Genomic DNA, 55,575 nt, shown 5'->3' with positions numbered 1-55,575 from the left:
GTAGTGTGGGGTTTCCCCATGTGAGAGTAGGTCATCGTCAAGATTAAATTCCGAAACCCCAATTGCGAAAGCAGTTGGGGTTTTGTTTTGCCCGCAGGAAAGTGCTCCTCTCGCCAGAGTCAGACGGCACGAGAGTTCCAACCGTCGCCGGGACTGCCATTGGGGAAAATCCTTCTGAAGTGACCACTCGGTTTTTGGTATGGTGCAGCTCGTTTTTTAACGGACTGATGTCATGCCCACGGATCGGCACTCAATTTATGTCAAAGAGTTGCTGTAGAAATGCCTGAACCCATCCCGATCAAGGATCACGAAAAAGAGACGCGTCTGGTCAACAAGCGGTTGATCGCCTGCGCTCTGTTCGTATTTGCCATCAGCTGCGCGCTGGTGGTGCGCCTGTACATCCTGCAGGTGGTTGAATACGACTACCACTCGACCATCTCTGAAAACAACCGCGTGCACGTCTTGCCGATTCCGCCGACCAGAGGCCTGATCTACGATCGCAATGGTGTGCTGCTCGCTGATAACCGTCCCAGTTACAACCTGATCATTACCCGCGAACGCGCCACTAATGTTAATCAGGAGCTGGATGAGGTAATCAATCTGCTACATTTACCCGCCGAAGATCGTACGATTTTCGATAAGGCCATGAAGCAGTCCCGTCACCCATTCACCCCGGTGACACTGTTCTACGAGCTGACGGAGGAACAAATCGCCGTGTTGGCGGTTAACGAGTTCCGTCTGCCGGGCCTTGATGTCGAGCCGCAGTTCGTTCGGCATTACCCGTTGGGGGCGCACTTCGCGCATTCGATCGGCTACGTTGGCCGGATCAACGAAAAAGAATCCAAGACCCTCGATTCGGTAGAGTACCGCGGCACGCAGTCCATCGGAAAAACCGGTATCGAACGCTTCTACGAAGCGCAACTGCACGGTCACGTTGGCTATGAAGAAGTTGAGACCAACGCCCAGGGCCGAGTATTGCGGGTGCTCAAGCACACCGATCCGGTGCCTGGCAAAAACATCGTTCTAAGTCTCGACGTCAAACTGCAGGAGGCTGCCGAAGCCGCACTGGGCGACCGACGTGGCTCGGTGGTGGCTCTCGACCCGTCCACCGGTGAAGTGCTGGCCATGGTCAGCAATCCGAGTTTCGACCCGAACCTGTTCGTCACTGGCATCAGCTCCAAGGAATACTCGGCGCTACGCGATTCCATCGACCGCCCGCTGTTCAACCGTGTGTTGCGCGGCCTTTATGCGCCGGGCTCGACCATCAAGCCGGAAGTGGCAATCGCCGGCCTCGATGCCGGTGTCGTGACGCCGCAAACCCGCGTCTTTGACCCAGGCTACTACCAACTCCCGGATTTCGATCACAAGTACCGCAACTGGAACCACAGTGGCGATGGCTGGGTGGACATGGACGCGGCAATCATGCGCTCCAACGACACCTACTTCTACGACCTGGCACACAAGCTCGGCATCGATCGCCTGCACGACTACATGGCGATGTTCGGCCTTGGCGAAAAGGTCTCGCTGGACATGTTCGAAGAGTCGCCCGGTTTGATGCCGTCTCAGGCCTGGAAGCGTGCCACGCGCCGTCAGGCCTGGTTCCCGGGGGAAACGGTGATCCTGGGTATCGGCCAGGGTTACATGCAGGTTACGCCGCTACAACTGGCTCAGGCTACCGCACTGATTGCCAACAAGGGCGTATGGAATCGTCCGCACTTGGCGAAGACAGTCGATGGCGTGGCACCGGTCGACGAGCATCCGATGCCGAACATTCTGCTGAAGAATCCGCGTGACTGGGATCAGGTCAACCACGGGATGCAGATGGTGATGCACGATGCCCGGGGTATCGCGCGCGCCGCAGCGGCAGGTGCGCAGTATCGGATTGCCGGTAAGAGTGGTACCGCGCAAGTGGTAGCGATCAAGCAAGGCGAGCGCTATAACCGGGAGAAAACCCTCGAACGTCATCGCGACAACGCCTTGTTCGTTGGTTTCGCTCCGGCAGAGCACCCGAAGATCGCCATCTCGGTGATGATCGAAAACGGTGAGGCCGGTGGTCGAGTGGCCGGCCCTGTGGTGCGGCAGATCATGGACGCCTGGTTGCTGGACCAGGACGGCCACCTCAAGCCGCAATACGCGGCGCCGGCCAAGCCGCCGGGTGATCCCCACGTCTAACCCGAGTCAGCTTCACAGCACCGCCTCACGCTGGCTGAGCTGTGAAGCTCTCACGTTTGGGCAACTGACTACTTGCAGCTGTAACCCTCGGGCATCGTGACGCTGTAGTTACGTTGCATGCGATCCTGGAAGTTCAAATTCTGCAGGCCCTGCTCGACCAGAAATGCTTCGACCTTGGCGGCCTGACAGTCCTCGTTATAAGACGACACCCGCAGCAGATACACCGTGCGCTTACTCGCCTCATCCCGGGCGGTGACAGTGAAGGTACTGAGGGTGGTGTAGCCGATACGCTCTGACGTTCCCACCGGGCCATAGGTCGTATTGGGCTTACTGGTACAGGTCAGTCGGTCATCTTTCTTCTTGGCGTTCTTGCACACGGTCGTAGTGCTAGTTGGAACTTGCCCATAGTCGGTGGCGGTATAGCGATAAGACACTTGCCGGCTGCCGATATCGAGAGTGACGGTCATTTTGATCGGCGCGTGATTCCTGGGCAGGCTGGCGTCGGTATAAACCTCCTGAAAGCCTCTGTCTTTCAGTGCGTTGACCATGTCGCGAAGATAGTAGCGGGCATTCAGTGCGTTCTCATCGGCGCTGTTGGTCGAGGTCACCATCACGGTTGCCTTTCGATCGAACGGATAGTCCGGATCAGGTATTGCGTTGAGTGCTACGTCTATTTGCGTGGCGCAGCCGCCAAGCAACGCGGTCAGCATTAATAGGACGCAGAACAAATAACGGGACATGACAAAGACGCCTTGCAACTAAGGATTGAATAAAAGTTAAACGGATGAGGGGGCGATAAATAAACCGCCGCCAGCGGGCTAGTCTTTCTGGTATTCCAGCAGATCGCCAGGCTGGCAATCGAGCGCAGCGCAGAGCTTGTCCAGAGTTGCCATCTTCACGCCTTTGACTTTGCCGTTTTTGAGCAATGACAGATTCGCCTCGGTGATCCCGAGCAGGGCGGCTAACTCTTTTGAACGAATTTTTTGCGTGGCCATGACTACGTCAAGGCGGACAATAATGGTCATTATATTGTTCTATATGTATTGGCTTTGCTCATCGCTGAGTACTTTTGCGTCACGCATGATAATTGAAAAAATACAGAGTAATACGCCTTTGATTATTTCGTAGGCAGAAGCGGAAGACATGCCGATCGAGAACTGGAAAATCCGATCCCCCGGCGGCAGATCTATCGACAACGCCAGACCTTGCAAGGTCTCTATTAGCGGGTAGGTTGCCGGAGAAACGATGCAGAGTACGCCCACTCGCCAGAGGACCCTGATGTTGCGGTCGGTCCAGGTTTCGCCGCGCGACAATCGCAGAAAGAACAAACCGGTCAGCCATAACGCGTAAGCCGACAGGACCACGGGCAGGAAATCCAGAAAGACGATCAGTGCCGTGACCGTTGATGACAGCCAGGTGTCGGGATCAAGCAATGCCCCTTCGACAAACGGGTCAAGCAATTGCGGCGAGCCCTCAGCAAAGGCATAGAGCAGGCCCGCCAGCATTTCATCCTTTTTGAAGAACCAGATCGTTGCGTTGCCGCCGACCTCCGTTACCCCCAGAACCCAGACGAGAATTGCTGCCAGCAGCCCGATCCAATGCATGCGCTGCAGCGCCAATCCGTTGATGTGAGTACTCATGAAAATTCCTGGTTGCTACAATTTGGTAGCGAATTCTCGATGATAAATTATCTAATAACAATAATTAATTTTGATTTTGTTGCTTGAGCATCCTCTTCTGATCCGGCTCCGCATGGTCGCTCGCAATGGTGCGGGGAGTCGGTAGGCTGGCCAGCGCGCTGACAGGTGCTCCGAGTGGGGAATCAACAAACCTGTCGGCGAAACTGAAACCCCTGCTACATCAGGCCCCTGGCACCGGGCAACTCATGTCACCTTCCTGACACTTCAAATACTGCTTCAGCGCCTCGACCCGCACCTTGGTCACCTCGGTCAGGCAATTGCTGTAAATCAATGGATAAACACTCCCGCCGTCCACACCGGACGCGGAAAACTTGCATTCGGCATCACGAAAGCCGATCCACGCCCGCTGCGCGCTCACCAGCAGCTTTTTGGCGTCGGCGTTGTCCTTCAAACGATTAGTGATCTGCTGATACACCGCGTTCAGCTCCTTGTCCGCTGCCTTGAATACCTGCCCGGCGCACTGGTTCATGGTGCCCTGATCGCTGGCGTTGGCGCAGTCGACGGCGGCGTGGGCGAGAGGCGTGAACAGGACGGGTGTCAGGGCCAGGAGCAGGCGTGGGAGCATGGTTAATCTCACTGTGTCGGATGAAGGTGCAGAGCAGTTTAGCGGCTATGGTGTTTCTATTCAGGAACGCGCAGTCGGGAGGCTTCGAGCAGGCGATCCGCAGTGGCTGCTATCTCCTCGCCGTCATGAAGCATTTCCAGCCAGTGGGCAGGAATCGCCCGAACGCCATAATAGGCCCCGGCCAATTGACCGACGATCGCGGCAGTGGTGTCAGCATCATCGCCGAGGTTGGCGGCTTGCAGAATCGCCGCTGTAAAACTGTCGGTGTGATGAAAACACCACAGCGCGGCTTCCAACGACTCAACGCTGTAGCCGCTGCCACGGATATCATTGACTGATTTGGCCAGATAATCTCCTCGAGCAATCGCGGCAACTTTAGGCTCAGTGAAAGCTGAGCGCGGCAGCCTGCACAGTTCGCTCTTGCAGGTGCCGAACAGCGCGTTGGCGATCAGTTCGGCAAACAATTGACAGCATTCGATGGCTTCAGGGGCCGCGTGGGTTGTCCGCGAACTGTCGCTGGCGAAGTTGCGGATCTGCTGGACGTCAGGGAAGAAAAACAGCACCACCGGCGCCAAACGCATGAGCGAGCCGTTGCCGGCGGTAAACGGGTCGGTTGACCCGGCAAAGGGCTGACCGGTTTGCTGATACTGCGACAGTGCCTGACTGACGGTCATGCCAATATCGAAACAATCCCCCGTCGAGCTGAGATATCCCCACCGCCACCAGTTCAGATAGCGTCCCATCTGGTCCGCCGCATCGAATGTGTTTTTGCTCAGAAGACTCTCCGCCAGGCACAGCGCCATCGAGGTGTCATCCGTCCATTGTCCGGGCTTCAAGTGAAAGGGGCCACCGCCGACCATGTCCGTCAGCGGCTGGAATGAGCCTCGTGGCTTGAACTCCACCGTGGTGCCGACGGCGTCGCCGCAAGCGAGGCCAAGCAGGGCGCCGCGATAACGTTCGGATAGAGATGGCTGCATGCTTCGTCCTTGTTTGTTTCCATTTCGCGGGAAAAGGTAACAGGTTCAGCGAGAGGGTTGCGTCAGTCATTCACTCATTCAACGATCGGAAATGCCGCCGAATGTTTCCTTTGGACTGAACAGGTGCAGCCCTTTGATACAACTTCAGGTTGGACATGTGGTCATACAAGCCTACTGTTCAAAACAGGAGGTGACTTATGAAACCGGTACCCAATAGTTTCGAACGCAAAATCACGCTGAAGGCGCCGCGTTCTTATGTCTGGCGCGCATTGGTCGATGCCGAGGCTTTTGGCCAGTGGTTTGGTGTGGCGCTGGAGGGCAGGCGGTTCATTGCCGGGGAATGGACGCAAGGGCAGGTCACGTATCCTGGTTATGAACACGTGTTGTGGAACGTGCTCGTCGAGCGGGTCGAGCCACAGCAGTTGTTTTCGTTTCGCTGGCACCCGTACGCGGTCAATCCACAGATCGACTATTCACAGGAGCCGACGACGCTGGTCAAGTTCGAGCTGCAGGATTACGAGGGTGGCACTTTGCTCAAAGTGTCCGAGTCCGGCTTCGCGCACATTCCCGACGTGCGGCAGAAGGAGGCGTATTACATGGACAGCCGTGGCTGGGAGGAACAGCTGAGTCGACTTGAACAGTTTCTCGCCGAAAGCGCCAAGACCCGCGAGCGTGATGGTGACTGACTGCGCAATCTTCGAACCCTGGTTGCAACGCTGGGCGCTGGTACCGGACGGTGAGCCGGTCATCACCCCCGGCAGCCGTCTGTTGCCGGTGCGTTTTGGCGACACGCCGGCCATGCTCAAGGTTGCGCTGGATACCGACGAGCAATTCGGCAATCGACTGATGACTTGGTGGGACGGTGAGGGCGCAGCGCGGGTGCTGGCCCATCACGAGGAAGGTTTGTTACTGGAACGGGCTATGGGCCGGCGTTCGTTGATGCACATGGCGCTCAACGGTGAAGACGACGAAGCCACGCAGATCATGTGCACGACACTATCGCGCTTGCATGCGCCGCGCCCGACGCCGCCACCGCCGCTGGTGGAGCTGGCACCGTGGTTCGCCTCGCTGCGCGTGGCCGCGGCCGAACATGGCGGGACCTATGCCCTGAGCCTGCAAGCGGCTGAAGCTTTGCTCGCAGATCCGCAGGACGTGGTGGTGCTGCACGGTGACATGCACCACGACAATGTTCTCGATTTCGCTGTACACGGCTGGCTCGCTATTGATCCCAAACGAGTACGCGGCGAGCGCGGTTATGACTACGCCAACCTGATCTGCAACCCGGACTTGCCGACGGCTGGCGATTCACAGCGATTGCGCCGGCAGGTCGAGGTGATCGTCGAGGCGTCCGGGCTTGATCGCCGACGCTTGCTGCAATGGGTGCTGGCGTTTGCCGGATTGTCGGCCGCCTGGTTCCTGGAGGACGATGTGCAGCAACAGGCTGCCGAACAGCTGCAGATCGCGCAAATCGCCGCTTGCCTGCTGGATGACTGAGAGGGCTAAGGGTTTTCGGAAGGGCTTCTATAGCGAATGTCTTACACGCGGTGGTAGCTTTTGCGACTATTGCCGATTGGATCCACGGCGTAATCTACACCCATCAACTGAGACACAGGGAGTGTTTCAGGATCACGGATGATCGACCATAGCAAGGATCGCTGCCGACAGGGAGTCGATAATGGTCTTGGGANGACTATTGCCGATTGGATCCACGGCGTAATCTACACCCATCAACTGAGACACAGGGAGTGTTTCAGGATCACGGATGATCGACCATAGCAAGGATCGCTGCCGACAGGGAGTCGATAATGGTCTTGGGAAAAACCCGCTTCGGCGGGTTTTTTTTTCGCCTGTAGAAAAGTACATCACCCTGTAGGAGCTGCCGCAGGCTGCGATCTTTTGATCTTGCTTTTGAAAGCCAAAATCAAAAGATCGCAGCCTGCGGCAGCTCCTAAAGGGAAACGTGTTTTCAGGAAGCAATCAGCTGCCGCAACACGTAGTGCAGAATCCCGCCGGACTTGAAGTACTCCACCTCATTCAATGTATCAATGCGGCACAGCACCTCGATTTTCTCCTGGCGCCCGTCTTCACGGGTGATCACCAGCGTCAGGTTCATGCGCGGGGTCAGCTCGACACCGGTCAGGCCCTGAATATCCAGGGTTTCCTTGCCGGTGAGGTTCAGGCTCTTGCGGTTCTGATCGAGCTTGAACTGCAGCGGCAACACGCCCATGCCCACCAGGTTGGAACGGTGGATACGCTCGAAGCTTTCAGCGATCACCGCTTTGACGCCCAGCAGGTTGGTGCCTTTGGCCGCCCAGTCACGGCTGGAGCCGGTACCGTATTCCTGACCGGCGATCACCACCAGCGGCGTGCCCGAGGCCTGATACAGCATGGCGGCATCATAAATCGGCATTTTCTCGCCGCTCGGGATGTAGATTGTGTTGCCACCTTCTTCGCCGCCGAGCATCTCGTTACGAATGCGGATGTTGGCGAATGTGCCGCGCATCATCACTTCGTGGTTGCCACGCCGTGAGCCATAGGAGTTGAAGTCCCGCGGCTCCACGCCTTTTTCGCGCAGATAGCGCCCGGCCGGACTGTCAGCTTTGATGTTACCGGCAGGGGAGATGTGGTCAGTGGTTACTGAATCGCCCAACAGCGCCAGAACCCGCGCGCCCTTGACGTCGGTGATCACCGGCAAAGGTCCGGAAATGTCGTCGAAGAACGGTGGATGCTGGATGTAGGTCGAATCGTCCTGCCACACATAGGTGGCGGCCTGCGGCACCTGGATCGCTTGCCATTGCTCGTCGCCGGCAAACACTTCGGCGTATTCCTTGTGGAACATCGCGGTGTTCACCTGATTCACCGCCTCGGCGATTTCCTTGCTGCTCGGCCAGATGTCGCGCAGGTAAACCGGATTGCCTTGCTGGTCATTACCCAGCGGTTCAGTGCTGATGTCGGTGCGCACGCTGCCGGCCAAGGCGTAGGCGACCACCAGCGGTGGCGAGGCCAGCCAGTTGGTTTTCACCAGCGGATGCACCCGGCCTTCGAAGTTGCGGTTGCCGGAGAGCACCGACGCCACGGTGAGGTCGGCTTTCTGAATGGCTTTCTCGATCGGCTCCGGCAACGGCCCGGAGTTGCCGATACAGGTGGTGCAGCCATAACCGACCAGCGAGAACCCGAGTTGATCAAGGTATTGCGTTAGCCCCGCCGCCTTGTAGTAGTCGGTGACCACTTTCGAGCCGGGTGCCAGCGAACTCTTCACCCACGGCTTGCGGGTCAGGCCTTTCTCCACGGCTTTTTTCGCCAGCAGACCGGCCGCCATCATCACGCTCGGGTTCGAGGTGTTGGTGCACGAGGTGATCGCGGCGATCACCACTGCGCCGTTTTTCAGGCGATAGGTCTGGCCTTCGTATTCGTACTCGGTTTCGCCGATCAGATCGGCGTTGCCCACGGCCACGCCACCACCACCCTCGCTTTCCAGACGGCCTTCTTCCTTGCTGGTGGGCTTGAATTGCAGGTCCATGAAGTCACTGAAGGCCTGCGCCACGTTCGGCAGCGAAACCCGATCCTGCGGGCGCTTTGGCCCGGCCAGGCTGGCTTCGACGCTGCCCATGTCCAGCGCCAGGCTGTCGGTAAACACCGGTTCCTGACCGGGAAGGCGCCAAAGGCCTTGGGCCTTGGAGTAGGCCTCGACCAGTTTCACCACTTCGGCCGGGCGACCAGACAGGCCCAGGTATTCGAGGGTTACGTCATCGACCGGGAAGAAGCCGCAGGTCGCGCCATATTCCGGGGCCATGTTGGCGATGGTCGCGCGGTCGGCCAGTGGCAGGTCGGCGAGACCGTCGCCGTAGAATTCGACGAATTTGCCGACCACCCCTTTTTTGCGCAGCATCTGCGTGACAGTCAGCACCAGGTCGGTGGCGGTGATGCCTTCCTTGAGTTTGCCGGTGAGTTTGAAACCGATCACTTCCGGAATCAGCATCGACACCGGTTGGCCGAGCATCGCGGCTTCCGCCTCGATCCCGCCGACGCCCCAGCCGAGTACGCCGAGGCCGTTGATCATGGTGGTGTGGGAGTCGGTGCCGACCAGCGTGTCGGGGAAGGCGTAAGTGCGGCCGTCCTCATCCTTGGTCCACACCGTGCGCCCGAGGTATTCGAGGTTGACCTGGTGGCAGATCCCGGTGCCCGGTGGCACCACGCTGAAATTATCGAAGGCGCTCTGGCCCCAGCGCAGAAACGCATAACGCTCGCCGTTGCGCTGCATCTCTATGTCGACGTTCTGTTCGAAGGCGCTCGGGGTGGCGAATTTGTCGACCATCACCGAGTGGTCGATCACCAGATCCACCGGCGACAGCGGGTTGATTCGCTGCGGATCACCGCCGGCCTTGGCCATGGCGGCGCGCATCGCGGCGAGATCCACCACCGCAGGTACACCGGTAAAATCTTGCATCAATACCCGAGCCGGGCGGTACTGGATTTCCCGGTCGGAGCGGCGCTCCTTGAGCCAGGCAGCGATGGCCTTGAGGTCGGCGCCAGTGACAGTTTTTTCATCTTCCCAGCGCAGCAGGTTTTCCAGCAGGACTTTCAGCGACATCGGTAGCTGGTCGATATTGCCAAGGCTCTTGGCGGCATCGGGCAGGCTGAAATAGTGGTAGGTCTTATCGTCGATTTGTAGAGTTTTAAGGGTCTTCAGACTATCGAGGGACGGCATTACGATCACTCCTTTGAATCCGCACGGCTACGGATTGAGGGGACGGGCAGAGCTATCAACGTAGCCCTGTTTTCAGTAGCTGGCTAATAACTGGACTCTATGGGCAAGTCCAAGGTTCCGACATCGGCTATCATGCGCCGGTTTTCGTGACAGGCTTTGCTTCACCGCAAGGCTTGAGCAGCGTGCAGGGGCCGAATGTCCGCCCTCTGCCCAGGAGTAAGAATGAACACCCTATTCATGCATTGCCGGCCAGGCTTCGAAGGCGAAGTCTGTTCGGAGATTTCCGACCTCGCCGCCCAACTCAACGTCGCCGGTTACGCCAAGGCCAAACCGGCCACCGCGTACGCCGAGTTTGTCTGCACCGAAGCAGACGGTGCCGAGCGCCTGATGCGCGGTCAGCGTTTCGCCGAATTGATTTTCCCGCGGCAATGGGCGCGGGGCGTTTTCATCAATCTGCCGGAAACCGACCGCATCAGCGTGATCCTCGAGCACATGGCGGACTTCCCGGTCTGCGGCAGCCTGTGGCTGGAAGTGGTCGACACCAACGACGGTAAAGAGCTGTCGAACTTCTGCAAGAAATTCGAAGGCCCGCTGCGCAAGGCGCTGACCGGCGCCGGCAAACTGGTGGACGACGCGAGCAAACCGCGCCTGCTGCTGACCTTCAAGAGTGGTCGCGAAGTGTTCCTCGGCATGGCCGATGCCGGCAACTCGGCGATGTGGCCGATGGGCATTCCGCGCCTGAAGTTTCCGCGCGAGGCACCCAGCCGTTCGACCTTGAAGCTGGAGGAGGCCTGGCACCACTTCATCCCGCGTGATCAGTGGGACGAGCGCCTGCACAGCGACATGACCGGCGTCGACCTCGGCGCGGCACCGGGCGGCTGGACCTGGCAATTGGTCAACCGCGGCATGCTGGTGACCGCCATCGACAACGGCCCGATGGCCGAGAGCCTGATGGACACCGGACTGGTGCAGCACTTGATGGCCGACGGTTTCACCTTCAAGCCCAAGCAACCGGTGGACTGGATGGTCTGCGACATCGTCGAGAAGCCGGCGCGTAATGCGGCGATGCTTGAAGAGTGGATCGGTGACGGCCACTGCCGCGAAGCAGTGGTCAACCTCAAGCTGCCGATGAAGCAGCGTTATGCCGAAGTGAAGCGCTTGCTCGAACGCATCGCCGATGGCTTCAAGGCGCGCGGGATCAAGGTCGATATTGGTTGCAAGCAGCTGTATCACGACCGCGAGGAAGTGACCTGCCATTTGCGTCGGCATGACATCAAGAAAGCCAAATCCCGCTAAGTCACCACTAAACCCTGTGGAAATGATCTCTGTGGTGAGGGGATAAATCCCCTCGCTACAGATGACTGAGCCCCCGGCAATGCGCGACAATGCCGGCCAGTTTCAGGAGTGAATCATGAGTGAAATGATCGATACCCCGGTAGACGGCACCCTCGACGCCACCGGCCTCAATTGCCCGGAGCCGGTGATGATGCTGCACCAGCACATCCGTGACCTGGTACCTGGCGGCCTGCTCAAGGTGATTGCCACCGATCCCTCTACCCGTCGCGACATTCCCAAGTTCTGCGTGTTTCTCGACCACGAACTGGTGGGCCAGCACGAAGAGGCTGGTACTTATCTGTACTGGATCCGCAAGAAACAAGCCTGACCCTCAGGCACACGCAAAACCCAATGTGGGAGCGGGCTTGCTCGCGAAAACGGTGTGTCAGTCACTGTAAATGTCGACTGAAACACCACTTTCGCGAGCAAGCCCGCTCCCACATTTTTTTATCCTGCGTAAGGGTTTCAGCCGGCGCTGCGACTGATCCGAATACGTTTGCGCGCACTGCGGGTCAGGCGGATCGATAGCATGAGTGCCGCGCAGCTCAAACCGACGATCAAACCCTGCCACAAGCCGCTCGGGCCACGCGGTTCGCCGAGCCAGTCGGTCAGGCCGAGGGCGTAACCCACCGGCAGGCCGATGCCCCAGTAGGCGAACAGGGTCAGGATCATCGTCACCCGGGTGTCCTGATAACCGCGCAGAGCTCCGGCAGCCGTCACTTGGATCGCATCGGAAAACTGAAACAGCGCCGAGTACACAATCAGCATCGCCGCGATGTGGATCACCGTCGGATCAGCCGTATAGATCGACGCAATCGGCTCGCGCAGCAACAGCATCATGCTCGCCGAAATACAGGCGTAAGCCAACGCAGTCCCCATGCCGACACCGGCGGCAAAGCGTGCTTCACGCGGCTCTTCACGGCCCAAGGCCTGGCCGACGCGTACGGTCACCGCCATACCTAGCGAATACGGAATCATGAACACCAGCGAGCTGACGTTCAGCGCGATCTGATGCCCGGCCACCACGGTGGCGCCAAGGCTGCCGATCAGCAGGGCGATCACCGCAAAGATGCTCGACTCGGCAAACACCGCGATGCCAATCGGCAGACCGATCGCCAGCAGACGCTTGATCACCGCCCATTGTGGCCAGTCGAAGCGGCTGAAGATCTCGCTCGAACGATAGGCCGGCGCCCAGCGCTCGTAACCGGCCAGCCCCAGCGCCATGACCCACATCACGATGGCCGTGGCCCAGCCGCAACCCACGCCGCCCATGGCCGGCACGCCGAAGTGGCCATAGATGAAGATGTAGTTCAGCGGAATGTTCAGCGCCAGACCGCACAGCCCCAGCACCATCGCCGGGCGAGTGCGGCCGATGCCGTCACTGGTGCAGCGCAACACGTGATAGAACGCCACCGCTGGCAGGCCACTGGCAATGCCGTGCAGGTATTGCATGCACGGGCCGATCAGCTCGGGATCGACCTTCATCAGGTGCAGCACCGGTTCGGCGGCGACCAGCATCGCTGTCGCGATCAGGCCCACCACCAGCGCCAGCCACAGCGCCTGACGCACGATCGGGCCGATTTCACTGTGGGTGCCAGCGCCAAAACGCTGGGCGACTTTCGGCGTGGTGGCCAGCAGGGTGCCGGTCATCAGCAGAAACACCGGGACCCAGATCGAGTTGCCCAGCGCTACCGCCGCCAGATCTTTCGGCCCGACGCGGCCGGCCATCACCGCATCGACGAAGCCCATCGCGGTAGTCGCCAGCTGCGCGATGATGATCGGCAAGGCCAGGGCGAGCAGGTTCCTGAACTCCAGGCGAATTCGCGCGGGGCGGGTGAGTGAGGCAGCGAGAGGTTGATCAGTAACAGAATTCACAGGCAAAGCGTCCACAGGTGTTGATGCGCAAGGCGCCGCATTCTACGCCGCTGACGTGACAGTCAGGAAAAATCCTCTGTTGCGGATTTGTAATCATCGATGCCATCCACTGTGGCGCTGGCCCAACGGTGGATCTGCACCTAAACTGCCGATCCCCTCAAGGAGCCCGCCATGCTGATTGTTGCCGACGAAAATATTCCGCTGCTCGATGCCTTTTTTGCCGGTTTCGGCGAGATCCGCCGGGTGCCGGGCCGTTCCATCGATCGTGCAACGGTCGAGCAGGCCGATGTGTTGCTGGTGCGCTCGGTGACCAACGTCAACCGCGCGTTGCTCGAAGGCAGCAAAGTGCGTTTCGTCGGCACCTGCACCATTGGTACCGATCATCTGGATCTCGATTATTTCAACGAGGCCGGTATCAGCTGGTCCAGCGCGCCTGGTTGCAATGCGCGGGGCGTGGTCGATTACGTGCTGGGCAGCCTGATGACTTTGGCGGAAATTGAAGGCGTAGATCTGCCACAACGTACTTACGGCGTCATCGGTGCCGGTGAAGTCGGCGGCCGGTTGATCAAGGTCCTCAAGGGCCTGGGCTGGAATGTCAAAGTTTGCGATCCGCCGCGTCAGGCAGCCGAGGGCGGCGATTACGTCAGCCTCGAGCAGATCATCGAGCAGTGCGACGTGATCAGCCTGCACACGCCGCTGACGCGCACCGGCGAGGGCGCGACCTGGCATCTGTTTGACGAACAGCGTTTGCAACAGCTCCAACCCGGCACCTGGCTGATCAACGCCGCGCGTGGGCCAGTGGTGGATAACGCCGCATTGCGCAACGTGCTGCTGGAGCGCGAAGACCTGCAAGCGGTGCTCGACGTCTGGGAAGCCGAGCCTGAAGTCGATGTCGCCCTCGCCGAACTCTGCGTGCTCGCCACGCCGCACATTGCCGGTTACAGCCTCGATGGCAAACAGCGCGGTACGGCGCAGATCTATCAGGCTTATTGCGAATTTATCGGTCAGCCGCCGAGCATCCAGCTCAGTGACCTGCTGCCGGCACCCTGGCTGTCAGAAGTGACCCTGCACGCCGACAGCGATCCGGCCTGGGCGCTGGCGATGTTGTGCCGCGGGGTGTACGACCCGCGCCGCGATGACGCGGATTTTCGCCGGAGTCTTGTAGGCAATTTCGGTGAACAGCGTGCTGCCTTCGATGTGTTGCGCAAGCAGTATCCGGTGCGGCGCGAGATCGAGGGGCTGAAGGTGCGGATCGACGGTGATTCGCCGCAGTTGCAACAGATTGTGGCGGCGCTGGGGGCGGTGGCTGTCTGAAAATCCTGTAGGAGCTGCCGGAGGCTGCGATTTTTTGATCTTGCCTTTGAAAAACAAAGTCAAAAGATCGCAGCCTTCGGCAGCTCCTACACAGAACAGAAGAGAACGGCAGGCAGAAAAAACCCGGCCAACCAGGGGCCGGGTCAGGAAGACGGTGGCTATATCACTTTTGTTCGGCAGGCTTGACCAATCGCTTCTCCAGTTCGCGGCACGCGTCCTGGATCATGTCTTCAGTGATCGGTACTTCACGCCCATCCTTGTCGATAATCGAGCAACCCAGAGGTTGGCCGGGCTTGGTGCGGATCACTTGAATCTTGTCATCGCTGCTGTGTTGCAAGGACATGGCCTGTCTCCTCATCAGGTTGTGCACGTAGATTAAAACCGCCACGTGACCAGGCTGTGACAACACCCTTGGGTCTGTCAAAAGCGGCACCTCCAGTCCAACAGAAATGACCGCTCGTCTCAACCGGGACATTAGACCAATAGCAACTATGGCCTAGTCTTTGGGGGCATATTTAACCTGACTCATTGTGATTTACAGAGTTCCGCCCCATAGAAGGTTTAGGCTAGCCCTTTCACCAACACGGATGTGTACCTGAATGATCTCGAAGCTTTCTTCCCGGCACCGTCGAGCGCTGAGTCTGACCAGCCGGTTTCTGGCGCCTTATCGTTGGCAAGTCGGCGCTGCACTGCTGGCGCTGATCGTCACCGCGGCGGTCACTTTGTCGATGGGGCAGGGGATCAAATTGCTGGTCGATCGGGGCTTCATGACGCAGTCGCCGCATCAACTGAACCAGAGCATCGGCATCTTCATGCTGATGGTACTGGGCCTGGCGGTCGGCACGTTTGCACGGTTTTACTGGGTATCGTGGATCGGTGAGCGCTGTGTGGCGGACATCCGGCGCGAGGTGTTCAACCATCTGGTGTACCTGCATCCCGGGTTTTACGAAAACAACCGCAGTTCGGAGATTCAGTCCCGGCTGACTGCCGACACCACGTTGCTGCAATCGGTGATCGGCTCGTCACTGTCGATGTTTTTGCGCAACCTGTTGATGGTGATCGGCGGGGTGGTCCTGCTGTTTATCACCAACCCGAAACTTACCAGCATCGTAGTGATTGCCTTGCCGTTCGTGGTCGCGCCGATTCTGATTTTCGGTCGGCGCGTGCGTAATCTGTCGCGGCTGAGTCAGGACCGGGTCGCCGACATTGGCAGCTATGTCTCCGAAACCCTGGGCCAGATCAAGACCGTGCAAGCCTACAACCATCAGGTGCAGGACGAGCGGCGTTTCGCCACGACCGTCGAGGACGCGTTCGATACCGCGCGCAAGCGCATCTTTCAGCGCTCCTGGATGATCACCGTGGTGATCGTGCTGGTGCTCGGCGCGGTAGCGGTGATGTTGTGGGTCGGCGGCATGGACGTGATTGCCGGGCGCATTACCGGTGGTGAGCTGGCAGCATTCGTTTTCTACAGCCTGATCGTCGGCAGTGCGATCGGCACGTTGAGTGAAGTCATCGGCGAGTTGCAGCGTGCGGCGGGTGCCGCTGAGCGCATTGCGGAACTGCTCAGTTCGCAGAACATCATCCAGCCACCGAGCATCGGACTGGTGACATTGCCAGAACGGATCAAGGGCGAGCTGCAATTGCAGAATGTGCGTTTCTCCTACCCGTCACGTCCGGACAGCTACGCCATCAACGGCTTGAGCCTGACCATCAGGGCCGGTGAGACCCTGGCCCTTGTCGGGCCATCCGGGGCCGGCAAGTCCACGGTGTATGACTTGCTGTTGCGCTTCTACGACCCGCTTGAAGGCCGGATCCTGATAGATGGTGTGCCGCTGACCAGCCTCGACCCGCTGGATCTGCGGCGCAATTTCGCCCTGGTCTCGCAATCGCCTGCGCTGTTTTTCGGCAGCGTCGAAGAGAATATTCGTTACGGCAATGCGGGCGCGACACTGGAGCAGGTCAAGGAAGCGGCAAGAATTGCCCACGCCCATGACTTCATCGAGAAGATGCCCAATGGCTATCAGACCCACTTGGGGGACGCCGGCCTCGGACTTTCCGGCGGCCAGCGTCAACGCCTGGCGATCGCCCGCGCGTTGCTGGTGGATGCGCCGATTCTGCTGCTGGACGAAGCCACCAGCGCCCTCGATGCGCAGAGCGAGCACCTGATCCAGGAAGCCTTGCCCAGCCTGATGCAGAACCGCACCACACTGGTGATCGCGCATCGCTTGGCCACGGTCAAGAACGCCGACCGGATCGCGGTGATGGATCAGGGCAGCCTGGTGGCGATCGGTACGCATCAGGAGTTGATCGTAAGCAATCCGTTGTATGCACGGCTGGCGGCGCTGCAGTTCAACGACGGTCACGCGATCGCGGTGTAGAACTGCCGCAGGCGTTTGCTGAAGATAAAAAAATGCCCGCATCGATTGATGCGGGCATTTTTCATTTCAGGTATTCAGTACCTGTCATTGATCGTCGAAATACCGCTCATGCCAGTCCACCAGCGGCTGCGGCGAATTGAGCTTCTGCCCGTAGATCACCGAGTATGACAGCACGTTTTGCACGTACTGGCGGGTTTCGTCGAACGGGATGCTTTCCACCCACACGTCGAAGCTCAGGTGATCGGCACCGCGCAGCCACTGGCGCACGCGGCCGGGGCCGGCGTTGTAGGCGGCGGAGGCGAGCACGCGGTTGCCGTTGAACTGGCTGTGCACCTGGCTCAGGTAAGCGGCGCCGAGCTGGATGTTCTTGTCCGGATCGAGCACTTGCTGCGGCGAGGCCAGCGGGATGCTGAACTTGCGTGCGGTTTCCTTGGCAGTGCCGGGCATCAACTGCATCAGACCGCTGGCACCAACGCCGGAGCGGGCGTCGTCCATGAAGGCACTTTCCTGGCGGGTGATGGCGAACACCCAGCTCGAATGCAGGCCGCGCGTCTTGGCTTCACGCACCAGAGTGTCGCGGTGGGCCATCGGGAAGCGGATATCCAGGTCGTCCCAGTATTGCGCCTGACTGATGGTGCGGATGGCCGGGAAATACCATTTCAGGTCGTAGGCCAGTTTGGCCTGAGCGACCATTTCGTCACGATTGAAATGGCGACTGACGTGATACCACTCGCGGCGACCGTCAACGATCTGCCCGCGCGCATGGAATTCCAGAGCGCGCCGCACGCCGGGAGTGTTACGCACCTTGTTGATGGTCGCCTGACTGAGTACTAGCGGCTTGTTCATCAGCGAGTAAGGCAGTTGCGAGCGGTCGGCAGCGAGGAAACCGTAGAAGTCGCGTTCCTTCGCCAGATTCTTGTACAGGGTCTGCGCTTCCGGGTTCTGCGGTTGCGCCAGTTCCAGGCTGCGGGCCTGCCAGTAACGCCAGCGGTTGGTGGTCGCCAGATCCTGTGGCAGACGACGAGTCAACTGATACGCATCGTCCCAGCGTGCCAGGCGCAGCAGCAAACGCAGGCGCCATTCGGACACGGTGTTGTCACGCAGTTCCGGATCGTATTTGGTCATCACGTCCAGCGCGCGGCTGTCGAAACGCCGGGCCAGGGTCAGGCCGATTTCCCGGGCAATCGCGACTTTCTCGTCACGGGAGAAATGCATGCTGCTGGCGTATCCGTCGAGCAGGGCCATGGCCTTGTCCGGATCCTGACGGGCGAGGCGGCGCAGGCCGAGGCTGACCACGTCGGACATCGGCTCGTCGGCCGGGGTGAAGCGCGACGGCTGATTGAGCAGCTCGGGTTTCTGCGCCACATCTACCAGCAGCCGACCGCGCGGGGCGAGGGTGGTCAGGCCGTTGACCAGACTGTTGGCCAATGGATAGTTGCGTGCCTGGGCGGCGAGTTTGGTGCGTTCCCAGCGTTTCTGTTCGGTCAACTGACCGTCGGCGGCCCAGATCCCGAACAGCCCGTCACAGGCAGCCGGTTGCGATTTACCGGTCAGCCACAGTTTGTCGGCGTTGGCATAGCCCTCGGCCTTGTGGCCGCTGCTGATCTGGAACTGCGCATTGAGGCAGTCCAGTTCGGTGAAGTTGAGTTTCGGATCGTAATACTTGGTGAAGGTCGCCCAATCGCCACGGTCGGCGAGCCAGCGCAACCAGCGCAGCTTCATCCAGTTGGCCTGGGGCAGGTCGCCGTGCTCGGCGAGGAACTTCTCGATTTCGGCGTTGCTCGCGGTTTTCAGACGCGCGGTCAGTTCGTCGTAGGCCAGGTACGGTTCCAGCGGGTAATCGGCGAGGGCCTGGCTATAACGGAAGTACGGGCCGGTATCTCCCTTGGCCAAGGCGCGTTTGGCTTCATCGTAATATTGGCGTTGGGTGGACAGGTCCACCGCCTGGGCGGATTGAGCGGCAGCGGCGGTAAGTAGCAAACAGGACAAGACACTGAAAAGGCGACTGCGCATGAGACATCCGGGCAGAGAAATCATGACAAGCACCGGCCGCGGCCAGCACTGAATTGTCTGTAGCTTAGCCTTTTGCCAGCAACGGGCGAAAGCTTTGCCGGTCTTGCAGCACAAGTTCGCAACAAATGTTGTGCAGAGTGCTTCGGCAGACAAATTGCCGGCCTGCTGAGAGCCTAACTCAGGTAGAATGCGCGCCCGGTTTTTGGAGAAGCTCATGACCCTGCTCAAATTCAGCGATGTGTCCCTTGCATTCGGCGCGATGCCGTTGTTGGACAAGGTGTCCTGGCAGATCGCCCGTGGTGAGCGGGTGTGCATCATCGGCCGCAACGGCACTGGCAAATCCAGCATGATGAAACTGGTCAAGGGCGACCAGAAGCCCGATGACGGCTCGGTGTGGCGTGCCCCCGGTCTGAAAATCGGTGAATTGCCGCAAGAATTGCCGGTGGCCGACGGGCGGACCGTATTCGACGTGGTTGCCGAAGGCCTCGACGGCGTTGGCGCCTTGCTCGCCGAATATCATCACCTGAGCCAGAACATCGTTACCGACGCCGATCTGGACAAGCTGATGCACGTTCAGCATGACCTCGAAGCCCGTGACGGCTGGCGCTTGCAGACCCTGGTCGACAGCACTCTGAGCCGCCTGCAACTGCCGGCCGACAAGACCCTCGCCGAGTTGTCCGGCGGCTGGCGCCGTCGCGTGCTGCTGGCGCAGGCGCTGGTCTCGGAACCGGATCTGCTGCTGCTCGACGAACCGACCAACCACCTGGACATCGGTGCGATTGCCTGGCTTGAAGAAGCCCTGAAGGATTTCCAGGGCGCCGTGCTGTTCATCACGCACGACCGTTCTTTCCTGCAGAACCTTGCCACGCGCATCCTCGAACTGGATCGCGGCGGCCTGATCGACTGGAACGGCGACTACGCCAGCTTCCTGGTGCACAAAGAAGCCGCGCTGGCCGCTGAAGAAACCGCCAACGCGCTGTTCGACAAGCGTCTGGCTCAGGAAGAAGTGTGGATCCGTCAGGGCATCAAGGCCCGTCGTACCCGTAACGAAGGCCGTGTGCGTGCCCTTAAAGCCCTGCGAGTCGAGCGCAGCGAGCGTCGCGAGCGTACCGGCAAGGCGAATATCCAGCTGGAAACTGCCGACAAGTCCGGCAAGCAAGTGATGGTGCTGGAAAATGTCAGCTTCCATCACCCGGACGGCCCGTACCTGATCAAGGACTTCTCGATGGTCCTGCAGCGCGGCGACCGTATCGGTCTGCTCGGCGCCAACGGTACCGGCAAGACCACCCTGCTGAAGCTGATGCTCAACGGTCTGCAACCGACCAGTGGCAAGGTGGAAGAGGGCACGCGCATCGATGTGGCCTACTTCGACCAGTTGCGCCATCAGCTGGATCTGGAAAAGACCGTGATCGACAACGTCGCCGAAGGTCGCGACTTCATCGATATCGACGGCCAGAGCCGCCACGTTCTGAGCTACCTCGGTGACTTCCTGTTCAGCCCGCAGCGTGCGCGCACGCCGGTCAAGGCGCTGTCCGGTGGCGAGCGTGCGCGTTTGCTGCTGGCCAAACTGTTCAGCAAACCGGCGAACCTGCTGGTCCTCGACGAACCGACCAACGACCTCGACGTGGAAACCCTCGAGCTGCTCGAAGAAGTGCTGCTGACCTTCAACGGCACTGTGCTGATGGTCAGTCACGACCGGGCGTTCCTCGACAACGTGGTCACCAGCACCCTGGTCTTCGAAGGTGAAGGCAAGGTGCGTGAATACGTCGGCGGCTATCAGGACTGGATCCGTCAGGGCGGTTCGCCGCGCCTGTTGGGCGTGACCGAGAGCAAGTCGGGCAAAGCTGATCTGAATTCGGCGGTGGTCACCGCTGAGCCAGCCGTGGTTGCCGCACCTGCCGCTGCCGCGCCGGCAGCCAAGAAGAAGCTGAGCTACAAGCTGCAGCGCGAGCTGGAAGCATTGCCGGGCGACATCGATGCCAAGGAGCAGCAGATCGCGGCCGTCGAAGCCGAAATGGCTGAAGCCGGCTTCTATCAGCGTCCGCCAGCAGAAACGGCCAAGGTGATTGCTTCGCTGGAGCAGTTGCAGGCTGAGCTGGATGCACTGGTGGAGCGTTGGGCCGAGCTGGATGCCTGATTGATCCGGTCATGAAAAAGCCCGGCGTTCAGTGATGAGCGCCGGGCTTTTCATATACGGGTATCGGTGAAGATTCAATGTGGGAGCGGGCTTGCTCGCGAAAGCGGTATGTCATGTAGCGTCAATGTTGAATGTGCCGACGCCTTCGCGAGCAAGCCCGCTCCCACAGGTCTTTGTGTTTCAGCGTTTGATCAGGTGCACCGCGAGCACATCGCAAGGCGCGCCGTGCAGCACGTCGTTGGCCGTGGAGCCCAGCAACAGTGCCAGACCGTGACGGCCATGGCTGCCGACCACGATAAGATCGCACGAGTTTTCCTTGGCGAAATGATGGATCTCCTGACGTGGCTGGCCATAGGTCAGGTGGCAATTGGCGCCTTCGAGCTCGGCATATTTGGCTTTCAGGCGCTCAAGACGCTCCTTGGCCTGATCGAACTGCTGCTGTTGCAGTTGTGACAGATCCATCGGCACATCGCCGCCGAACGCCATGGCCATCGGTTCGACGATATGCACCAGCGACAGCTTGGCGCCATTGCTCGCCGACAGCTCTCGGGCGCGGTGAATCACAGGGTCGCACTCTTCGGTCAGGTCTACGGCGACCAGGATATGGTTGTAGGGCATGAGGTGCTCCTCGTGACGGTTCAATATTGTTAAGTATGGCTGGTTTCAAGCGCATTGGTTCCAAAGTGACACAATGCGCTCACCTTAAGTCGGGAGTAGAGATATGACGGTCTGGTTGGTGGTGTCAATCCTGCTGGTGGTTTTGAGTCCACTGGCGTGGTTGCGCCCGTCGCGCGTGCAGAGCGGCCGGATGGCCCTGCGCATGGAGGCGCGACGCATCGGGCTGGCCATGCAGCTGGCGCCTCAGGAGTGGCCGCACTGGCTGTCTCAGGAGCCGCCCAGCCCGTGCGCGCAATATCATCGGCCACGGCGTGGCACTCAGCCGGCGTGCTGGACCTACTGGCAGAAATCGCCGGGGGTATGGGTCAATCAGTGGCAGGAAGTCTGCGAGGACCGGTTGCTGCTCGATCATTTCGAAAAGTTGCCGGGCAACGTGTTCAAGGTCGAGGCCGACAAGCAGATGATCGCGCTGTACTGGGGCGAGAAGGGCGAAGCCACGGTTTTGCAGGATATTGACGCGACTCTGAAAGCGCTGGCCTGACTCGCGGACTTTTCCCACTGCAAGGGTGGGGAGCGTCCGGCAGACGAGCAATAAAAAGCCCGACATGATTCATCGGGCGGGGTGGCCAGGCAGGCCGGTAACTGTTTTTATCGCTGACTTGGCTTTTCGCGGTCAGCGATTCTCCCTGTAGTCCAGCCAGCGTAGCCTGTTAAACAAGGCTCGCCGGGAATTAGGGCGACTTTTCTAACTATTGATTCTATGAATGGCTTTGCATGCAGCTGCGTGTTGCGGATCTGTGTGCAACGGAAATGACCACAAAGTCGCATTTCAACCCGTATTTTGGGCGATTGACAATTGTTGGAAATTCCGTGAAGGTGACGTACCCAAATCAAACGGGCGTATGAATTGAGCGTTTGTCTTACAGACTGCTCCTACAGAATCCCGACTATCGCGTTGGCGGGTGTGCCGGGTGGATTGGCGTCAGCATCGACGAAAAAGCGTCCTGCCGAGCCATTTACCTGCGTCCGACGTGTACTGTTCAGCTTCCATATCGTGGAGATCAGTTGATGATTTACGAAGGTAAAGCCATCACGGTTAAAGCTCTTGAAAGTGGCATCGTCGAATTGAAATTCGACCTCAAGGGTGAGTCCGTCAACAAGTTCAACCGTCTTACCCTGAACGAACTGCGTCAGGCCGTGGACACCATCAAGGCAGATGCTTCGATCAAGGGCGTGATCGTCAGCAGTGGCAAGGACGTGTTCATCGTCGGCGCCGACATCACCGAATTTGTCGACAACTTCAAGCTGCCGGATGCCGAGCTGGTTGCTGGCAATCTCGAAGCCAACAAGATCTTCAGCGATTTCGAAGACCTCAACGTTCCGACCGTGGCCGCGATCAACGGCATCGCCCTGGGTGGCGGTCTGGAAATGTGCCTGGCGGCGGACTACCGCGTCATGTCGACCAAGGCCAAGATCGGTCTGCCGGAAGTCAAACTGGGCATCTACCCAGGCTTCGGCGGCACCGTGCGTCTGCCACGCCTGATCGGCGTCGATAACGCCATCGAGTGGATTGCCGCCGGTAAGGAAAACCGTCCTGAAGACGCGCTGAAAGTCAGCGCCGTCGACGCCGTGGTTGCGCCGGAGAAGCTGCAGGAAGCTGCCCTTGAACTGATCAAACGCGCCATCTCCGGCGAGTTCGATTACAAGGCCAAGCGTCAGCCAAAACTTGAAAAACTCAAGTTGAACGCCATTGAACAGATGATGGCTTTCGAAACCGCCAAAGGTTTCGTGGCAGGGCAGGCTGGTCCGAATTACCCGGCGCCGGTCGAAGCCATCAAGACCATCCAGAAAGCCGCGAACTTCGGTCGTGACAAGGCGCTGGAAGTCGAAGCCGCCGGTTTCGTCAAACTGGCCAAGACCTCTGCCGCGCAGAGCTTGATCGGTCTGTTCCTGAACGATCAGGAGCTGAAGAAAAAGGCCAAGGCCTACGACGAAATCGCCAAGGACGTGAAGCAGGCTGCCGTACTGGGCGCCGGCATCATGGGTGGCGGCATCGCCTATCAGTCGGCCTCCAAAGGCACGCCGATTCTGATGAAGGACATCAACGAGCACGGTATCGAGCAGGGGCTGGCCGAAGCCGCCAAACTGCTGGTTGGTCGCGTTGACAAAGGCCGCATGACCGCCGCGAAAATGGCTGAAGTGCTCAACGGCATTCGTCCGACCCTGTCCTACGGTGACTTCGGTCACGTCGATCTGGTTGTTGAAGCCGTGGTCGAGAACCCGAAGGTCAAGCAAGCGGTGCTGGCTGAAGTCGAAGACAAGGTCAAAGAGGACACCATCCTCGCGTCCAACACCTCGACGATTTCCATCAGCTTGCTGGCCAAGGCCCTCAAGCGCCCGGAAAACTTCGTCGGCATGCACTTCTTCAACCCGGTGCACATGATGCCGCTGGTGGAAGTGATCCGTGGCGAGAAGTCCAGCGAGCTGGCGATTGCCACAACCGTTGCCTACGCCAAGAAAATGGGCAAGAACCCGATCGTCGTCAACGACTGCCCGGGCTTCCTGGTCAACCGCGTTCTGTTCCCGTATTTCGGCGGTTTCGCCAAGCTGGTCAGCGCTGGTGTGGACTTCGTCCGCATCGACAAGGTCATGGAAAAATTCGGCTGGCCGATGGGCCCGGCGTACCTGATGGACGTGGTCGGCATCGACACCGGTCACCACGGTCGTGACGTGATGGCTGAAGGCTTCCCGGATCGCATGAAGGATGACCGTCGTTCGGCCATCGACGTGCTTTACGAAGCCAAGCGTCTGGGTCAGAAGAACGGCAAGGGCTTCTACGCTTACGAAGCCGACAAGAAAGGCAAGCAGAAGAAGGTTGCCGATCCGTCGGTGCTGGAAGTGCTCAAGCCGATCGTTTACGAGCAGCGCGAAGTCACTGACGAAGACATCATCAATTGGATGATGATCCCGCTGTGCCTGGAAACCGTGCGCTGCCTGGAAGACGGCATCGTTGAAACCGCCGCCGAAGCCGACATGGGTCTGGTCTACGGTATCGGCTTCCCTCCATTCCGTGGCGGTGCGCTGCGCTACATCGATTCGATCGGTGTGGCCGAGTTCGTTGCCCTGGCTGACCAGTACGCTGATTTGGGCGCGCTGTACCACCCGACCGCGAAGCTGCGCGAAATGGCCAAAAACGGCCAGAGCTTCTTCGGTTAAGCGCCCCCAACTAGAGTGAGAGTGAACTTATGAGCTTGAATCCTAGAGACGTCGTGATTGTCGACTTCGGTCGTACTCCGATGGGCCGCTCCAAGGGCGGCATGCACCGCAACACCCGCGCCGAAGACATGTCGGCGCACCTGATCAGCAAACTGCTGGAACGCAACAGCAAGGTTGATCCTGCTGAAGTCGAGGACGTGATCTGGGGCTGTGTGAACCAGACCCTGGAGCAGGGCTGGAACATCGCGCGCATGGCGTCGCTGATGACCCAGATTCCGCACACCTCGGCCGGCCAGACCGTCAGCCGTCTGTGCGGCTCGTCGATGAGCGCCCTGCACACTGCAGCGCAAGCGATCATGACCGGCAACGGTGACGTATTCGTGGTTGGCGGCGTCGAGCATATGGGCCACGTGAGCATGATGCACGGTGTCGATCCGAACCCGCACATGTCGCTGTACGCGGCGAAAGCCTCGGGCATGATGGGCCTCACCGCTGAAATGCTCGGCAAGATGCACGGCATCACTCGTGAGCAGCAGGATGCCTTTGGCGTGCGCTCCCACCAGCTCGCCCATAAAGCAACGGTGGAGGGCAAGTTCAAAGACGAAATCATCCCGATGCAGGGCTACGACGAAAACGGCTTCCTGAAGCTGTTCGACTACGACGAAACCATTCGTCCGGAAACCACCCTGGAAAGTCTGGCGGCCCTCAAACCTGCCTTCAATCCAAAAGGCGGCACCGTGACAGCCGGTACTTCGTCGCAGATCACCGATGGTGCTTCGTGCATGATCGTGATGTCGGCGCAGCGTGCACAGGATCTGGGGATCCAGCCGATGGCGGTGATCCGTTCGATGGCAGTGGCGGGTGTGGATCCGGCGATCATGGGCTATGGTCCAGTGCCGGCGACACAAAAAGCCCTGAAGCGTGCGGGCCTTGGCATCAACGATATCGACTTCTTCGAGCTCAACGAAGCTTTCGCTGCACAGGCCCTGCCAGTGCTGAAAGATCTGAAAGTGCTCGACAAGATGAACGAGAAGGTTAACCTGCACGGCGGCGCGATCGCCCTGGGTCACCCGTTCGGTTGCTCCGGTGCCCGTATTTCCGGCACCTTGCTGAACGTGATGAAGCAGAATGGCGGCACCTTCGGGGTGGCCACCATGTGCATTGGTCTCGGCCAAGGCATCTCCACCGTCTTCGAACGCGTTTAAGCGTCTCGTCGATGGAAGCCGGGGCCCAGTGCCCCGGTTTTTGTTTTTGCGGATTTATTTTTGTATTTATTTTGAAAAAATTTGAGTGAGGGCCGAAGCATGCCGATACAACCTGGGCTCTACCAACATTACAAAGGTCCGCAGTACCGCGTATTCAGTGTTGCGCGGCATTCCGAGACCGAAGAGGAAGTGGTGTTTTACCAAGCCCTGTATGGCGATTACGGCTTTTGGGTGCGCCCTTTGAGCATGTTCGTCGAGTCGGTCGAGGTTGACGGCGAGCAGGTGCCACGCTTTGCTTTGGTGCACGCCGAACCGAGCCTTTTTTCCAAGGCATAAGGCGAGTGCGCACAGAACCCTGTGCTTGACCTCACCTTGTAGCCACTATATATAGCGGTGCCGCGTCAGGCGCCAACCGCCTTTCACTTCTAGAATTCAGGAATTTTCTGATCCATGGGCAAATCGCTGGTCATTGTGGAATCCCCGGCTAAGGCCAAGACCATCAACAAGTATCTGGGCAACCAATACGTGGTGAAGTCGAGTATCGGCCATATCCGAGACCTGCCCACCAGCGGTTCGGCTAGCGCCAGCAAAGAGCCAGCCGCCAAGCGCGGCAAGGCTGCCGCGGGCGAAGGGCCGGTGCTCACGCCGAAAGAGAAAGCGCGCAAGCAGCTGGTCTCGCGCATGGGGGTCGATCCCGAGCATGGCTGGAAAGCCCAGTACGAGATCCTCCCGGGCAAAGAGAAGGTCATCGAAGAGCTGCGCCGGCTCGCCAAGGATGCTGACACCATCTATCTCGCAACCGACTTGGATCGCGAGGGGGAAGCCATTGCCTGGCACCTGCGCGAAGCCATCGGTGGTGACGACAGCCGCTACAAGCGCGTGGTGTTCAACGAAATCACCAAGAAGGCGATTCAGGAAGCCTTCTCCGAGCCGGGCGAGCTGGACATCGATCGTGTAAATGCCCAACAGGCGCGTCGTTTCCTCGACCGCGTTGTGGGTTACATGGTCTCGCCGCTGCTGTGGGCCAAAATCGCCCGTGGCCTGTCAGCCGGTCGCGTGCAATCGGTTGCCGTGAAACTGGTGGTGGAGCGTGAGCGCGAGATCCGTGCATTCAACCCGGAAGAGTACTGGGAAGTGCACGCTGATCTTGGCACCGCCAAGGGTTCGACCGTACGTTTCGAAGTGGCGCGCGAGAAGGGTGAAGCCTTCAAGCCGCTGAACGAAGCTCAGGCCACAGCCGCGCTGGAGAAACTCAAGTCCTCCAGCTACAGCATCGTCAAGCGCGAAGACAAGCCGACCAGCAGCAAGCCGTCGGCGCCGTTCATCACCTCCACCCTGCAGCAGGCCGCGAGCAACCGCCTGGGCTTCGGTGTGAAGAAAACCATGATGATGGCCCAGCGTCTGTACGAAGCCGGCTACATCACTTATATGCGTACCGACTCGACCAACCTCTCGGCTGATGCCGTGGCGATGGCGCGTACCTATATCGAGGACGAGTTCGGCAAGAAGTACCTGCCGGAAACGCCGAACGTCTACAGCAGCAAGGAAGGCGCACAAGAGGCTCACGAAGCGATTCGTCCTTCCGATGCCAACACCACGCCAAGCAAGCTTGCGGGCATGGAGCGTGATGCTGAGCGCCTCTACGAGTTGATCTGGCGCCAGTTCCTCGCTTGCCAGATGCTGCCGGCGCAATATCTGTCGACCACCGTCAGCGTTGCCGCTGGCGACTTCGAGCTGCGTGCCAAAGGCCGCATCCTCAAGTTCGACGGTTACACCCGCGTTCTGCCGCAAATCACCAAGCCTGGCGATGACGATGTTCTGCCGGACATGGCGCAGGGCGATGCGATGAAGCTGATCAAGCTCGATCCGTCGCAGCACTTCACCAAACCGCCGGCCCGTTACTCGGAAGCCAGCCTGGTGAAAGAAATGGAAAAACGCGGCATCGGTCGTCCTTCGACCTATGCAGCGATCATTTCGACCATTCAGGATCGCGGCTACGTGACCCTGCACAACCGTCGTTTCTACTCGGAAAAGATGGGCGATATCGTCACCGAGCGTCTGTCGGAGAGCTTCTCGAACCTCATGGACTACGGCTTCACCGCCGGCATGGAAGAGAACCTCGATGATGTGGCTCAGGGCGAGCGCGACTGGAAAAACGTGCTGGACGAGTTCTACGGCGACTTCAAGAAGAAGCTCGAAGTGGCCGAGAACCCGGAAAGCGGCATGCGTGCCAACCAGCCGGTCATGACTGACATTCCGTGCACCACGTGCGGTCGTCCGATGCAGATCCGTACGGCATCGACCGGCGTGTTCCTCGGTTGCTCGGGTTACAGCCTGCCACCAAAAGAGCGCTGCAAGGCCACCGTCAACCTGGTGCCGGGCGACGAGATCGCTGCGGACGACGAGGGCGAGTCGGAGTCGCTGGTGCTGCGCGGCAAGCATCGCTGCCCGATCTGCAGCACCGCGATGGATGCCTACCTGCTCGACGAGAAGCGCAAACTGCACATCTGCGGTAACAACCCGGATTGTGCCGGCTATGAAATCGAAGAGGGCAACTACCGCATCAAGGGCTACGAAGGTCCGAGCCTGGAATGCGACAAGTGCGGCAGCGAGATGCAGCTCAAGACTGGCCGTTTCGGCAAGTTCTTCGGTTGCACCAACCCGACCTGCAAGAACACCCGCAAACTGCTCAAGAGCGGTGACGCGGCGCCGCCGAAGATGGATCCGGTGAAGATGCCTGAGCTGAAATGCGAGAAGGTCAACGACACCTACATTCTGCGCGACGGTGCTTCCGGTCTGTTCCTGGCGGCCAGCCAGTTCCCGAAAAACCGCGAGACCCGTGCTCCGCTGGTGATCGAGATTCTGCCGCACAAGGATGAGATCGATCCGAAGTACCACTTCCTCTGCGAAGCACCGCAGAAGGATCCTGATGGTCTGCCGGCAGTAATCCGTTACAGCCGCAAGACCAAGGAGCAATATGTGCAGACCGAGGTCGACGGCAAGCCTACCGGCTGGAAAGCGTTCTACGACGGTGGCAAGTGGACTGTTGAAGACAAGCGCACGAAAGCCAAGGCTGAGTAAGCGTTAGCCTGATCCACAAAAGGCCGCATGATGACTCTCGGGTTTTCATGCGGCCTTTTTGTTTTGTGCTTGCGGTGGGATCGGCTGATCCACGACACTGTCGGGTCTGTGTGACGCAATTATTTCGCTGTGGAGACTGCCGGCATGGCGCACGAACTCTATACCCGCACCAATCAGAAGATCTATTTCGCCGGCCTGTCGCTGGAGGCTCTGGCTCGCGCCGAAGAGGGGCGGGCGATGAATGCGTTGGCGCTGATTCAGGCTGGCCGCGAATCAGCATTGTTTCACCTCTATGGCGCGCTTCTGGGCCTGTGTCACGAGATCGCCGGTTTTTATCGTCTGCCTCAGGCCAATGCATCGCGAGCAGAAGCGTTGCTGACTCGCGAAGTCCTGGAATCGATTGCGATCCCGGAACTGGCCGAGATGGTTGAGCTGGCTGGTAACCCTGAAACCTGGCTGGCGAAATTGCTGGCGGCGCACTCAGCGTTGTTCCAGCCGCCACGGGTGCCACACAAGCCCAAGGGCGATGTGACACAGCCATTGATTCAGGCCATCAATCTCGATGAAGAAGAGGCGCCGCAGGAGTTGAGTCGGGAAGAGCTGGAGAGCTGGCGGCAGAATCTCAAGGGCTTGGCAATCCGCTTTCGCGAAGGCTTGAACGAATGCTGAGGACAATTGACACGGTGGCAATCTGAAACATGCTGCTGGTCAAGATCCCGAGCGAAGCCCGAATGATGTCTATATAATCCCTGCCTTTCGTGGAGAACAGACCTATATGCCAACGTCCTTTCTAGAAATTGTCGAGTTACCAGACGGCCGAATCGAACTGCGCAGGGCTGAGGACGAGGGTTCTCTGGTGACGCTGGATTTCTCCGAGGATGCTAAAGCATTCCTGCAAGGCCAGCATGTGGAAATCGCGAAAGCGATGTTGAGCGTTGGCGTACAGATGGCCGGCCGTATGGTCGAAGGCGAATTTGATAAGGAAGAAGGGCCGCGGGTTCTTCACTGAGATCCGCCTGTCGGCGCTTGCCGCTGCAACATCAGATCGGCTTCTCTGTCCCTGGAGAAGCCCTGCGCTTCACACAGCGCGCGTTACAAGTGAGTCAACCCAATCGAATGTTCAGGCTCTGAGCGTCGCCCGTGCGGGCTGCGCTGATCAGTTGTTGCCGTGAACTTGTGTTCAGCGGATTGAGCCAGGTTACCACCGTATGGCTACGACCCAGGCGCAGTGCTTCGCAGGCCAGTTGCTGAGCGCTTTGCGCACCACGAGGTTGCAGTAGCAGAATGCGTTCACGGTTCAGGCCGGCCTCTCGCAGCCAGATCTGGGTCAGGCTGGCTGGAGGGGCGATCAGCGTCAGCCAGCGAGCATCCTGATCCTCGCTCAGTTCGCGAAGGATCGGGGCCAGCAGGTTCAGGCAGTTCCCGGCCGCACCGCGCAGTGACAGCTCACTGAATACTTCCGGTTCGGCAATCCATGGGCGCTCGACCACATCTTTCAGGATCGGTGCCATCGGTTGTGCCAGAAACGCTTCGAATAGAGGCAGTTGTGTTTGCTGGGGTGTGTGTGGGAACTGCATAAAGCCTCCTTTAGCGGCGGATTACGCCGACACTCAAGCCTTCGATCACCAGTTCCTGATCTTTCAGGTCGACTTCGATGGGGGCGAACTCAGGGTTTTCGGCAATAAGCCAGACTTTGCTGCCTTCGCGCTTGAAGCGCTTGACCGTCACTTCATCGCCGATCCGTGCAACCACCACCTGGCCATTGCGTGCTTCGCGGGTGGTGTGAACCGCCAGCAGGTCACCGTCGAAAATGCCGATGTCCTTCATGCTCATGCCGTGTACGCGCAACAGGTAATCGGCCCGTGGGTGAAAGAACGCAGGATTGATGTTGCAGGACTCTTCGATGTGCTGCTGGGCGAGGATCGGTGCGCCGGCAGCGACCCGGCCAATGATCGGCAGGGTAGAGTCGTCAGCCTTGGCTTCGAAACCGGGGATGCGAATGCCGCGGGAGGCGCCCGGGGTCATCTCGATAGCGCCTTTGCGGGCCAGGGCCTTGAGGTGTTCTTCCGCCGCATTGGGCGACTTGAAACCCAGTTCCTGAGCGATTTCCGCGCGGGTTGGCGGGTAGCCGTTGTCTTCGAGGCAGCGTTTGATAAAGGCCAGAATCTCGGCTTGGCGTGGCGTCAGCTTTAGCATATTGATCGCTCTGTCTTTTTATACAGTGACTGGGATTATATACAGTGAAGCGGTCTTGGCAATGCCCGTTTTTTTGCAGCCCGCCGGACGGTCGGTTGCCGTGCTTATTAATGCGCCGGTCGAGTGTGGTTAAATAGCTGACCGACCATTCCCAAAACGAACTGGCAGGCTTGACAAGGCTTGGGCTGAAACGTATGTTTCAAACAAGTGTTTGTCAGGCGGAGTAGCCATGGCCCAGTCGGAAACCGTTGAACGCATTCTTGATGCTGCCGAGCAGTTGTTCGCGGAGAAAGGTTTCGCTGAAACCTCATTGCGTTTGATCACCAGCAAGGCCGGGGTAAACCTGGCGGCGGTGAATTATCATTTCGGCTCCAAGAAAGCGCTGATCCAGGCGGTTTTCTCGCGCTTCCTCGGGCCGTTCTGCATCAGCCTCGATAAAGAGCTGGAGCGTCGCCAGGCCAAGCCTGAAAACAAGCCGACCCTTGAAGAGTTGCTGGAAATCCTCGTCGAGCAAGCGCTCGTGGTGCAGCCACGCAGCGGTAACGACCTGTCGATCTTCATGCGTTTGCTCGGTTTGGCGTTCAGCCAGAGCCAGGGTCACCTGCGTCGTTATCTGGAAGACATGTACGGTAAGGTGTTCCGCCGCTACATGCTGTTGGTCAACGAAGCGGCTCCGCGCATCCCGCCAATCGAGCTGTTCTGGCGCGTGCACTTCATGCTCGGCGCTGCGGCGTTCAGCATGTCCGGGATCAAGGCCTTGCGCGCGATTGCCGAGACCGATTTCGGCGTCAACACCTCGATCGAACAGGTGATGCGTCTGATGGTGCCGTTCCTTGCCGCCGGCATGCGTGCCGAAACCGGTGTCACCGACCCGGCGATGGCGACTGCGCAGCTTCGCCCGCGCAGCAAATCGACTCCGGTGGCCGCCAAGGTTTAACCGCACACGGGTGGGCGCGGCTGCTTGTATCCGCTAAGCTAGCCGCCCATGCCGACTTTCGTTCTGAACCCGATCTCCATAGAAATTATTGGCCTGCCGAGCACTGCTCACGGTAGAGATTTCTGGCGGCTCGGGTTTTTCGTTTTCAAGGAATCTCTATGACTGCTGGCCTGCAAGGCTCGTTGATGGTGGACGTCGCCGGTACCTGGCTGACGGCTGAAGATCGCCAATTGTTGCGCCAGCCCGAAGTGGGCGGCCTGATCATTTTCGCGCGCAACATCGAGCACCCGCGCCAAGTGCGCGAGCTGAGTGCTGCGATCCGCGCCATTCGCCCGGATCTGCTGCTGGCGGTCGACCAGGAGGGCGGCCGGGTGCAGCGTCTGCGTCAGGGCTTCGTGCGCCTGCCCGCGATGCGTGCCATCGCCGACAAGCCGAACGCCGAATACCTCGCCGAACAATGCGGCTGGGTCATGGCCACCGAAGTGTTGGCGGTCGGCCTCGACCTGAGTTTCGCCCCGGTGCTGGATCTGGATTACCAGCGCAGCGCCGTGGTCGGCACTCGTTCGTTCGAAGGGGATCCCGAGCGCGCAGCGTTGCTCGCCGGCGCCTTCATCCGCGGCATGAACAGCGCGGGCATGGCCGCTACCGGCAAGCATTTCCCCGGTCATGGTTGGGCCGAAGCCGACTCCCACGTCGCGATCCCGAATGACGAGCGCAGTCTCGACGAGATCCGCGCCAACGACCTCGTACCGTTCGCCAGACTCAGCAAGCAACTCGCTGCGGTCATGCCGGCGCACGTCATCTATCCGCAAGTCGATTCGCAGCCGGCCGGGTTCTCCCGTCGCTGGTTGCAGGACATCCTGCGCGGCGAGTTGCAGTTCGACGGTGTAATCTTCAGCGACGACCTTTCGATGGCCGGCGCCCACGTGGTCGGCGACGCTGCCAGCCGGATCGAAGCCGCGTTGACTGCCGGTTGCGACATGGGCCTGGTGTGCAATGACCGCGCTGCGGCCGAACTGGCCCTGAGTGCTGCGCAACGGATGAGGGTCAAGCCGTCCGCACGCATTGCGCGGATGCGCGGGCAGGCGTTCGCCAGCACCGACTACCGTCAGGATCCGCGCTGGCTCACCGCCATCGGCGCGCTCAAAGACGCTCAACTGATCGATTAAGGATTTTTGCTATGACGGTTTACGCAATCATCGGTGGCACCGGCCTGACCCAGCTCGAAGGCCTGAGCATTCGTCAGTCGTTGGCGGTGGATACGCCTTACGGTTCGCCGTCGGCTGAAGTGCAGATCGGCGAATATGCCGGCAAGGAAGTTTTGTTCCTCGCCCGCCACGGCCATCCCCATCGTTTCCCGCCGCACAAGGTCAACTACCGCGCCAACCTGTGGGCGCTGAAGCAGGCCGGCGCCGAGGCGATCATCGCGGTCAACGCGGTGGGCGGGATCCATCCGGCCATGGGTACCGGGCATTTCTGTGTGCCACACCAGATCGTCGATTACACCAGCGGTCGCGAACACACGTTTTTCGCCGATGATCTGGAGCACGTCACCCACATCGATTTCAGCTTCCCTTACAGTGAGCCGCTGCGTCAGCAACTGATCGCCGCGCTGGCTGCCGAAGGTTGCGAATACAGCGATCAGGGCGTGTATGCCTGCACCCAGGGCCCGCGTCTGGAAACCGTGGCCGAGATCGTGCGTCTGGAGCGCGATGGCTGCGACATCGTCGGCATGACCGGCATGCCGGAAGCGGCACTGGCCCGTGAGCTGGATCTGGATTACGCCTGCCTGTCGCTGGTGGTGAATCCGGCGGCGGGCAAGACCACGGCGGTGATCACCATGGCCGAGATCGAGCAGGCGCTGCATGACGGGATGGGCAAGGTGAAATCGACGTTGGCGCGGGTGTTGGCCAGCTAAGGACTGTCCATGAGCAGTTTCATCGAGCGGCTTAAAGGGCTGGCATGGACTCACGCATTCAGTAGCAAGGCGTTGGCCAAGGCCCGCGCTTATGCTGCCGATGATCGGGTAGAGATCATCGAGATCGATGACAGGAAAATCGAGGCGTTCTGCGTCGGTTCGGAAACACAGGCGTATGAACAAAGCATCTACCTGTCCGATGATCGCCTGGGATCGGTTAATTTGCGTTGCTTATGCACCTGCCCCGTCGCGATTGATTGCAAGCACTGCGCGGCGGTGCTCTATCACCTGCAGGGCATTGACGACGATACGTCCGAAAGTGACGCACAGATCCCCTTGGGTCGGGCGCTGGAGCATTGGCTTTCGACAGTCCCCGTCCCGGCCAGGCCCGTTGACGAAGGGGCGCAAACCGCGGGCACGCGCCTGTTTTACAAACTCAAACCCACGTCTGCGAACGGCAAGTGGCTGCTGGATATTTTCAAGGTCTATCAGCTCAAGAGCGGCGAGTTACGCGAAGTAAAACCGATGTATTCGCTGTCGGACATGCTCATGCGTCAGCCCGGTTATCTGTCCGACCTGGATCTGCGCGTTGCCAGGCTGTTGGTCGCCATGCATTCCCATCACGCCTATTACAGCGGCTATCCGCTGGAAGGCAGCAGTGGCGCGGAACTGCTGGAAATGCTCCTGCGCACCTCCCGCCTGTTCCTCGACTTCGAAAACTTGCAGCCACTGACGCCGGGCGCGAAACGCATGGGTCTGTTCTCTTGGGCCGAGCAGGCCGACGGTGGGTTCCGCGCCCAGTGGAGCAGTGCCGAGGCTGCGCAGGAAACCGTGCTGGCGCTGGAGCCGCTTTATTACATCGATCGTGAGCAGCGACAGGTTGGCCCTCTGTTCAGTGAGTTGGAAGAAAAACTGGCCTGCCATTTGACCCTCGCCCCAGACATCCCGGCGCGTCAGGCGATGCAGTTCAGCCATCGCATGAGCGCGATGACCAAAATCCCGCCGCCGCACAAGCTCACCGAACGAATCATCGATGACGTGCTTCCGCAGCCGCAACTGACCTTGGTCAGCGGCCGGGAGCGTTCGCGCTGGGAATACGTTCTGGAGCACCGCGCCGCTCTGGTGTTTACCTACAACGGTCATCCGGCGGTGGATCGTCATCCGGAAGTGATGATCCTCAATGGCACTGAAACCCAGCGCATTCGACGCCAGCCTGCGATGGAAAAGAAGCTGCGCCAGAGCCTGCAAAAGCACGGCTTCAAAAAAGCCACGCGCAAGAGCGCTATGGATCGTCTCGGCGAGATGTTCACCTTGCCGGATGATTCCGCCTGGCTCGGATTCATGCATGAAGGGCTTGCCACACTGCGCGCCGCGGACTGGGAAATCGAAATCAGTCCCGGCTTCCATTTCGATGTGCAGCCGGTTGAACACTGGTACGCGGAGGTCGAAGAAGAGGCCGGGCATCAATGGTTTGATCTGCAACTGGGCATCGTCGTCAATGGCAAGCGCTACAGCTTGTTGCCGATCCTTCTGCATCTGTTGCGCACCCAGCCACGTTTGCTCGACCCGGTGAATCTGGCGCAACGCAGCGACGACGAAAAACTCCTGATCGAACTCAAGCCCAGCGGTTTTGGCGACCCGGTAGGCGCCAAGGTGGCGTTGCCGCTGAGTCGGGTCAAACCGCTGATGGCGACGCTGGGCGAGCTGTACCTGGGCGGACATCAGGGCGATGCGCTGCGCTTGACTGCTCCAGACGCCGCGCGCCTGAGTATGCTCGATGGCATGCCACTGGAATGGCAGGGCGGCGAACGCCTGCGCACTTTTGCCAAGCGGCTGCACAATTCCAGACACACCCATATTGCTGCGCCGGCCGGCCTTAATGCGCAACTGCGCCCATATCAGCTCGAAGGCCTTGGCTGGATGCAGACTCTGCGGGAGCTGGAGGTCGGCGGCATTCTTGGCGATGACATGGGCTTGGGCAAAACCCTGCAGACCCTGGCGCATCTGCTCACGGAAAAGCACGCCGGTCGCCTCGATTGCCCGGCACTGGCGGTGATGCCGACCAGCCTGATTCCCAACTGGCTCGACGAGGCCCAGCGCTTCACGCCTCAGTTGAAGGTCCTGGCGCTGCATGGGGCCGGGCGGCAAAAAGACTTCGCCAATCTCGCCGAATACGACTTGGTGCTGACCACTTACGCCTTGCTGCCCAGGGATCTTGAAACGTTGCGGCCGCAGTCGTGGAGCGTGCTGATTCTCGACGAAGCGCAGAACATCAAGAACCCGCTGAGCAAAGCGGCGCAGGCCGCACGTGACTTGCAGGCCCGTCAGCGCTTGTGTCTGAGCGGCACTCCACTGGAAAACCATCTCGGCGAGCTGTGGTCGCAGTTTCATTTCCTCATGCCTGGCTGGCTGGGCGACAGCAAATCCTTCAACCGCGATTACCGCACACCGATCGAGAAACATGGCAATGTCCAGCGCATGCAGCACCTGACGGCGCGCATCAAGCCGTTTTTGCTGCGTCGCAAGAAAGATCAGGTCGCCACTGAGCTGCCGCCGAAAACCGAAATCATCCATTGGGTTGAACTCAGCGACGGCCAGCGCGACGTCTATGAAACGGTGCGCGTGGCGATGGACAAAAAAGTGCGCGATGAAATTGCCCGCAGTGGTGTGGCGCGCAGTCAAATCATCATTCTTGATGCCTTGCTCAAGCTGCGTCAGGTCTGCTGCGATCTGCGCTTGATCAACATGCCTCTCACGGCGAAGGCATTGCGCTCGGGCAGCGGCAAGCTGATCAGCCTGATGGAGATGCTCGAAGAGTTGCTCGGCGAAGGTCGACGCATCCTGCTGTTCTCCCAGTTCACCTCGATGCTGGCGCTGATCGAGCAGGAGTTGCAGCAGCGCGCTATCGGTTATTCGTTGCTGACTGGCGACACCACCGACCGGCGCACGCCAGTCAAGAATTTCCAGGGCGGCAAGGTGCCGTTGTTCCTCATCAGCCTCAAGGCTGGCGGTACTGGTCTGAACCTGACGGCTGCGGACACGGTGATCCACTTCGACCCGTGGTGGAACCCGGCAGTGGAGAATCAGGCAACTGATCGCGCTTATCGTATCGGGCAGAACAATCCGGTGTTTGTTTACAAGCTGATCGCTCGCGGCACGGTAGAGGAAAAGATACAAGCGTTGCAGCAGGAGAAAGCAGCGCTGGCCGGGGCGGTTCTTGAAGGTGGTACGACGGGTGGATTCAAACTGGAACAGAGTGATATCGAAGCGCTGTTTGCGCCGTTGCCCGCTTCCAGGCAGTAAGCTTCAGTTTGAACCTTCAACTGAGGTGATCCGTTCGCGAGCAGGCTCGCTCCCACAAGGGGAAATGCGATCCAACTGCGGGAGCGGGCTTGCTCGCGAAAGCTATCTAGCAAACACTGCACATCTCAGCGCTTGTCGAGCTTATCCGGCAGCGGCGCAAACAGCGCTTCAATATCATCGCTCTGCAACTTCCAGTCCCCGGCCTTGCGCCCATCCAGCACGCCCGCTGCCAAGTCAGACTTTTCCTTCTGCAGGTGCTGAATCTTCTCTTCCACCGTGCCGCGGGCAATCATCTTGTAGACGAACACCGGTTTCTCCTGACCGATTCGATAGGCGCGGTCGGTTGCCTGGTTCTCGGTTGCCGGGTTCCACCACGGATCGTAATGGATCACCGTGTCCGCTTCGGTCAGGTTCAGGCCGACGCCGCCGGCCTTCAGGCTGATCAGAAAAATCTGACGTTTGCCGCTCTGGAATTCCTTCACCGGCGTGCGCCGATCGCGGGTCTGGCCAGTCAACAAGGCGTAGGCCACGTTGCGTTTCTTCAGTTCGTCCTCGATCAGTGACAGCATCGAGGTGAACTGCGAGAACAATAGAATCCGCCGACCTTCTTCAAACAGCTCTTCGAGCATTTCCATCAGGCTGTCGAGCTTGCCCGAGCTGCTGCCGCGGGCGGGCAGGGTGGCGTCGTTGACCAGGCGCAGATCGCAGCAGACCTGACGCAGCTTGAGCAGGGCTTCAAGAATGATGATCTGGCTGCGCGCCACGCCTTTGCGAGTGATCTCATCGCGGACTTTCTTGTCCATCGCCAGGCGCATGGTTTCGTACACGTCGCGCTGCGCCTCATTGAGATCGACCCAGTGGATGATCTCGGTTTTGGGCGGCAGTTCGGTGGCCACCTGTTCCTTGGTGCGGCGCAGCAGAAACGGCTTTATCCGTCCATTGAGGTGCTGCAGCCGGACTTCGCTGGCGCGTTTTTCGATCGGCACGCGGTAGTCGGCATTGAAGCTTTTGACATCGCCCAACCAGCCCGGCAGCAAAAAGTGGAACAACGACCACAACTCGCCGAGGTGGTTTTCCAGCGGTGTGCCACTCAGGCACAGGCGCTGGCGCGCGTTGAGTTCGCGAGCGGCCTGCGCGGCCTTGCTGTTAGGGTTCTTGATGTACTGCGCTTCGTCGAGCACCAGAACGTGCAGCGGCTGTTGTGCCAGCCGTTCGACGTCCTTGGGCAGCAGTGCATAGGTGGTCAGGATCAGGTCGAAGTCGGCCAGATGCTCGAAATGCTTTTTGCGGCCGGCACCGTACAGCGCGACAACTTTAAGCTGCGGCGTGAAGTGCGAGGCTTCGTCGAGCCAGTTCGGGATCAGGCTGGTGGGCATCACCACCATGCATGGCCGATCCAGGCGTCCGGCGTTTTTCTCACTGAGAATATGCGCCAGGGTCTGTAAGGTTTTACCCAGACCCATGTCGTCCGCCAGAATCCCGCCGACCTCAAGCTGACGCAGGGACTGCATCCAGCTCAAGCCTTCGAGCTGATAGGGACGCAACGTCGCGTTCAAGCCTTCCGGCGCTTTCGCGCTGTAGTCGCGAATGTCGCGCAGGCGTTGGGCGAAACTGCGAATCTGTTCGCCACCCTCCCACAGCAGGGGAATGCCTTCCAGCGAGTTGAGCCGCGTGGCGTCGGCCTTGCTCAGGCGCAGGGTGGTTTCGCCCGGCTCCTGCAAGTAGAACTCGCCCAGCGTCGCCAGTACCGGTTTCAGTCGGCCAAGGGGCAGCGCCACTTGCAGCGCCCCGTGCTCACTGTTGCGTTGCGGCACATTGACCAGAATCAGCTCGTCATCGCGGCGCCGCGCAAGGCGTTCCGGGTTGAGGATTTCCGTGTGCGAGCGCATCAGATTGAGCAGGATCGGCAGCAGGCTCAGGCGTTCACCATTGACGATGATCCCCAGTTCCAGATCGAACCAGTCGCGCTCCGGCGCCTGTTCGACGGTGGCGTACCAGTCGTCGACGGCGGTCAGGTCGAAACCGAATTCCTCGTCGATCTGCAATTCCCAACCTTGGGTGCGCAGCTTCGGCAGTTCGTTGAGGGTAAACGTCAGCCAGGCGCTGTCGTTGACCATCTCGTACAGCTCGCCGGCGCTTTCCGGCAGCGCTTTGCTCTGGCGCGTGGCGATACGGAAGCCGAGGATTCTTAACTGTTCGCGGTAGGACTGTTCCACTTCCGGATGGCGTTTTATCCGCAGGGTCTGGGTTTCCTGGCGAATCAGAATGTCGCTGTTTTTCTGCCCGCTGATGTACTCATCCAGATAGCTGAACGACAGCGCCGCCCGATGCTGGATGTAGCGCTGCATCTTGCCATTGCGCGGCTCGAACGCGCTGAACTCGACACTCGCCAGCCACAGGCGCGGCAGCGGTTGCACGTTGTCCACCAGCACTTGCGGCGGCGCCTTGGGGCTGCGGTTTTCCAGAACAGCCTGGAGTTTTTCCAACAGTTCGGCGTCTTTGGCGGCGGCAGGGTATTCGAGGGTTTCCTGCACTTGCAGGAGTACCGCAGCGCAGTGTTTGCAGTTGTTGCGCACCGGGCAGGTGCAGGTGGCGTCAACCAGCAACAGGGTGTCTTTGGCTGACTCGCGCAAGTGAATGGTCTGACGGTAGACGTTACCGCCAGAGCCTTCGCAACTGGCGGTGATGGTCGCATCGCCCACCTGCGCGATGCGTACCCGGTTCTCCAGGGCGTAGCGGCGGCCACGCTCCAGGCTCTGTTCCTTGAATCGGCTGACCCAGGAGGGTGCCAACGGTTTACTCAGGGGCGGGGACATAAGGACTTCGATCAGTCCGGAATCGCTTCAGGGGCTTGCCGTGGGGCGGGCGCCGTCAGGGATGTGATCTTGATCAGCAGCGCCAGGTGGCCGTTGTCGAGATAGTTGAGCTGGCCGTTTTTGGTGTGGCTGTCCTGTTTCAGGTGTTCGCTGGCAGTGACCATGCCGTTGGCGTCGATCTGGTTGACCCAGAAGTCGGCGTTCACGTCGGTAAAGCGCCCGAGTTTCATTTCCAGCGTGCCCTCGATCGGGAACTGGCCGAACTGTTCCTTGCCGTCGCTGACTGCCACCTTGGTCGGCGCTTCGCCGAGGGTCTGCTGCCAGGCCTTGTGCATCAGCACACTGTAATCACCGCTGGCGCTGAGTTTGCTGGCAACGTCGCCGAGCGCAGGTGTGCGCAGGCTGTCATCACCCAGGCGTTGAGCGCCGGCGGCCCAGTCTTCCGGGGCGGCGCGGCTGACGATAGCCGGCACGGCGTTCTGGCGCACCAGAATCATTTCGACCTGATACAGGTCATCGGCGAAAACCGAAGGGGCTACCAAGGCAAGTAGCAAAGTCAGTGAGCGAAACAGGCGCATGCGGCGTCCTTCAAACAGTTTTCGGGAGGAGGCGCTCGAACAGCGCCTCTACAGTATTAAAGCGCTCTTCCGGGCGTTCCATCGGCACCTGGAACTTGAACATCGTGGCGCCTTCGAATTTGTAGCGTTTTGGTTGAGTCTGGATCAGTTTGATCAAGGTCATCGGGTCGACCGGCGTCTGCGCGGCGAACTCGATGCGTCCACCCTGCGGGCCACCGTCGACTTTCTTGATGCCCAGCTGTTCGGCCTGCAACTTCAGCGCAGTGATGCGCACCAGATTCTTGGTTGGTTCAGGCAGCAGGCCGAAACGATCGATCATCTCCACTTGCAGATCCTTCAGGCCTTCCTCGTCGGTGGCCGAAGCGATGCGCTTGTACAGAATCAGGCGGGCGTGAACGTCCGGCAGATAATCTTCCGGAATCAGCGCCGGCACCCGCAGGTTGACCTCCGGGCCTCCGCCGAGCGGTTGATCGAGGTTCGGCTGTTCGCCCTTGCGGATCGACTTCACCGCGCGCTCGAGCATTTCCATGTACAGCGTGAAGCCCACGGCCTGAATCTGCCCACTCTGGCCGTCGCCCAGCAGTTCGCCGGCGCCACGGATTTCCAGGTCGTTGGTCGCCAGCACGAAACCGGCGCCCAGATCCTGGGTGTTGGCAATCGCTTCCAGACGCTTTTCCGCATCGGAAGTGATTTGCTGGCGCGGCGGGGTTAGCAGGTACGCGTAAGCCTGGTGGTGACTGCGGCCGACACGTCCGCGCAACTGGTGCAATTGCGCCAGGCCGAACTTGTCGGCGCGCTCGATGATGATGGTGTTGGCGCTCGGCACGTCGATGCCGGTCTCGATGATGGTCGAGGCAATCAGCACGTTGAAGCGCTTGTGATAGAAGTCGCTCATCACCTGTTCGAGTTCGCGTTCGCGCATCTGCCCGTGGCCGATGCCGATCCGCGCTTCCGGCACCAGTTCGGCGAGATCCGCCGCGCATTTCTCGATGGTCTTCACGTCGTTGTGCAGGTAGTAAACCTGCCCACCGCGCAGCAGTTCACGCAGCAGGGCCTCTTTGACCGTGCTCTTGTTCTGCTCCATGACGAAGGTGCGCACCGACAGGCGTCGCGCCGGCGGCGTGGCGATGATCGACAGATCACGCATGCCCGACACCGCCATGTTCAGCGTGCGCGGAATCGGCGTGGCAGTCAGGGTGAGAATGTCGACTTCGCTGCGCAGGGCCTTGAGCTGTTCTTTCTGCCGGACACCGAAACGGTGTTCTTCGTCGATGATCACCAGCCCAAGGTTTTTGATTTTCACGTCGTCGGACAGCAGTTTGTGCGTGCCGATGACGATGTCGATCTTGCCTTCCGCCAGATCGGCGATCGCCGCGTTGACTTCCTTGGCCGATTTGAAGCGGCTCATCACTTCCACGGTCACTGGCCAGTCGGCGAAGCGGTCGCGGAAGCTGTTGTAGTGCTGCTGGGCGAGCAGGGTGGTCGGCACCAGAATCGCTACCTGACGCCCGCCGTGCACGGCGATGAACGCGGCGCGCATTGCCACTTCGGTCTTGCCGAAGCCGACGTCGCCGCAGACCAGACGATCCATCGGCTTCGGCGCGAGCATGTCTTCGCGCACCGCTTCGATGGTGGCTTGCTGGTCCGGCGTTTCTTCGAACGGGAAACCGGCGCTGAAGGTCGCGTAATCGGCTTTCGGGTCGGCAAACGCGTAGCCTTCGCGGGCGGCACGACGGGCATAGATGTCGAGCAGCTCAGCGGCGACATCGCGCACCTGTTCGGCGGCTTTGCGCTTGGCTTTCTGCCAGGTCTCGGAGCCGAGGCGGTGCAGCGGCGCCAGTGAGTCATCGCTGCCGGTGTAACGCGCGATCAGATGCAGGTTGGCCACCGGCACATAGAGCTTGGCGTTCTCCGCATATTCCAGAGTGAGGAATTCTGCAGCCTGGTTGTCGATTTCCAGAATCGTCAGGCCCAGATAACGCCCGACACCGTGATCGATGTGCACCACCGGCGCGCCTTCGCGCAGTTCGGTAAGGTTTTTGATCACTGCATCGTTGTTGGCGTCGGCGCGTTTTTCCCGGCGACGACGCTGCATGACGCGCTGACCGAACAACGGGCTCTCCGCCACCAGCGCCAGCGCCGGGTCATCGAGCATCAAGCCTTCGTCGAGCGGCGCGATGGTGATCGCCAGGCGATCCTTGCTCGAAACGAAGTCCGGCCAGCTGTCGACGGTTTTCGGCCGCAGCTTCAGCCGTTCCAGCAGCTCCAGCAGGACTTCACGCCGGCCCGCGGATTCGGCGGTGAACAGCACGCGTCCGGGGAATTCGTCGAGGAATGTCGAGAGCGCCGCCAGTGGTTGTGTGGCTTTGGCTTCGATCGCCAGGTTTGGCAGCGCTTGCGCCGGGAAGCGCTCGCGACCGGGACCGGCTTCGACGTCCTGCTGACTGGCCACTACCCGTGGCCAGCTCTTGAGACGGGCGAAGCAGTCTTCCACCGGCAGGAACAATTCCGCTGGCGGCAATAAAGGACGCGATGGATCGACGCGGCGCTCTTCGTAGCGATTGCGCACGTCGTTCCAGAAGTTTTCTGCCGCTTGTTCGATACCCGGCAGCGAGAACACTTGAGTGTCCTGCGGCAGGTAATCGAACAGTGTCGAGGTTTCGTCGAAGAACAGCGGCAGGTAGTACTCGATACCGGCCGGGGTGATGCCGCTGCTCAAGTCCTGGAAGATCGGGCAGCGTCGGAAGTCGACATCGAAACGCTCGCGAAAGCGCGCCTTGAAGCGGGTGACCGCATCTTTCTGCAGCGGGAACTCTCGGGCCGGCAGCAGCTTGACCGAATCGACCTTGTCGATGGAACGCTGGTTTTCCGGATCGAAGGTGCGCAGGGTTTCGATTTCGTCGTCGAACAGGTCGATGCGATAGGGCAGTTTGCTGCCCATCGGGAACAGGTCGATCAGCGCGCCGCGTACGGTGAACTCGCCGTGCTCGTAAACCGTATCGACGTAGCGATAGCCGCTGGCCTCAAGGCGCGAGCGCGTCTGTTCGACATCGAGCTTCTGCCCGACATCCAGCACCAGGCTGCTGCCGAGCAGAAACCTGGTCGGCGCCAGGCGGTGCAGGGCGGTGGTGATCGGCACCACCAGCACGCCGTGCGCCAGTTCCGGCAGTCTATAAAGGCTGGCGATACGCTGGGAGATGATGTCCTGGTGCGGCGAGAACAGATCGTACGGCAGGGTTTCCCAGTCGGGGAAATGCAGCACGGGCAAATCCGGGGCGAAGAAACTCAGCTCCTGTTCCAGCCGTTCGGCACTCTGGCTGTCGGCGGTCAGTAGCAGGGTGAAGCGCTTGGCAGCGCTGGCAGCCTCGGCAATCGCGAGGCTGAGGGCAGCACCGGGCAGGTTGCCCCAATGCTGTTTACCTGCCGCGGCAGGGAGAAGCGGTAGACGCAGAACGGGCACGGAAGGTTGAGCTCCAGGCTTTGCGACAAAGTCGGTAATTGTAGCGGCGTCAGGTGCCGGCTGTCAGTTGCAGACTGCGTCTATCTTCGCGCTTTGCGCAAAATGTAGTGGTAACCATAAAAACGAGCACTTTTTTAGTGGTTATGTAGTGCCGAAATCGACTGGTGTTACGGAGGGTTACAGACATCGTCTAACAGTCGTCGAAAAATTGACTGCGCTGGAAGCCCCGGTTTTACTGGGCTGGCGCGGGGCGTAATTTTTTTGAACGGAATTTTGTTACCGATTGCGCGACAAGCGCGCATTGCTACAAGAGGTTCTCGGCGGCATAATGTAGCCCCTTTTTTCTGCCCCTACATGTGGAAGGTTCCCGTGACTCAGAAGCCCGACCAGTGTCTTGGTGAATGGATCGACCGTGAAGCACTCGCAGAAGCGATGATTCCGCTTATCGGTCAGCTCTACCGCAATAACAACGTGGTGAGCTCGATCTATGGCCGCAGCCTGATCAACCAGTCTGTCATCGCGATTCTCAAAGCTCACCGCTTTGCTCGCCACCGTTCCTCCGACGATAGCGAACTCTCCGTCCACGAAACATTCCCTCTGCTGAAAGCCATGAGCGAGCTCAAGCTCGGCGCGGCTTCGGTAGACCTGGGCAAGTTGGCGTTCAAATTCCGCAGCGAAGGCAATGGCCGCAGCGCCGAGCAGTTCGTGCGTGAAGAACTGGCTGACGTGGTTGGCCAGCAAAACGCTTCGGCCCGCAAAGGCACTGACGTTGTGCTGTACGGCTTCGGTCGTATCGGCCGTCTGCTGGCGCGCATCCTGATCGAGAAAACCGGTGGTGGCGACGGTCTGCGTCTGCGTGCCATCGTCGTGCGCAAGGGCGCCGAAAACGACCTGACCAAACGCGCCAGCCTGCTGCGTCGCGATTCGGTACACGGTCCGTTCAACGGCACCATCGTCATCGACGAAGAAAACAACACCATCACCGCCAACGGTAACCTGATCCAGGTGATCTACGCGAAGAACCCGACCGAGGTGGATTACACCCAGTACGGCATCAAAGACGCGCTGCTGGTGGACAACACCGGTGTATGGCGTGACGCCGATGGCCTGGGTCAGCACCTGCAATGCCCGGGTGTCGCTCGCGTTGTTCTGACCGCGCCTGGCAAAGGCAAGCTGAAGAACATCGTTCACGGTATCAACCACAACGAAATCACCGCTGACGACAAGATCGTGTCCGCCGCTTCCTGCACCACCAACGCCATCGTGCCGGTGCTGAAGGCTGTGAATGACAAGTTCGGCATCATCAACGGTCACGTCGAAACCGTTCACTCGTACACCAACGACCAGAACCTGATCGACAACTTCCACAAGGGCGATCGCCGTGGCCGTTCCGCCGCGCTGAACATGGTCATCACCGAAACCGGTGCTGCCACCGCTGCTGCCAAGGCTCTGCCTGAGCTGGCAGGCAAGCTGACCGGTAACGCGATCCGCGTTCCGACGCCAAACGTATCGATGGCCATTCTCAACCTGAACCTTGAGAAAGCCGCCAGCCGTGAAGAGATGAACGAGTACCTGCGCTACATGGCGCTGCACTCCGATCTGCACAAGCAAATCGACTTCGTCAACTCGCAGGAAGTGGTGTCCACTGACTTCGTGGGTTCGCGTCACGCCGGTGTGGTCGACGCTGAAGCGACCATCGTTCAGGACAACCGCGTTGTGCTGTACGTCTGGTACGACAACGAGTTCGGCTACAGCTGCCAGGTGGTTCGCGTGATGGAAGACATGGCCGGTGTAAACCCGCCAGCGTTCCCGCGCTAAGCCTTCGCTGCAAATGAAAACGCCCCGACTTAGGTCGGGGCGTTTTTTTATGCCTGCTGAATCTTTATTGCCTGTACCGGCCTCTTCGGGAGCAAGCCCCCTCCCACAGGTTTGGCGGTGTTCACACAATCATGTTGGCACCACCGGACCTTGTGGGAGGGGGCTTGCTCCCGAAGGCGTTTTATCGGGCGCCACCTGCCACGGCCGCTTGCGCAGTCCGCAGTTCATGCTTGTTGCCACGGAACAGCACCAGCGTCGCAATCAACCCCAGTACCGCCGCACCGCTGAGCCAGATCCCCGGCGCAGCCTTGTTGTCCAGCACGTGGATCAGGTAAGTACAGGCTGCCGGCGTGAAGCCACCAAAGGTCGCCGTCGCCAGGCTATAGGCCAGCGAGAACCCGGTGGTGCGCACTTCCACCGGCATGATTTCGGTCAGCGCCACCACCATCGCGCCGTTGTACGAACCGTACAGGAACGACAGCCACAGTTCGACGATCAGCAGATGACTGAAACTCGGGTTCGCCACCAGCCACGACAGCGCCGGGTAAGCGGTGAGGATCGCCAGAATGGTCGCCGCCAGCAGTAGGGGTTTGCGGCCGATCTTGTCGGACACCGCGCCCATCACCGGCAGCCAGAAGAAGTTCGACAGACCGATGCACACGGTCACCAGCAGCGCGTCGAAATCCGACAGATGCAGTTCAGCCTTGCCGAAGGTCGGGGTGTAGGCGGTGATCAGGTAGAACGAAACCGTGGTCATCACCACCAGCGCCATGCCGGCGATGACGATGCCAAAGTTCTGACCGATCGAGCGGACGATTTCCCGCAGGGTAGGGCGATGTTTACGCGCCTGGAATTCCGGGGTTTCCTCCAGCGAACGACGAATGACGAAGATCACCGGAACGATCATGCAGCCGATCAGGAACGGCACACGCCAGCCCCAGTCACCCATCTGTTCCGGGCTTAGCCAGTGATTGAGGCCCACCCCGAGCAGGCCGGCAAACACCACCGCCGCTTGCTGGCTGGCGGACTGCCAACTGACGAAAAAGCCCTTGCGGCCCGGCGTGGCGATTTCCGCCAGATAGACCGAAACACCGCCCAACTCGACGCCGGCCGAGAAGCCTTGCAGCAAACGACCGAACAGCACGATCAACGGCGCTGCGACACCCAGAGTGGCATAGCCCGGCACGCAGGCGATCAGGATCGTACCGGCGGCCATCAACGCAAGGGTAATGATCAGGCCCTGGCGACGACCGTGACGGTCAATGTAGGCACCAAGGAAGATCGCGCCCAGTGGACGCATCAGGAAACCGGCACCGAAGGTGGCCAGGGACAGCATCAGGGAAGCGAAGGCGCTGTCGGCCGGGAAGAAGGTTTTGGCGATGGCCGTGGCGTAGAAGCCATAGACCATAAAGTCGAACATCTCGAGAAAATTGCCGCTGACAACGCGAAAAATCGCTTTGCCTTTGCCCGTGGTCGAGGACATTTTCAGTTACTCATTATTGGTTTCTTATGACGCGTTGCATCCGTTGGGGAGCGTGCGGGCCTTTGATCCATAATGGCCGGCGCGCTTTTATGGGGAGATGAAGAATTGTTCACTGGACGGTGGGTTTGGCTTGTGAGTGTGACGGTTGTCCTCGCTGCCTGTGGCAACGGTGAGTCCATGGAAAGCTTTGGGGGGCCGACCATGGGCAGCACGTATTCGATCAAGTACGTGCGGCACTCGGGTATTGCCGAACCGGCGCAAGTTCGCCGGGAAGTGGAGGCTATCCTCGCGAAAGTGGATCGGCAGATGTCGACCTATCGCAATGACTCCGACATCGAACGTTTCAATGCCTTGCCAGCGAACAGCTGTCAGACCATGCCGGCTGCCGTGCTCGAATTGGTCCGTGTCGGCGAGCAGCTGTCGGAGCAAAGCGAAGGTTCCTACGACCTGACTGTCGAACCGCTGATGAACCTGTGGGGGTTCGGCCCGCAAGGGCGTGAAGAGACAGTCCCCGACTCCGCCGCGCTGGCCGAAACCCTGCAGCGAGTCGGCTACCGCCATTTGCATATCGACGGCGACCGCTTGTGCAAGGACGCCGCTGTCGAAGTCGACTTCAACAGCATCGCCGCCGGTTACGCAGTCGACACCATCGCCGCCAGGCTCGAGTCGATGGGCATCCATGACTATCTCGCCGAAGCCACCGGTGAGCTAAAGGCCAAGGGCAAGAAGCTTGATGGCTCATCCTGGCGTATTGCGCTGGAAGAGCCGCGAGACGATCAACAGGTGGCCGAACGGATCATTCAGGTCGACGGCTACGGGGTTTCCACCTCCGGTGATTACCGTAACTATTTCCTGCAAGGTGGCCGGCGTTATTCCCACACCTTCGATGCGCGGAGCGGGGCGCCGGTCCTACACAGCCTGGCGTCAGTCACGGTGATTCATCCTTCAGCGTTGATGGCCGATGGACTATCGACGCTGTTGCTGATTCTCGGGCCTGAAAGGGCTTGGGACTATGCCGAAAAACACGACATTGGTGCATTCTTCGTGATTCGTGCCGATACAGGTTTTGTTATCCGCACCAGTGCAGCTTTCGAACGCCTCAGTGGCGCAAAAGTTGACTGAAAACAGTACGAAAGCTGGCGTTGTAGTGCAGGCAAAAGTAGCCTACGACGCGACCAAGGGTTAATGTGCGCGGCGTTGACGCTTCTATAGACTGTGTCCGGGTTCTTTACTGACCCCCAATTGTTCCTTCGCGCCACGATTCGGCGTGATTTAGCCGCCGGTGCTGCTGGCACCGCGGCCTGTTCTGAGGAGTACGCATGGCTGTCTACAACTACGACGTGGTGGTGTTGGGTTCCGGCCCGGCGGGAGAAGGCGCGGCAATGAACGCCGCCAAAGCAGGGCGCAAGGTGGCGATGGTCGACAGCCGTCGCCAGGTCGGCGGTAACTGCACCCACCTGGGAACCATCCCGTCCAAGGCCCTGCGTCACTCGGTGCGGCAGATCATGCAGTTCAACACCAACCCGATGTTCCGGGCGATCGGCGAGCCACGCTGGTTCTCCTTCCCGGACGTGTTGAAAAGCGCCGAGAAAGTCATTTCCAAACAAGTCGCTTCGCGCACTGGCTACTACGCTCGTAACCGCGTCGACGTGTTCTTCGGCACCGGCAGCTTCGCCGACGAGCAAACCATCGAAGTGGTCTGCGCCAACGGCGTGGTCGAGAAGCTGGTGGCCAAGCACATCATCATCGCCACCGGTTCGCGTCCTTATCGCCCGGCGGACATCGATTTCAATCACCCGCGTATCTACGATAGCGATACCATCCTCAGCCTCGGCCACACCCCGCGCAAACTCATCGTTTACGGTGCCGGTGTGATCGGTTGCGAATACGCCTCGATCTTCAGCGGTCTGGGGGTACTGGTTGAACTGGTGGACAACCGCGGTCAGTTGCTGAGCTTCCTCGACTCGGAAATTTCCCAGGCGTTGAGCTATCACTTCAGCAACAACAACATCACCGTGCGCCACAACGAAGATTACGATCGTGTTGAAGGCGTCGATAACGGCGTGATCCTGCACCTCAAGTCCGGCAAGAAGATCAAGGCCGACGCCTTGCTCTGGTGCAACGGCCGTACCGGTAACACCGACCAGCTCGGTCTGGAAAACATCGGGGTCAAGGTCAATAGCCGTGGCCAGATCGAAGTCGACGAGGCTTACCGCACCTGCGTGCCGAACATCTACGGCGCCGGCGACGTGATCGGCTGGCCGAGCCTGGCCAGTGCCGCCCACGACCAGGGTCGTTCGGCTGCCGGCAGCATCGTTGATAACGGTAGCTGGCGCTTTGTGAATGACGTGCCGACCGGTATCTACACCATTCCGGAGATCAGCTCGATCGGCAAGAACGAGCAGGAGCTGACCCAGGCCAAGGTGCCGTACGAAGTCGGCAAGGCGTTCTTCAAGAGCATGGCGCGTGCGCAGATCGCCGGCGAGCCGCAAGGCATGCTGAAGATCCTGTTCCACCGTGAAACCCTGGAAGTGCTGGGTGTTCACTGCTTCGGTTATCAGGCGTCGGAGATCGTGCACATCGGTCAGGCGATCATGAGCCAGCCGGGCGAGTTGAACACCCTGAAGTACTTCGTCAATACCACGTTCAACTACCCGACCATGGCCGAAGCCTATCGGGTAGCGGCGTACGACGGCCTCAACCGGCTTTTTTGACGGGCTCCGGCCGGTGGCCTGAGCCGGCCGGGGAGACCGATTTCAGCAACTCTCGAGGGTGGCAGTGGCCAAACCGGGAAAGTCTGTAATCAGGCTGTCAACGCCGAAGTCGGCGAGTCTGCGCATCAGCGCAGGCTCGTTGACGGTCCACACCGAGACATGCAGCCCCTGACGCTGCGCCTTCTGCAGGCGTTCCGGCGTACACAGCGTCCAGTTCAGAGCCAGAATCTCACAGCCATAGCTGGCGGCGACCTTCAACGGGTCGAGCCAGGCGTATTCGGCCACCAGTCCACGCGATACGTCCGGCACCAGGTCCAGCGCCGCTTTCAGCACTTCCCGTGAGCTCGAAGTGATGGTGACCTTGTCCAGCAAGCCATGACGCTGAGCCATTTCGCGAATCGCCAGTACGGTAGTCGCGGCGCGGGTGCGTGAAGCGCTTTTGACTTCCAGTTGCCAGTGCTCGAAATCACACTGCTCGAACAATTCTTCCAGGGTCGGAATCGGGCACGGTTTGATCCAGCCCGGGCCGCCCTTGCGCGCGTCGTAGGTCACCAGTTCGGCGGCGGTGTGTTCGACCACCTTGCCGCGCCGGTCGGTGGTGCGCTTGAGGGTCGGGTCGTGGATCACCATCAGCTCGCCGTCCTTGGACAGGTGCAGATCCAGTTCGCAACGGCGTACGCCGTGCTTGAGACATTCCTGAAAACTGGTCAGGGTATTTTCCGGTGCTTCGCCCTTGGCGCCGCGGTGGCCGTAGATGAGGGTCACGGTGCTTCCTTAATTTAAATGCCTGATTCGTTCTGTTCACGGGCCAGGCGTCGTTCCTGGGCCTGTTTCTGCAAGATATAGCGGGCGAGCAACTGGCGCTGGGCGTCGGTCAAGTGTTCGAACTCGGTGCCGACGTCGTAGCCGTCGCCCTTGCGATCGCAATGAGTGACGCGGGCGCGCAGCAGCAGGCCCAGTGCCTGCGGCATCAGCACCAGTTTCACCGACAGGTGCGCGCCAGTGGCAATCGGGGTCGGGTGCTGAAAGTCGATCCCGCCTTCGGAGATGATCACCGGTTGTGGCTCGCCGATATGGCCGAGCACGGTCAGGGCGACCACCTGGCTGAGCAGGTCGATGCGTTTGTTCTGGGATTTGAGAAACGCGGCGATCGCCCGGTCGCGCTCGCTGATCTGGCGTAACAGGTGCTGCGACTCGAATTCGCTCAGGTGCAGTTCGCTGAGCAGGTTGAACAGCGGGGAAGCATCCTGCAACACTTCCTGGCCTGCAGCTTCGGGAGCGGACAGGGGCCGAATTTCCAGTGCGATCATGTCCTCGATACGGTAGTATTCGCGGCGATCTTCTTCATCTAATGTCGACATGGCGAACCCATGGTAGCGGCGGTGGTCTGAGTGTAAAGCTGGTTATCGACCCCCGCCACAAGGACGTTCCTTTTCCCTCCGAACAAGCCCCGACATGTTCAGACCTCTCTTCGTATTTATCGGCACGCGTTATACCCGTGCAAAGCGTCGCAATCATTTTGTGTCATTCATTTCCCTGACTTCGATGATCGGGCTCGCCCTCGGCGTGATCGTGATGATCGTGGTGCTTTCGGTGATGAACGGCTTCGATCATGAGATGCGCACCCGCGTGCTGGGCATGGTGCCCCACGCGACTCTTGAAACCGGCGAACCGATCAACGATTGGCAGAGCCTGGCCGCCAAGGTCAAACGCAACCCTGAGGTGACGGCGGTTGCGCCGTTCACCCAGATGCAGGGTTTGCTGACCAACAACGGTCAGGTATCCAAGGTGTTGCTCAACGCCATCGACCCCGCGCTCGAGCGCAATGTGTCGATCATCGACAACTTCATGAAGCAGGGCAAACTCGACGACCTGACGCCGGGCAGCTTCGGCATCGTCATCGGCGACAAGGCTGCGACCAAGCTCGGCGTGGGCCTCGGTGACAAAGTCACCTTCGTCGCGCCGGAGGTCAGCGTGACCCCGGCCGGGATGTTCCCGCGCATGAAGCGCTTTACCGTGGTCGGCATCTTCCATGTCGGCGCCGGTGAGCTGGACGGCTATCTGGGCGTCACCAACCTGCAGGATCTGGCGAAGATGCACCGCTGGAAACCTGATCAGGTGCAGGGCATCCGGTTGAAGTTCGATGATCTGTTCCAGGCGCCGCGCGTGGCCTGGACCATCGCCCAGCAGTTGGGCGAAGACCATTACTTCGCCCGCGACTGGACCCGCACCCACGGCAACCTGTATCAGGCGATCCGCATGGAAAAAGCCATGATCGGTCTGCTATTGCTGCTGATCGTCGCGGTGGCTGCGTTCAACATCATTTCCACGCTGGTGATGGTGGTAAATGACAAGAAGAGCGACATCGCCATTCTGCGTACCCTCGGCGCCACGCCGGGGACGATCATGCGCACGTTCATGGTGCAGGGCACCGTGATCGGCGTGGTCGGTACGGCGATTGGTGCCGTGGTCGGGATCTTCGCTGCGCTCAACGTCAGTGCGGCGATTTCCGCCCTCGAAGGGCTGATCGGCCACAAGTTCCTCAACGCCGATGTGTATTTCATCGATTACCTGCCGTCGCAGGTGCAGAGCCAGGACGTGGTCATGGTCTGCGCCGCTGCGTTGGTCCTGAGTTTCCTCGCCACCCTGTATCCCGCCTGGCGTGCTGCGCGCACCCAGCCGGCGGAGGCGCTACGTTATGAGTGAGTCGGGCATGAGTGATAAAGCAATCTTGAGCTGCCGAAACCTGGGCAAATCCTACGAGGAAGGCCCGGAGTCGGTGCAAGTGTTGGCCGGTCTGCAACTGGAGTTGCACCCGGGCGAGCGTGTGGCGATCGTCGGCAAGTCCGGTTCCGGCAAAAGTACCTTGCTCAACCTGCTGGGCGGTCTCGACACGCCGACTGAAGGCAGCGTCTGGCTCGACGGCGAAGAACTGTCGGCGCTGAGCGAGAAGAAGCGTGGCCTGCTGCGTAACCGTGCCTTGGGGTTCGTGTACCAGTTCCACCACTTGCTGCCGGAATTCACCGCGCTGGAAAACGTCTGCATGCCGCTGCTGATCGGCAAGACCGCGATCCCGCAAGCACGTCAGCGTGCTACCGCGTTGCTGGAGCGCGTGGGGCTGGGCCATCGTCTGGAGCACAAACCGGCCGAGCTGTCCGGTGGCGAGCGCCAGCGTGTGGCTATCGCCCGGGCGCTGGTGAACAATCCAGGCCTGGTGATGCTCGACGAGCCAACCGGCAACCTTGATTCGCACACCGCCGAAGGCATCCAGGACTTGATGCTGGAACTCAGCACTTCAATGCGCACGGCGTTCCTGGTGGTGACTCACGACATGAACCTGGCCCGCCAGATGGACCGCGTCCTTCAATTGCAGGAAGGCTGCCTGACTCCAATCGCTTGAGAGCTACTGCGCTCGGAAATACTGCGTTAAAAACAGGCTCGGAATGCTCATTTACAGCCAGTAGACTCCGCTTCCTCGCCTGTTTTTGCCTTGTCTTTCCTTCGCTCGCTACGCTCTCAAGCGATTGGCCGCTTTTTTAAGCTTGATTTTTTATACGGTGCCCCAGCGAATGTTCAGACCGTTATCGATCTTTATCGGCACGCGCTATACCCGCGCCAAGCGCCGCAATCGCTTTGTTTCGTTCATCTCGATGACTTCGATGATCGGGCTCGCCCTCGGCGTGCTGGCGATGATCGTGGTGCTGTCGGTGATGAACGGCTTCCAGCGCGAAATGAGCTCGCGCATCCTTGGCATGGTGCCGCACGCGACCATCGTTGGCGTCAAGCCGATCGATGACTGGCAGCCGGTCGCCGCCGCCGCGCTGAAAAATCCGGAAGTGACCGCCGCCGTGCCGTTCACCGAGATGGAAGGCATGCTGTCCTACAAGGGTTTGATGCAGCCGATCCAGATCAGCGGCGTCGATCCGGCCCAGGAAGGCAAGGTGTCGATCGTGGCCCAGCACATTGTGCAGGGGCGTCTGGATGACCTGAAGCCGGGCGAGTTCGGCGTGGTGATCGGTGAAATCACCGCGCGCCGCTTCCGCCTCAATGTCGGCGACAAGATCACCTTGATCGTCCCGGAGGTCAGCACCGCACCGGGGGGCATTACCCCGCGCATGCAGCGCCTGAACGTGGTCGGTGTGTTCAAGGTCGGCGCTGAACTGGACGGCTCGATGGGGCTGATCCACGTGGCCGATGCCGCGACCATGCAGCACTGGCAGCCGAATCAAGTGCAGAGCGTGCGCCTGGCGGTGAAGGATCTGTACGCCGCGCCGAAAGTCTCCTCGGACATCGCCGCAGGCCTCGGTGCCGAGTTCAAGGCTGACGACTGGACTCACACCCAGGGCAGCCTGTTCAGCGCGATGAAAATGGAAAAAACCATGATTGGCCTGCTGTTGCTGATGATCGTTGCGGTGGCGGCGTTCAACATCATCGCCACGCTGATCATGGTGGTTAACGACAAGGGCGCGGACATCGCGATCCTGCGCACCATCGGCGCCACGCCCCGGCAGATCATGGCGATCTTCATGGTGCAGGGCACGGTGATCGGCATTGTCGGCACACTGATTGGTGGCGTGCTCGGCGTGATCGCGGCACTGAATGTCAGCGAGATGGTCGGCTGGGTCGAGCGCGTTACCGGGCAGCATATCTTCAGTTCCGACGTGTACTTCGTCAGCAACCTGCCTTCGGAATTGCAGGGCGGGGATGTGCTGTTGATCTGCTCGGCGGGGTTTGTTCTGAGCTTCCTGGCGACGGTGTACCCGGCGTTGCGGGCGGCGAAGATCGAGCCGGCGCATGCGCTGAGATATTCGTAAGCGCCAATACCGTCTTCGCGAGCAAGCCCGCTCCCACAGGGGATTTGTGTATGACACAGATCCCCTGTGTGGCTAGCTACCCCCACAGTGATACAAATTCAGGGTTAACGCAGATCCAATGTGGGAGCGGGCTTGCTCGCGAAGGGGCCGGGCCTGCTGGCCTCAATTCCCCTTGGGCAACTCGATCACAAACCGCGTCCACCCCGCAGCCGATTCGCAATGAATCTGCCCACCATGGGCGCGG

General features: G+C 59.8%; 44 protein-coding genes (1 of these 44 cut by a window edge). 25 read left to right on the top strand and 19 right to left on the bottom strand.

Translation table 11 applies throughout. The features are described from left to right. Positions 1-279 precede the first annotated feature (279 nt). Positions 280-2,172: a penicillin-binding protein 2 gene (gene mrdA / locus VLA07_RS16530; RefSeq protein ID WP_330207096.1), complete on the top strand. Its 1,893-nt coding sequence runs from the start codon at positions 280-282 to the stop codon at positions 2,170-2,172. 68 nt (positions 2,173-2,240) lie between these two features. On the opposite strand, the gene VLA07_RS16525 is transcribed toward mrdA, so the two are convergent. From VLA07_RS16525 to VLA07_RS16505, 5 genes are all read right to left on the bottom strand, one after another. Then, positions 2,241-2,912, bottom strand: a complete 672-nt coding sequence (locus VLA07_RS16525; protein ID WP_333989694.1) for a hypothetical protein — start codon at positions 2,910-2,912, stop codon at positions 2,241-2,243. Positions 2,913-2,990: 78 nt separating this feature from the next. Next, positions 2,991-3,197 (bottom strand): helix-turn-helix domain-containing protein, encoded by a 207-nt coding sequence (locus VLA07_RS16520; RefSeq protein ID WP_003226632.1) that lies wholly within the window; start codon positions 3,195-3,197, stop codon positions 2,991-2,993. A 9-nt stretch (positions 3,198-3,206) separates the two neighbouring features. Continuing rightward, a complete protein-coding gene (locus VLA07_RS16515) occupies positions 3,207-3,812 on the bottom strand; it encodes a DUF2975 domain-containing protein (RefSeq protein WP_095140016.1) in 606 nt (201 codons plus the stop codon). A 220-nt stretch (positions 3,813-4,032) separates the two neighbouring features. Next, the gene (locus tag VLA07_RS16510; RefSeq protein WP_333989693.1) at positions 4,033-4,437 is read right to left on the bottom strand and encodes a lysozyme inhibitor LprI family protein; all 405 of its coding nucleotides are present in this window, start codon (positions 4,435-4,437) and stop codon (positions 4,033-4,035) included. Between the two features lie 56 nt (positions 4,438-4,493). Then, positions 4,494-5,414, bottom strand: a complete 921-nt coding sequence (locus VLA07_RS16505) for an ADP-ribosylglycohydrolase family protein (RefSeq protein ID WP_247269261.1) — start codon at positions 5,412-5,414, stop codon at positions 4,494-4,496. Between the two features lie 197 nt (positions 5,415-5,611). On the opposite strand from VLA07_RS16505, the gene VLA07_RS16500 reads away from it, so the two are divergent. Both VLA07_RS16500 and VLA07_RS16495 read left to right on the top strand, forming a co-directional pair. Further along, the gene (locus tag VLA07_RS16500) at positions 5,612-6,100 is read left to right on the top strand and encodes an SRPBCC family protein (RefSeq protein WP_027611433.1); all 489 of its coding nucleotides are present in this window, start codon (positions 5,612-5,614) and stop codon (positions 6,098-6,100) included. Continuing rightward, entirely contained in the window at positions 6,090-6,908 is an 819-nt protein-coding gene (locus VLA07_RS16495) for an aminoglycoside phosphotransferase family protein (protein WP_442969547.1), read from the top strand. Before VLA07_RS16500 ends, VLA07_RS16495 begins: the two co-directional genes overlap by 11 nt. A 472-nt stretch (positions 6,909-7,380) precedes the next feature. Here the strand turns inward: VLA07_RS16495 and acnA are convergent, their stop codons facing one another. Next, positions 7,381-10,122: an aconitate hydratase AcnA gene (gene acnA / locus VLA07_RS16490; protein WP_333989692.1), complete on the bottom strand. Its 2,742-nt coding sequence runs from the start codon at positions 10,120-10,122 to the stop codon at positions 7,381-7,383. A 222-nt stretch (positions 10,123-10,344) separates the two neighbouring features. On the opposite strand from acnA, the gene rlmM reads away from it, so the two are divergent. Then, positions 10,345-11,418, top strand: a complete 1,074-nt coding sequence (rlmM, locus tag VLA07_RS16485) for a 23S rRNA (cytidine(2498)-2'-O)-methyltransferase RlmM (RefSeq protein WP_202370478.1) — start codon at positions 10,345-10,347, stop codon at positions 11,416-11,418. A gap of 115 nt (positions 11,419-11,533) precedes the next feature. Further along, complete coding sequence (gene tusA / locus VLA07_RS16480; RefSeq protein WP_003226616.1) at positions 11,534-11,785, top strand: sulfurtransferase TusA; 252 nt, start codon at positions 11,534-11,536, stop codon at positions 11,783-11,785. A 137-nt stretch (positions 11,786-11,922) separates the two neighbouring features. On the opposite strand, the gene VLA07_RS16475 is transcribed toward tusA, so the two are convergent. Further along, on the bottom strand, positions 11,923-13,332 hold the full coding sequence (locus tag VLA07_RS16475) for an MATE family efflux transporter (protein WP_027611437.1): 1,410 nt from the start codon (positions 13,330-13,332) through the stop codon (positions 11,923-11,925). 171 nt (positions 13,333-13,503) lie between these two features. On the opposite strand from VLA07_RS16475, the gene pdxB reads away from it, so the two are divergent. Continuing rightward, positions 13,504-14,646: a 4-phosphoerythronate dehydrogenase PdxB gene (gene pdxB / locus VLA07_RS16470; protein WP_333989691.1), complete on the top strand. Its 1,143-nt coding sequence runs from the start codon at positions 13,504-13,506 to the stop codon at positions 14,644-14,646. A gap of 163 nt (positions 14,647-14,809) precedes the next feature. Here the strand turns inward: pdxB and VLA07_RS16465 are convergent, their stop codons facing one another. Further along, the gene (locus VLA07_RS16465) at positions 14,810-14,989 is read right to left on the bottom strand and encodes a PA1571 family protein (protein ID WP_027611439.1); all 180 of its coding nucleotides are present in this window, start codon (positions 14,987-14,989) and stop codon (positions 14,810-14,812) included. Positions 14,990-15,245: 256 nt separating this feature from the next. On the opposite strand from VLA07_RS16465, the gene VLA07_RS16460 reads away from it, so the two are divergent. Continuing rightward, positions 15,246-17,024 (top strand): ABC transporter transmembrane domain-containing protein, encoded by a 1,779-nt coding sequence (locus VLA07_RS16460; RefSeq protein ID WP_333989690.1) that lies wholly within the window; start codon positions 15,246-15,248, stop codon positions 17,022-17,024. 84 nt (positions 17,025-17,108) lie between these two features. Here VLA07_RS16460 and VLA07_RS16455 read toward each other — a convergent pair whose 3' ends face one another. After that, positions 17,109-19,037, bottom strand: coding sequence for a transglycosylase SLT domain-containing protein (locus tag VLA07_RS16455; RefSeq protein ID WP_027611441.1), 1,929 nt, complete (start codon positions 19,035-19,037; stop codon positions 17,109-17,111). A gap of 214 nt (positions 19,038-19,251) precedes the next feature. Here VLA07_RS16455 and VLA07_RS16450 point away from each other — a divergent pair, with 214 nt between their 5' ends. Continuing rightward, positions 19,252-21,174, top strand: a complete 1,923-nt coding sequence (locus VLA07_RS16450; RefSeq protein WP_027611442.1) for an ATP-binding cassette domain-containing protein — start codon at positions 19,252-19,254, stop codon at positions 21,172-21,174. Between the two features lie 180 nt (positions 21,175-21,354). On the opposite strand, the gene VLA07_RS16445 is transcribed toward VLA07_RS16450, so the two are convergent. Then, positions 21,355-21,792 (bottom strand): universal stress protein, encoded by a 438-nt coding sequence (locus VLA07_RS16445; protein WP_096797178.1) that lies wholly within the window; start codon positions 21,790-21,792, stop codon positions 21,355-21,357. Between the two features lie 103 nt (positions 21,793-21,895). Here VLA07_RS16445 and VLA07_RS16440 point away from each other — a divergent pair, with 103 nt between their 5' ends. The 7 genes from VLA07_RS16440 (at position 21,896) to VLA07_RS16410 (ending at position 30,303) form a co-directional block, all read left to right on the top strand. Then, the gene (locus tag VLA07_RS16440) at positions 21,896-22,333 is read left to right on the top strand and encodes a hypothetical protein (protein WP_027611444.1); all 438 of its coding nucleotides are present in this window, start codon (positions 21,896-21,898) and stop codon (positions 22,331-22,333) included. Between the two features lie 527 nt (positions 22,334-22,860). Beyond that, positions 22,861-25,008, top strand: coding sequence for a fatty acid oxidation complex subunit alpha FadB (fadB, locus tag VLA07_RS16435; RefSeq protein ID WP_024013640.1), 2,148 nt, complete (start codon positions 22,861-22,863; stop codon positions 25,006-25,008). Between the two features lie 29 nt (positions 25,009-25,037). Next, positions 25,038-26,213, top strand: a complete 1,176-nt coding sequence (gene fadA / locus VLA07_RS16430) for an acetyl-CoA C-acyltransferase FadA (protein ID WP_096797176.1) — start codon at positions 25,038-25,040, stop codon at positions 26,211-26,213. Between the two features lie 99 nt (positions 26,214-26,312). Beyond that, a complete protein-coding gene (locus tag VLA07_RS16425) occupies positions 26,313-26,549 on the top strand; it encodes a DUF1653 domain-containing protein (RefSeq protein WP_027611446.1) in 237 nt (78 codons plus the stop codon). A gap of 114 nt (positions 26,550-26,663) precedes the next feature. Continuing rightward, positions 26,664-29,294, top strand: coding sequence for a type I DNA topoisomerase (gene topA, locus VLA07_RS16420; RefSeq protein WP_095140031.1), 2,631 nt, complete (start codon positions 26,664-26,666; stop codon positions 29,292-29,294). A 144-nt stretch (positions 29,295-29,438) separates the two neighbouring features. Then, positions 29,439-29,963: a DUF6586 family protein gene (locus VLA07_RS16415; protein WP_027611448.1), complete on the top strand. Its 525-nt coding sequence runs from the start codon at positions 29,439-29,441 to the stop codon at positions 29,961-29,963. Between the two features lie 106 nt (positions 29,964-30,069). After that, on the top strand, positions 30,070-30,303 hold the full coding sequence (locus VLA07_RS16410) for a hypothetical protein (protein ID WP_003226592.1): 234 nt from the start codon (positions 30,070-30,072) through the stop codon (positions 30,301-30,303). Positions 30,304-30,397: 94 nt separating this feature from the next. On the opposite strand, the gene sulA is transcribed toward VLA07_RS16410, so the two are convergent. Then, a complete protein-coding gene (gene sulA / locus VLA07_RS16405) occupies positions 30,398-30,871 on the bottom strand; it encodes an SOS-induced cell division inhibitor SulA (RefSeq protein WP_003226591.1) in 474 nt (157 codons plus the stop codon). A 10-nt stretch (positions 30,872-30,881) separates the two neighbouring features. Further along, the gene (gene lexA, locus VLA07_RS16400) at positions 30,882-31,490 is read right to left on the bottom strand and encodes a transcriptional repressor LexA (RefSeq protein WP_003226590.1); all 609 of its coding nucleotides are present in this window, start codon (positions 31,488-31,490) and stop codon (positions 30,882-30,884) included. A 229-nt stretch (positions 31,491-31,719) separates the two neighbouring features. On the opposite strand from lexA, the gene VLA07_RS16395 reads away from it, so the two are divergent. The 4 genes from VLA07_RS16395 (at position 31,720) to VLA07_RS16380 (ending at position 37,648) form a co-directional block, all read left to right on the top strand. Beyond that, on the top strand, positions 31,720-32,427 hold the full coding sequence (locus VLA07_RS16395) for a TetR/AcrR family transcriptional regulator (protein ID WP_007961819.1): 708 nt from the start codon (positions 31,720-31,722) through the stop codon (positions 32,425-32,427). A 158-nt stretch (positions 32,428-32,585) separates the two neighbouring features. Then, positions 32,586-33,596 carry a beta-N-acetylhexosaminidase gene (gene nagZ / locus VLA07_RS16390; RefSeq protein ID WP_333989689.1) on the top strand — a complete coding sequence of 337 codons (1,011 nt, stop codon included), beginning with the start codon at positions 32,586-32,588 and terminating at the stop codon, positions 33,594-33,596. Between the two features lie 11 nt (positions 33,597-33,607). Then, complete coding sequence (locus VLA07_RS16385) at positions 33,608-34,345, top strand: S-methyl-5'-thioinosine phosphorylase (RefSeq protein ID WP_333989688.1); 738 nt, start codon at positions 33,608-33,610, stop codon at positions 34,343-34,345. Between the two features lie 9 nt (positions 34,346-34,354). Further along, positions 34,355-37,648: a DEAD/DEAH box helicase gene (locus tag VLA07_RS16380; protein WP_333989687.1), complete on the top strand. Its 3,294-nt coding sequence runs from the start codon at positions 34,355-34,357 to the stop codon at positions 37,646-37,648. A gap of 125 nt (positions 37,649-37,773) precedes the next feature. Here VLA07_RS16380 and VLA07_RS16375 read toward each other — a convergent pair whose 3' ends face one another. Genes VLA07_RS16375 through mfd form a run of 3 tightly spaced genes read right to left on the bottom strand, consistent with a single transcriptional unit; the run spans position 37,774 to position 44,502 of the window. Continuing rightward, complete coding sequence (locus tag VLA07_RS16375) at positions 37,774-40,464, bottom strand: DEAD/DEAH box helicase (RefSeq protein WP_333989686.1); 2,691 nt, start codon at positions 40,462-40,464, stop codon at positions 37,774-37,776. An 11-nt stretch (positions 40,465-40,475) separates the two neighbouring features. Continuing rightward, positions 40,476-41,042: a CsiV family protein gene (locus tag VLA07_RS16370; protein ID WP_027611454.1), complete on the bottom strand. Its 567-nt coding sequence runs from the start codon at positions 41,040-41,042 to the stop codon at positions 40,476-40,478. 10 nt (positions 41,043-41,052) lie between these two features. Continuing rightward, complete coding sequence (mfd, locus tag VLA07_RS16365; protein ID WP_333989685.1) at positions 41,053-44,502, bottom strand: transcription-repair coupling factor; 3,450 nt, start codon at positions 44,500-44,502, stop codon at positions 41,053-41,055. Between the two features lie 354 nt (positions 44,503-44,856). Between mfd and VLA07_RS16360 the strand changes: the two genes are divergently transcribed. Beyond that, positions 44,857-46,320, top strand: coding sequence for a glyceraldehyde-3-phosphate dehydrogenase (locus VLA07_RS16360; protein WP_003226583.1), 1,464 nt, complete (start codon positions 44,857-44,859; stop codon positions 46,318-46,320). Positions 46,321-46,501: 181 nt separating this feature from the next. Here VLA07_RS16360 and VLA07_RS16355 read toward each other — a convergent pair whose 3' ends face one another. Continuing rightward, on the bottom strand, positions 46,502-47,803 hold the full coding sequence (locus tag VLA07_RS16355) for an MFS transporter (protein ID WP_096797170.1): 1,302 nt from the start codon (positions 47,801-47,803) through the stop codon (positions 46,502-46,504). Between the two features lie 72 nt (positions 47,804-47,875). On the opposite strand from VLA07_RS16355, the gene VLA07_RS16350 reads away from it, so the two are divergent. Both VLA07_RS16350 and sthA read left to right on the top strand, forming a co-directional pair. After that, positions 47,876-48,925 carry an FAD:protein FMN transferase gene (locus tag VLA07_RS16350; RefSeq protein ID WP_333989684.1) on the top strand — a complete coding sequence of 350 codons (1,050 nt, stop codon included), beginning with the start codon at positions 47,876-47,878 and terminating at the stop codon, positions 48,923-48,925. Positions 48,926-49,122: 197 nt separating this feature from the next. Then, the gene (sthA, locus tag VLA07_RS16345) at positions 49,123-50,517 is read left to right on the top strand and encodes a Si-specific NAD(P)(+) transhydrogenase (protein ID WP_003226580.1); all 1,395 of its coding nucleotides are present in this window, start codon (positions 49,123-49,125) and stop codon (positions 50,515-50,517) included. A 42-nt stretch (positions 50,518-50,559) separates the two neighbouring features. Here sthA and VLA07_RS16340 read toward each other — a convergent pair whose 3' ends face one another. Further along, the gene (locus VLA07_RS16340) at positions 50,560-51,282 is read right to left on the bottom strand and encodes a glycerophosphodiester phosphodiesterase (RefSeq protein WP_333989683.1); all 723 of its coding nucleotides are present in this window, start codon (positions 51,280-51,282) and stop codon (positions 50,560-50,562) included. 14 nt (positions 51,283-51,296) lie between these two features. Next, positions 51,297-51,878 carry a PilZ domain-containing protein gene (locus VLA07_RS16335; RefSeq protein WP_007968195.1) on the bottom strand — a complete coding sequence of 194 codons (582 nt, stop codon included), beginning with the start codon at positions 51,876-51,878 and terminating at the stop codon, positions 51,297-51,299. 94 nt (positions 51,879-51,972) lie between these two features. Here VLA07_RS16335 and VLA07_RS16330 point away from each other — a divergent pair, with 94 nt between their 5' ends. From VLA07_RS16330 to VLA07_RS16320, 3 genes are all read left to right on the top strand, one after another. Then, the gene (locus VLA07_RS16330) at positions 51,973-53,223 is read left to right on the top strand and encodes a lipoprotein-releasing ABC transporter permease subunit (protein ID WP_097088565.1); all 1,251 of its coding nucleotides are present in this window, start codon (positions 51,973-51,975) and stop codon (positions 53,221-53,223) included. A gap of 7 nt (positions 53,224-53,230) precedes the next feature. Next, positions 53,231-53,917, top strand: coding sequence for a lipoprotein-releasing ABC transporter ATP-binding protein LolD (gene lolD / locus VLA07_RS16325; protein WP_167734160.1), 687 nt, complete (start codon positions 53,231-53,233; stop codon positions 53,915-53,917). A 169-nt stretch (positions 53,918-54,086) separates the two neighbouring features. Further along, the gene (locus VLA07_RS16320) at positions 54,087-55,331 is read left to right on the top strand and encodes a lipoprotein-releasing ABC transporter permease subunit (RefSeq protein WP_096797167.1); all 1,245 of its coding nucleotides are present in this window, start codon (positions 54,087-54,089) and stop codon (positions 55,329-55,331) included. A 162-nt stretch (positions 55,332-55,493) separates the two neighbouring features. Here VLA07_RS16320 and VLA07_RS16315 read toward each other — a convergent pair whose 3' ends face one another. Continuing rightward, positions 55,494-55,575 carry the 3' portion of a heavy metal sensor histidine kinase gene (locus VLA07_RS16315; RefSeq protein WP_333989682.1) on the bottom strand. It continues 1,268 nt past the right edge of the window, so the window shows 82 of its 1,350 coding nt (coding positions 1,269-1,350); the start codon falls outside the window, past its right edge; the stop codon is at positions 55,494-55,496.

Origin of the sequence: Pseudomonas sp. S3(2024), assembly GCF_036861315.1 — a bacterium.
Lineage (GTDB): Bacteria > Pseudomonadota > Gammaproteobacteria > Pseudomonadales > Pseudomonadaceae > Aquipseudomonas > Aquipseudomonas putida_A.
Note: the sequence above shows the minus strand (reverse complement) of the source record. Positions and strands in the feature narration are given on the sequence as shown.

What these genes read in the sequence shown, in the direction of transcription:
- VLA07_RS16460 (WP_333989690.1), top strand. Translation starts at nt 15,246, where the DNA reads ATGATCTCGAAGCTTTCTTCCCGGCACCGTCGAGCGCTGAGTCTGACC.
- VLA07_RS16360 (WP_003226583.1), top strand. Translation starts at nt 44,857, where the DNA reads ATGTGGAAGGTTCCCGTGACTCAGAAGCCCGACCAGTGTCTTGGTGAA.
- VLA07_RS16500 (WP_027611433.1), top strand. Translation starts at nt 5,612, where the DNA reads ATGAAACCGGTACCCAATAGTTTCGAACGCAAAATCACGCTGAAGGCG.
- rlmM (WP_202370478.1), top strand. Translation starts at nt 10,345, where the DNA reads ATGAACACCCTATTCATGCATTGCCGGCCAGGCTTCGAAGGCGAAGTC.
- VLA07_RS16450 (WP_027611442.1), top strand. Translation starts at nt 19,252, where the DNA reads ATGACCCTGCTCAAATTCAGCGATGTGTCCCTTGCATTCGGCGCGATG.
- VLA07_RS16380 (WP_333989687.1), top strand. Translation starts at nt 34,355, where the DNA reads ATGAGCAGTTTCATCGAGCGGCTTAAAGGGCTGGCATGGACTCACGCA.
- mrdA (WP_330207096.1), top strand. Translation starts at nt 280, where the DNA reads ATGCCTGAACCCATCCCGATCAAGGATCACGAAAAAGAGACGCGTCTG.
- lolD (WP_167734160.1), top strand. Translation starts at nt 53,231, where the DNA reads ATGAGTGATAAAGCAATCTTGAGCTGCCGAAACCTGGGCAAATCCTAC.
- VLA07_RS16335 (WP_007968195.1), bottom strand. Translation starts at nt 51,878, where the DNA reads ATGTCGACATTAGATGAAGAAGATCGCCGCGAATACTACCGTATCGAG.
- VLA07_RS16525 (WP_333989694.1), bottom strand. Translation starts at nt 2,912, where the DNA reads ATGTCCCGTTATTTGTTCTGCGTCCTATTAATGCTGACCGCGTTGCTT.
- VLA07_RS16415 (WP_027611448.1), top strand. Translation starts at nt 29,439, where the DNA reads ATGGCGCACGAACTCTATACCCGCACCAATCAGAAGATCTATTTCGCC.
- VLA07_RS16320 (WP_096797167.1), top strand. Translation starts at nt 54,087, where the DNA reads ATGTTCAGACCGTTATCGATCTTTATCGGCACGCGCTATACCCGCGCC.
- nagZ (WP_333989689.1), top strand. Translation starts at nt 32,586, where the DNA reads ATGACTGCTGGCCTGCAAGGCTCGTTGATGGTGGACGTCGCCGGTACC.
- VLA07_RS16410 (WP_003226592.1), top strand. Translation starts at nt 30,070, where the DNA reads ATGCCAACGTCCTTTCTAGAAATTGTCGAGTTACCAGACGGCCGAATC.
- VLA07_RS16370 (WP_027611454.1), bottom strand. Translation starts at nt 41,042, where the DNA reads ATGCGCCTGTTTCGCTCACTGACTTTGCTACTTGCCTTGGTAGCCCCT.
- VLA07_RS16465 (WP_027611439.1), bottom strand. Translation starts at nt 14,989, where the DNA reads ATGTCCTTGCAACACAGCAGCGATGACAAGATTCAAGTGATCCGCACC.
- VLA07_RS16510 (WP_333989693.1), bottom strand. Translation starts at nt 4,437, where the DNA reads ATGCTCCCACGCCTGCTCCTGGCCCTGACACCCGTCCTGTTCACGCCT.
- sthA (WP_003226580.1), top strand. Translation starts at nt 49,123, where the DNA reads ATGGCTGTCTACAACTACGACGTGGTGGTGTTGGGTTCCGGCCCGGCG.
- VLA07_RS16445 (WP_096797178.1), bottom strand. Translation starts at nt 21,792, where the DNA reads ATGCCCTACAACCATATCCTGGTCGCCGTAGACCTGACCGAAGAGTGC.
- sulA (WP_003226591.1), bottom strand. Translation starts at nt 30,871, where the DNA reads ATGCAGTTCCCACACACACCCCAGCAAACACAACTGCCTCTATTCGAA.
- VLA07_RS16425 (WP_027611446.1), top strand. Translation starts at nt 26,313, where the DNA reads ATGCCGATACAACCTGGGCTCTACCAACATTACAAAGGTCCGCAGTAC.
- topA (WP_095140031.1), top strand. Translation starts at nt 26,664, where the DNA reads ATGGGCAAATCGCTGGTCATTGTGGAATCCCCGGCTAAGGCCAAGACC.
- VLA07_RS16455 (WP_027611441.1), bottom strand. Translation starts at nt 19,037, where the DNA reads ATGCGCAGTCGCCTTTTCAGTGTCTTGTCCTGTTTGCTACTTACCGCC.
- tusA (WP_003226616.1), top strand. Translation starts at nt 11,534, where the DNA reads ATGAGTGAAATGATCGATACCCCGGTAGACGGCACCCTCGACGCCACC.
- fadA (WP_096797176.1), top strand. Translation starts at nt 25,038, where the DNA reads ATGAGCTTGAATCCTAGAGACGTCGTGATTGTCGACTTCGGTCGTACT.
- VLA07_RS16375 (WP_333989686.1), bottom strand. Translation starts at nt 40,464, where the DNA reads ATGTCCCCGCCCCTGAGTAAACCGTTGGCACCCTCCTGGGTCAGCCGA.
- fadB (WP_024013640.1), top strand. Translation starts at nt 22,861, where the DNA reads ATGATTTACGAAGGTAAAGCCATCACGGTTAAAGCTCTTGAAAGTGGC.
- pdxB (WP_333989691.1), top strand. Translation starts at nt 13,504, where the DNA reads ATGCTGATTGTTGCCGACGAAAATATTCCGCTGCTCGATGCCTTTTTT.
- VLA07_RS16520 (WP_003226632.1), bottom strand. Translation starts at nt 3,197, where the DNA reads ATGACCATTATTGTCCGCCTTGACGTAGTCATGGCCACGCAAAAAATT.
- VLA07_RS16515 (WP_095140016.1), bottom strand. Translation starts at nt 3,812, where the DNA reads ATGAGTACTCACATCAACGGATTGGCGCTGCAGCGCATGCATTGGATC.
- acnA (WP_333989692.1), bottom strand. Translation starts at nt 10,122, where the DNA reads ATGCCGTCCCTCGATAGTCTGAAGACCCTTAAAACTCTACAAATCGAC.
- VLA07_RS16355 (WP_096797170.1), bottom strand. Translation starts at nt 47,803, where the DNA reads ATGTCCTCGACCACGGGCAAAGGCAAAGCGATTTTTCGCGTTGTCAGC.
- VLA07_RS16330 (WP_097088565.1), top strand. Translation starts at nt 51,973, where the DNA reads ATGTTCAGACCTCTCTTCGTATTTATCGGCACGCGTTATACCCGTGCA.
- VLA07_RS16395 (WP_007961819.1), top strand. Translation starts at nt 31,720, where the DNA reads ATGGCCCAGTCGGAAACCGTTGAACGCATTCTTGATGCTGCCGAGCAG.
- VLA07_RS16440 (WP_027611444.1), top strand. Translation starts at nt 21,896, where the DNA reads ATGACGGTCTGGTTGGTGGTGTCAATCCTGCTGGTGGTTTTGAGTCCA.
- VLA07_RS16350 (WP_333989684.1), top strand. Translation starts at nt 47,876, where the DNA reads ATGGCCGGCGCGCTTTTATGGGGAGATGAAGAATTGTTCACTGGACGG.
- VLA07_RS16505 (WP_247269261.1), bottom strand. Translation starts at nt 5,414, where the DNA reads ATGCAGCCATCTCTATCCGAACGTTATCGCGGCGCCCTGCTTGGCCTC.
- VLA07_RS16385 (WP_333989688.1), top strand. Translation starts at nt 33,608, where the DNA reads ATGACGGTTTACGCAATCATCGGTGGCACCGGCCTGACCCAGCTCGAA.
- lexA (WP_003226590.1), bottom strand. Translation starts at nt 31,490, where the DNA reads ATGCTAAAGCTGACGCCACGCCAAGCCGAGATTCTGGCCTTTATCAAA.
- VLA07_RS16495 (WP_442969547.1), top strand. Translation starts at nt 6,090, where the DNA reads ATGGTGACTGACTGCGCAATCTTCGAACCCTGGTTGCAACGCTGGGCG.